Annotated in this window: 52 protein-coding genes (1 of these 52 running past the window's edge); 23 read left to right on the plus strand and 29 right to left on the minus strand. The window is 67.6% G+C overall.

The features are described 5' to 3' along the window. From AC1DR1_RS16630 to AC1DR1_RS16675, 10 genes are all read right to left on the minus strand, one after another. Positions 1 to 363 (minus strand): acetyl-coenzyme A synthetase N-terminal domain-containing protein (locus AC1DR1_RS16630; RefSeq protein ID WP_476992919.1); only part of this gene is annotated, 363 nt, incomplete at its 3' end. A 113-nt stretch (positions 364 to 476) separates the two neighbouring features. Continuing rightward, the gene (adhP, locus tag AC1DR1_RS16635) at positions 477 to 1,487 is read right to left on the minus strand and encodes an alcohol dehydrogenase AdhP (RefSeq protein WP_364744844.1); all 1,011 of its coding nucleotides are present in this window, start codon (positions 1,485 to 1,487) and stop codon (positions 477 to 479) included. Between the two features lie 331 nt (positions 1,488 to 1,818). Continuing rightward, positions 1,819 to 3,108 carry a GAF domain-containing protein gene (locus AC1DR1_RS16640; protein ID WP_229996060.1) on the minus strand — a complete coding sequence of 430 codons (1,290 nt, stop codon included), beginning with the start codon at positions 3,106 to 3,108 and terminating at the stop codon, positions 1,819 to 1,821. Between the two features lie 196 nt (positions 3,109 to 3,304). Continuing rightward, on the minus strand, positions 3,305 to 4,621 hold the full coding sequence (locus AC1DR1_RS16645) for an ATP-binding protein (RefSeq protein WP_229996061.1): 1,317 nt from the start codon (positions 4,619 to 4,621) through the stop codon (positions 3,305 to 3,307). A 131-nt stretch (positions 4,622 to 4,752) separates the two neighbouring features. Continuing rightward, positions 4,753 to 6,351: an amino acid permease gene (locus tag AC1DR1_RS16650; RefSeq protein ID WP_476992920.1), complete on the minus strand. Its 1,599-nt coding sequence runs from the start codon at positions 6,349 to 6,351 to the stop codon at positions 4,753 to 4,755. Positions 6,352 to 6,378: 27 nt separating this feature from the next. Next, the gene (locus AC1DR1_RS16655; RefSeq protein ID WP_364744765.1) at positions 6,379 to 7,794 is read right to left on the minus strand and encodes an aspartate ammonia-lyase; all 1,416 of its coding nucleotides are present in this window, start codon (positions 7,792 to 7,794) and stop codon (positions 6,379 to 6,381) included. A gap of 8 nt (positions 7,795 to 7,802) precedes the next feature. Further along, entirely contained in the window at positions 7,803 to 8,864 is a 1,062-nt protein-coding gene (locus tag AC1DR1_RS16660; RefSeq protein ID WP_476992921.1) for an asparaginase, read from the minus strand. A gap of 89 nt (positions 8,865 to 8,953) precedes the next feature. Then, a complete protein-coding gene (locus tag AC1DR1_RS16665; RefSeq protein WP_229996198.1) occupies positions 8,954 to 9,649 on the minus strand; it encodes a FadR/GntR family transcriptional regulator in 696 nt (231 codons plus the stop codon). Positions 9,650 to 9,762: 113 nt separating this feature from the next. Next, positions 9,763 to 10,524 carry a YcnI family copper-binding membrane protein gene (locus AC1DR1_RS16670; RefSeq protein ID WP_476992922.1) on the minus strand — a complete coding sequence of 254 codons (762 nt, stop codon included), beginning with the start codon at positions 10,522 to 10,524 and terminating at the stop codon, positions 9,763 to 9,765. A gap of 115 nt (positions 10,525 to 10,639) precedes the next feature. Continuing rightward, positions 10,640 to 11,251, minus strand: coding sequence for a hypothetical protein (locus AC1DR1_RS16675; protein WP_364744772.1), 612 nt, complete (start codon positions 11,249 to 11,251; stop codon positions 10,640 to 10,642). Positions 11,252 to 11,564: 313 nt separating this feature from the next. Between AC1DR1_RS16675 and AC1DR1_RS16680 the strand changes: the two genes are divergently transcribed. Beyond that, a complete protein-coding gene (locus AC1DR1_RS16680; protein WP_229996151.1) occupies positions 11,565 to 11,867 on the plus strand; it encodes a helix-turn-helix transcriptional regulator in 303 nt (100 codons plus the stop codon). Then, positions 11,864 to 13,117: a type II toxin-antitoxin system HipA family toxin gene (locus tag AC1DR1_RS16685; RefSeq protein WP_364744775.1), complete on the plus strand. Its 1,254-nt coding sequence runs from the start codon at positions 11,864 to 11,866 to the stop codon at positions 13,115 to 13,117. Before AC1DR1_RS16680 ends, AC1DR1_RS16685 begins: the two co-directional genes overlap by 4 nt. A 49-nt stretch (positions 13,118 to 13,166) precedes the next feature. Here the strand turns inward: AC1DR1_RS16685 and AC1DR1_RS16690 are convergent, their stop codons facing one another. After that, positions 13,167 to 13,784, minus strand: a complete 618-nt coding sequence (locus AC1DR1_RS16690; protein ID WP_091564911.1) for a uracil-DNA glycosylase family protein — start codon at positions 13,782 to 13,784, stop codon at positions 13,167 to 13,169. Between the two features lie 454 nt (positions 13,785 to 14,238). On the opposite strand from AC1DR1_RS16690, the gene AC1DR1_RS16695 reads away from it, so the two are divergent. Further along, entirely contained in the window at positions 14,239 to 14,454 is a 216-nt protein-coding gene (locus AC1DR1_RS16695) for a hypothetical protein (protein ID WP_476992923.1), read from the plus strand. Between the two features lie 120 nt (positions 14,455 to 14,574). On the opposite strand, the gene AC1DR1_RS16700 is transcribed toward AC1DR1_RS16695, so the two are convergent. Then, a complete protein-coding gene (locus AC1DR1_RS16700) occupies positions 14,575 to 16,203 on the minus strand; it encodes an HNH endonuclease (RefSeq protein WP_476992924.1) in 1,629 nt (542 codons plus the stop codon). A 503-nt stretch (positions 16,204 to 16,706) separates the two neighbouring features. Here AC1DR1_RS16700 and AC1DR1_RS16705 point away from each other — a divergent pair. Further along, complete coding sequence (locus AC1DR1_RS16705; RefSeq protein WP_364744784.1) at positions 16,707 to 18,410, plus strand: serine hydrolase; 1,704 nt, start codon at positions 16,707 to 16,709, stop codon at positions 18,408 to 18,410. Between the two features lie 64 nt (positions 18,411 to 18,474). After that, positions 18,475 to 18,984, plus strand: coding sequence for a hypothetical protein (locus AC1DR1_RS16710; protein ID WP_364744787.1), 510 nt, complete (start codon positions 18,475 to 18,477; stop codon positions 18,982 to 18,984). 38 nt (positions 18,985 to 19,022) lie between these two features. On the opposite strand, the gene AC1DR1_RS16715 is transcribed toward AC1DR1_RS16710, so the two are convergent. Next, positions 19,023 to 20,585 carry an amidohydrolase gene (locus AC1DR1_RS16715; protein ID WP_364744789.1) on the minus strand — a complete coding sequence of 521 codons (1,563 nt, stop codon included), beginning with the start codon at positions 20,583 to 20,585 and terminating at the stop codon, positions 19,023 to 19,025. Positions 20,586 to 20,861: 276 nt separating this feature from the next. On the opposite strand from AC1DR1_RS16715, the gene AC1DR1_RS16720 reads away from it, so the two are divergent. The 3 genes from AC1DR1_RS16720 (at position 20,862) to AC1DR1_RS16730 (ending at position 23,987) form a co-directional block, all read left to right on the plus strand. Beyond that, entirely contained in the window at positions 20,862 to 21,197 is a 336-nt protein-coding gene (locus AC1DR1_RS16720; protein ID WP_229994238.1) for a hypothetical protein, read from the plus strand. Further along, the gene (locus AC1DR1_RS16725) at positions 21,194 to 22,249 is read left to right on the plus strand and encodes a zinc-dependent alcohol dehydrogenase family protein (RefSeq protein WP_229994237.1); all 1,056 of its coding nucleotides are present in this window, start codon (positions 21,194 to 21,196) and stop codon (positions 22,247 to 22,249) included. Before AC1DR1_RS16720 ends, AC1DR1_RS16725 begins: the two co-directional genes overlap by 4 nt. A 109-nt stretch (positions 22,250 to 22,358) precedes the next feature. Then, a complete protein-coding gene (locus AC1DR1_RS16730) occupies positions 22,359 to 23,987 on the plus strand; it encodes a DUF4389 domain-containing protein (protein ID WP_476967546.1) in 1,629 nt (542 codons plus the stop codon). Between the two features lie 13 nt (positions 23,988 to 24,000). Here AC1DR1_RS16730 and AC1DR1_RS16735 read toward each other — a convergent pair whose 3' ends face one another. The 4 genes from AC1DR1_RS16735 to AC1DR1_RS16750 all read right to left on the minus strand — a co-directional run bounded on the left by AC1DR1_RS16735 (position 24,001) and on the right by AC1DR1_RS16750 (position 26,868). Beyond that, positions 24,001 to 24,888 carry an oxygenase MpaB family protein gene (locus AC1DR1_RS16735; protein WP_476992925.1) on the minus strand — a complete coding sequence of 296 codons (888 nt, stop codon included), beginning with the start codon at positions 24,886 to 24,888 and terminating at the stop codon, positions 24,001 to 24,003. Beyond that, entirely contained in the window at positions 24,885 to 25,835 is a 951-nt protein-coding gene (locus AC1DR1_RS16740) for a hypothetical protein (protein WP_476992926.1), read from the minus strand. Before AC1DR1_RS16740 ends, AC1DR1_RS16735 begins: the two co-directional genes overlap by 4 nt. Then, a complete protein-coding gene (locus AC1DR1_RS16745) occupies positions 25,832 to 26,314 on the minus strand; it encodes a hypothetical protein (protein WP_476992927.1) in 483 nt (160 codons plus the stop codon). The genes AC1DR1_RS16740 and AC1DR1_RS16745 overlap by 4 nt, the downstream gene beginning before the upstream one ends. 116 nt (positions 26,315 to 26,430) lie before the next feature. Continuing rightward, positions 26,431 to 26,868 carry a hypothetical protein gene (locus AC1DR1_RS16750; RefSeq protein WP_476992928.1) on the minus strand — a complete coding sequence of 146 codons (438 nt, stop codon included), beginning with the start codon at positions 26,866 to 26,868 and terminating at the stop codon, positions 26,431 to 26,433. Between the two features lie 350 nt (positions 26,869 to 27,218). Here AC1DR1_RS16750 and AC1DR1_RS16755 point away from each other — a divergent pair, with 350 nt between their 5' ends. Then, positions 27,219 to 27,998: an SDR family NAD(P)-dependent oxidoreductase gene (locus AC1DR1_RS16755; RefSeq protein ID WP_229994231.1), complete on the plus strand. Its 780-nt coding sequence runs from the start codon at positions 27,219 to 27,221 to the stop codon at positions 27,996 to 27,998. 6 nt (positions 27,999 to 28,004) lie between these two features. Here the strand turns inward: AC1DR1_RS16755 and AC1DR1_RS16760 are convergent, their stop codons facing one another. From AC1DR1_RS16760 to AC1DR1_RS16775, 4 genes are all read right to left on the minus strand, one after another. After that, positions 28,005 to 28,664: a GntR family transcriptional regulator gene (locus AC1DR1_RS16760; RefSeq protein WP_229994230.1), complete on the minus strand. Its 660-nt coding sequence runs from the start codon at positions 28,662 to 28,664 to the stop codon at positions 28,005 to 28,007. Between the two features lie 102 nt (positions 28,665 to 28,766). After that, on the minus strand, positions 28,767 to 29,759 hold the full coding sequence (locus tag AC1DR1_RS16765) for a transketolase family protein (protein ID WP_229994229.1): 993 nt from the start codon (positions 29,757 to 29,759) through the stop codon (positions 28,767 to 28,769). Beyond that, positions 29,756 to 30,661, minus strand: coding sequence for a transketolase (locus tag AC1DR1_RS16770; RefSeq protein ID WP_229994247.1), 906 nt, complete (start codon positions 30,659 to 30,661; stop codon positions 29,756 to 29,758). The genes AC1DR1_RS16765 and AC1DR1_RS16770 overlap by 4 nt, the downstream gene beginning before the upstream one ends. Next, positions 30,661 to 31,998 (minus strand): MFS transporter, encoded by a 1,338-nt coding sequence (locus AC1DR1_RS16775; protein WP_364744810.1) that lies wholly within the window; start codon positions 31,996 to 31,998, stop codon positions 30,661 to 30,663. The genes AC1DR1_RS16770 and AC1DR1_RS16775 overlap by 1 nt, the downstream gene beginning before the upstream one ends. Positions 31,999 to 32,190: 192 nt before the next feature. On the opposite strand from AC1DR1_RS16775, the gene AC1DR1_RS16780 reads away from it, so the two are divergent. From AC1DR1_RS16780 to AC1DR1_RS16795, 4 genes are all read left to right on the plus strand, one after another. Continuing rightward, positions 32,191 to 33,015: a sugar phosphate isomerase/epimerase family protein gene (locus AC1DR1_RS16780; protein ID WP_476992929.1), complete on the plus strand. Its 825-nt coding sequence runs from the start codon at positions 32,191 to 32,193 to the stop codon at positions 33,013 to 33,015. 99 nt (positions 33,016 to 33,114) lie between these two features. Next, positions 33,115 to 33,888, plus strand: a complete 774-nt coding sequence (locus AC1DR1_RS16785; RefSeq protein WP_229994226.1) for an SDR family NAD(P)-dependent oxidoreductase — start codon at positions 33,115 to 33,117, stop codon at positions 33,886 to 33,888. Positions 33,889 to 33,933: 45 nt separating this feature from the next. Continuing rightward, positions 33,934 to 35,676 (plus strand): dihydroxyacetone kinase family protein, encoded by a 1,743-nt coding sequence (locus AC1DR1_RS16790; protein WP_476992930.1) that lies wholly within the window; start codon positions 33,934 to 33,936, stop codon positions 35,674 to 35,676. After that, the gene (locus AC1DR1_RS16795) at positions 35,673 to 36,155 is read left to right on the plus strand and encodes an RpiB/LacA/LacB family sugar-phosphate isomerase (protein ID WP_229994224.1); all 483 of its coding nucleotides are present in this window, start codon (positions 35,673 to 35,675) and stop codon (positions 36,153 to 36,155) included. Before AC1DR1_RS16790 ends, AC1DR1_RS16795 begins: the two co-directional genes overlap by 4 nt. Before the next feature lie 7 nt (positions 36,156 to 36,162). Here the strand turns inward: AC1DR1_RS16795 and AC1DR1_RS16800 are convergent, their stop codons facing one another. From AC1DR1_RS16800 to AC1DR1_RS16815, 4 genes are all read right to left on the minus strand, one after another. Beyond that, positions 36,163 to 37,296 carry a sulfite oxidase gene (locus AC1DR1_RS16800; RefSeq protein WP_476992931.1) on the minus strand — a complete coding sequence of 378 codons (1,134 nt, stop codon included), beginning with the start codon at positions 37,294 to 37,296 and terminating at the stop codon, positions 36,163 to 36,165. A gap of 92 nt (positions 37,297 to 37,388) precedes the next feature. After that, a complete protein-coding gene (locus tag AC1DR1_RS16805) occupies positions 37,389 to 38,243 on the minus strand; it encodes an SDR family oxidoreductase (RefSeq protein WP_229994223.1) in 855 nt (284 codons plus the stop codon). Positions 38,244 to 38,246: 3 nt separating this feature from the next. After that, positions 38,247 to 39,251 carry an aldo/keto reductase family protein gene (locus AC1DR1_RS16810; RefSeq protein ID WP_229994222.1) on the minus strand — a complete coding sequence of 335 codons (1,005 nt, stop codon included), beginning with the start codon at positions 39,249 to 39,251 and terminating at the stop codon, positions 38,247 to 38,249. Between the two features lie 40 nt (positions 39,252 to 39,291). Beyond that, a complete protein-coding gene (locus tag AC1DR1_RS16815) occupies positions 39,292 to 39,927 on the minus strand; it encodes a hypothetical protein (RefSeq protein WP_229994221.1) in 636 nt (211 codons plus the stop codon). A 289-nt stretch (positions 39,928 to 40,216) separates the two neighbouring features. Here AC1DR1_RS16815 and AC1DR1_RS16820 point away from each other — a divergent pair, with 289 nt between their 5' ends. Further along, a complete protein-coding gene (locus AC1DR1_RS16820) occupies positions 40,217 to 40,621 on the plus strand; it encodes a YchJ family protein (protein WP_229994245.1) in 405 nt (134 codons plus the stop codon). A gap of 24 nt (positions 40,622 to 40,645) precedes the next feature. Here AC1DR1_RS16820 and AC1DR1_RS16825 read toward each other — a convergent pair whose 3' ends face one another. The 4 genes from AC1DR1_RS16825 to AC1DR1_RS16840 form a co-directional block, all read right to left on the minus strand. Continuing rightward, positions 40,646 to 41,428, minus strand: a complete 783-nt coding sequence (locus tag AC1DR1_RS16825) for a hypothetical protein (protein ID WP_229994220.1) — start codon at positions 41,426 to 41,428, stop codon at positions 40,646 to 40,648. Between the two features lie 114 nt (positions 41,429 to 41,542). Next, positions 41,543 to 43,474 carry an acyl-CoA dehydrogenase family protein gene (locus AC1DR1_RS16830; protein WP_476992936.1) on the minus strand — a complete coding sequence of 644 codons (1,932 nt, stop codon included), beginning with the start codon at positions 43,472 to 43,474 and terminating at the stop codon, positions 41,543 to 41,545. A 168-nt stretch (positions 43,475 to 43,642) separates the two neighbouring features. Further along, positions 43,643 to 43,981: a hypothetical protein gene (locus AC1DR1_RS16835; protein ID WP_229994219.1), complete on the minus strand. Its 339-nt coding sequence runs from the start codon at positions 43,979 to 43,981 to the stop codon at positions 43,643 to 43,645. 204 nt (positions 43,982 to 44,185) lie between these two features. Then, positions 44,186 to 44,572 carry a PepSY domain-containing protein gene (locus AC1DR1_RS16840; protein WP_476967539.1) on the minus strand — a complete coding sequence of 129 codons (387 nt, stop codon included), beginning with the start codon at positions 44,570 to 44,572 and terminating at the stop codon, positions 44,186 to 44,188. Between the two features lie 164 nt (positions 44,573 to 44,736). Here AC1DR1_RS16840 and AC1DR1_RS16845 point away from each other — a divergent pair, with 164 nt between their 5' ends. The 9 genes from AC1DR1_RS16845 to AC1DR1_RS16885 form a co-directional block, all read left to right on the plus strand. Beyond that, positions 44,737 to 46,209 carry a DUF3375 family protein gene (locus AC1DR1_RS16845; protein ID WP_364744821.1) on the plus strand — a complete coding sequence of 491 codons (1,473 nt, stop codon included), beginning with the start codon at positions 44,737 to 44,739 and terminating at the stop codon, positions 46,207 to 46,209. 2 nt (positions 46,210 to 46,211) lie between these two features. Beyond that, the gene (locus AC1DR1_RS16850) at positions 46,212 to 47,180 is read left to right on the plus strand and encodes a DUF4194 domain-containing protein (RefSeq protein ID WP_476967538.1); all 969 of its coding nucleotides are present in this window, start codon (positions 46,212 to 46,214) and stop codon (positions 47,178 to 47,180) included. Further along, a complete protein-coding gene (locus AC1DR1_RS16855) occupies positions 47,177 to 50,692 on the plus strand; it encodes an ATP-binding protein (protein WP_476992932.1) in 3,516 nt (1,171 codons plus the stop codon). The genes AC1DR1_RS16850 and AC1DR1_RS16855 overlap by 4 nt, the downstream gene beginning before the upstream one ends. A gap of 145 nt (positions 50,693 to 50,837) precedes the next feature. Then, entirely contained in the window at positions 50,838 to 51,944 is a 1,107-nt protein-coding gene (locus AC1DR1_RS16860) for an iron-siderophore ABC transporter substrate-binding protein (RefSeq protein WP_476992933.1), read from the plus strand. A gap of 10 nt (positions 51,945 to 51,954) precedes the next feature. Then, entirely contained in the window at positions 51,955 to 53,022 is a 1,068-nt protein-coding gene (locus AC1DR1_RS16865) for a FecCD family ABC transporter permease (protein ID WP_476967535.1), read from the plus strand. An 83-nt stretch (positions 53,023 to 53,105) separates the two neighbouring features. Further along, positions 53,106 to 54,128, plus strand: coding sequence for a FecCD family ABC transporter permease (locus AC1DR1_RS16870; protein WP_476992937.1), 1,023 nt, complete (start codon positions 53,106 to 53,108; stop codon positions 54,126 to 54,128). Between the two features lies 1 nt (position 54,129). Beyond that, positions 54,130 to 54,960, plus strand: coding sequence for an ABC transporter ATP-binding protein (locus AC1DR1_RS16875; RefSeq protein ID WP_476967534.1), 831 nt, complete (start codon positions 54,130 to 54,132; stop codon positions 54,958 to 54,960). A 104-nt stretch (positions 54,961 to 55,064) separates the two neighbouring features. After that, complete coding sequence (locus AC1DR1_RS16880; RefSeq protein WP_476992938.1) at positions 55,065 to 56,072, plus strand: siderophore-interacting protein; 1,008 nt, start codon at positions 55,065 to 55,067, stop codon at positions 56,070 to 56,072. Between the two features lie 378 nt (positions 56,073 to 56,450). Further along, a protein-coding gene (locus AC1DR1_RS16885; protein ID WP_476992934.1) for an SGNH/GDSL hydrolase family protein crosses the window boundary here: on the plus strand, positions 56,451 to 56,504 show its start. The gene runs 801 nt beyond the window's last position; only the first 54 of its 855 coding nucleotides appear in the window; it begins with the start codon at positions 56,451 to 56,453; its stop codon lies beyond the right edge, outside the window.

Genomic DNA, 56,504 nt, shown 5'->3' on the forward strand with positions numbered 1-56,504 from the left:
GGTATCGCCGGGCTCGCCCTCGRAGTAGATCGCCACCCGGTCCCCGTGGCCGGCCTCGACGTGCCGGTCCAGGGCGTTGTAGGCGGCGTTGACCTCCCCGCCGACGAACCACTTCGCGAACGGCGGGTTGGACCAGTCAAGCGCCTGGGTGAAGTCCTTGGACCAGCTCAGCAGTTCCCGGGCCTGCTTCGCCCAGAACGCGGGGCGGTCGGCGTCGGCCTCGGCGTACTCGCCGGCGGTGACCACCGCATTCGCCGCGAACTCGGCCGAAGGCGCGAACCGGCGGTTCTCCTGGGACAGGTTTTCGAAAGCGTCGCCTGCCTGGATGAGGCCGGGTGATACCACGGTGCGGGCGTTGGACATGGGTAACCCCTGTTCTTTCTTACATATTCTGCGGTGACAAATGCGTGCCTGCGGCGGCGGCGTATCCCCAGGGTGCCTAGGGATACGCCGCCGGCGCAGCCAGCCGGGATTGCTCAGTACTTGATGACCACGCGGCCGTCGATCTTGGCGTGCTTCATCTCGTCAAGAACAGCATTCACTTCGGAGAGCTCCCTCGTGGACACCGTGGGGTGGATCTTGCCCTGGGCGTAGAACTCCAGGGCTTCCTCCAGATCCTGCCGGGTTCCCACAATGGAACCGCGGACCGTCAGGCCCTTGAGCACAATCTCGAAGATCGGCGCCGGGAAGTCCCCCGGCGGCAGCCCGTTGAACACGATCGTTCCGCCACGCCGTGCCATCCCAATGGCCTGCCCGAACGCTGACGGGTGCACTGCCGTGACCAGGACTCCATGGCATCCTCCGGTTTCGCGCTGAATGACTTCGACGGGGTCTTCGTGCAGGGCGTTGACGGTCAGTTCGGCGCCGTGCTTCTTGGCCAGGGCGAGCTTGTCGTCGGCAATGTCCACTGCCGCGACCCGCAGCCCCATGGCTACGGCGTACTGGACGGCGATGTGCCCGAGTCCGCCGATCCCCGAGATGGTGACCCACTGGCCCGGCCTGGCCTCGGTCATCTTCAGGCCCTTGTAGACGGTGACGCCGGCGCAGAGCACGGGTGCGATTTCCACCGGGTCCGATCCGGCCGGAATGCGGGCGGCAAAACGGCTGTCCACCAGCATGTATTCGCCGAAGGAACCGTCGACGCTGTAGCCGGCGTTCTGCTGGGTCTCGCACAGGGTTTCCCAGCCGGTCCGGCAGTACTGGCAGTCGCCGCAGGCTGACCAGAGCCACGCGTTGCCGACCAAATCGCCGACGGCCAGATCGGTGACGCCCTCGCCGAGGGCCACGACCTCGCCGACGCCTTCGTGGCCGGGAATGAACGGCGGTGACGGCTTGACCGGCCAGTCTCCCTCCGCGGCGTGCAGGTCGGTGTGGCAGACACCCGTGGTGATGACCTTGACCAGTGCCTCGCCGCGTCCCGGGGTGGGGACAGGAAGGTCCTGGATCTGGAGATCCTTACCAAATTCAGTAACTACAGCTGCTTTCATCGTCGTCATTGTCGATATTCCTTCGTCGTTTTGTAGCCGCAGCAAATAATGCGCAGGCATGAATTGAACATCGGGCCAGAAGCCGGGCGTGAAGCCCGTTGTCCGCCGAAAGCCTCACCTGGGGTGTGCGGTGAGGCCCGCGGATTGTCAGGGTATGGATAACCCGCCACAGTTCCAGTCCGCGTCGCTGCCGTGGAACGTGACCCAGGCAGTCCTGGTCTGGAGTGTGAAGCACAATCATCCCCGGCACTTCTGCTGAGCAGGATGATGGCTGTTGCCTAAAGCTTAGGGAAGGGAGGGTTGCGACGAGGTTGCAGCCTTGTGAGTCAGGTCACCCGGGCTGGCGTGTTCCGAGTTCGGATTCCAGGCGCTCCAGGTCGGCCACCACCGCAGCCCTCTTGGGTGAGCGGGGCGGCAGCAGCTTCAGCGCTGCCATGCGGACGGCAATGTCATCGCTCGCTTCGGGAAGTTCCGCATACTGGAGCAGGGCTTCCGCGCTGCCGTCCGTTAGAACCGCCTCCCGAAGGAGTGTGGAGACGCGCCTCCGCAGCGTCACCACACCCGGAGCCTCCGAGCGAGGCAACACCGGGCCGCGATAAATTTCCAGGGCAACCCTGTGTGCCCCGCGCTGGAGGCAACTGAGAACCTGTCCGGCGTCCGGCAGCACGTCCACGGTGAGTCTGTAGGGCCGGGATTCCGGCACGGCGGCAGGATTGAACTGCTGAAGGACTTTCCTCAACCGGACCATCTCCGCCCGAAGTGTCATGGCTGAGACTTCCCCGAACAGCATGCTGCCCAGCTCCTCGCCGCTGAGACCATCCGGATGGATGCTCAGCAGGGCCAGCATCTCACTGTGCCGCGGAGACAGCGATACCGTTCTTCCTTCGATGCTGAGCAGCGCGTGGTCGCGGCCGAGCAGCTGCAGGCTGTTGCGATAGAGGCTTCGGACCGGGCTGCTGGGAACCGTTCTGGGCCCGGTGGCGGAAACAGGTTTTCGCCGCCGTGCGAGCCGGTCGCGCTTCGCGGCGGCCAGCAGAAGACGCTCCACGCGCAGCTGCGCCTGTGCGGCCGCGACCGCAGCCTCCACGAGGGAAAGGGTATGCGGAGCGACTGCCGTCTCGGTGCCGGTGATATCCAGGACTCCGATCACGGCCCCGGTATCTGGATCACGGAACGGCACCGCCGTGCAGCTCCACGCGTGAACAGCCCGGTTGAAATGCTCGGGACCGGAAACCTGGATGCTGCGGCCCAGCGCCAGGGCGGTTCCAGGAGCGCTGGTGCCCACGCTGGCCTCGGACCAGTCCGCGCCCTCAACGAAGAGCATGCCCTCGGCACGCCGGCGCAGGGCAGCATCCCCGTCGACCCACAGGAGCCTGCCCAGCTCATCCCCGACGGCCACGAGCAACCCTTGTTCGGAACTGGGCTGAATCAGCAGTTTGTTAATCACCGGCATGATTGACGCCAGCGGATGGCCGCGACGGTACTCCTCAAGCGCCTCACCATCGAGGAGTACCGAGGACGGCGGCATGTCAGGGTTGGCCTGCAGCCGCAGCGAACGCTTCCAGGACTCTTCAATGATTCTGCGAAGCGGCCCCTGCCCGGACCTGATGCCGAGCTGCATCGATGCTGTGACACGCCTGGCAGCAGACGGCGTCGGGGCCTTTACTGGGGTTGGAGATAGCGACCGGGGACTACGCACGGTGGCTCCATTGTCGTCAAGCGAAATTGGGGCCCAACTGTGACCCAATCACAAGCATACTGCCGCTGGGCACCTTGATCGCGGCCTGGCCCCCTCACAACCTGCTGACGGAGTTCATCTAGACGCGCCCCAGGTCGTCGATGTCCTCGAGGAACTGCTGGTGCACTTCGGCGCTGACCGTGGTGCGGGTGTCCGCGATCGCATCGAGGTAGTCCTGGGTGGCCGGACCCTTCCGGACCGCCTCGCGGACTGAGGCGCTGCCGCCGGACGCCAAGCCGCCGTCGTCGTACACCGCTTTTTCGAGAGCCCGCTGGGAGGCGCTGCGGGCCGCGTACTCGATGTCCGCGGGGGAGAAGCCTTCCGTGCGGTCCACCAGGAGCTCGACGTCGACGTCGTCCACCACGGCGACGGGAATGAAGCGCTGCCACATCGCCTCGCGGGCCTGCCGGTCCGGCAGGCCGATCGGGATGACGTAATCGAACCGGCCGTGGCGCAGGAACGCCGAATCCAGCGCCCGGATGAAGTTGGTGGCGCAGACCAGGAGCCGGCCGGGCTGTTCGCGGAAGGCGGGGATGATCTTGAGGAGCTCGTTGGTGACGCCCTGCAGGGGAGAGGGCGGTTCGCCCGAGCGCTGCGCGGCGATCTCCTCCACCTCGTCGATGAAGACCACCGCGTGCTCGAGTTCGGCGATCTCCAGGAAGGTCTCGCGCAGCGCCCCGGCCAGCCCCTTGGGGTCGGAGGCCAGCCGGGAGGGGAAAACCTCCACGAACGGCCATTCGAGCCGGGACGCGATCGCCTTGGCAAACGTCGTCTTGCCGGTACCGGGCGGTCCAAAGAGGACCACTGCCCGCGGCGGCACCACGCCGTATTCGTCGGCGAGGTCGGCCTCGGCGAGCGGAAGGACCAGCCGGCGTTCCAGCAGTTCCTTCTCGTTGCGCATACCGGCCACGTTCTCCCACAGGTCGCGGGCCAGGATCCGGCCGCCAAGCAGGCTGAGGGGTTCCAGCTCCTGGCGCTGGACCGGGATTTTCCGTTCGAAGTAGCGCAGGTTCTTCTTCAGCGCGAATCCGCGGCCCAGGAACGCCTCCACCCGGGTTTCGGATTCGGGCATCAGGGCCGAGAGCTTGTTGAGCCCGTGCGGGGCCATCCGGTTCTCGACCGAGGCCAGCAGCGAGGTGCCGATTCCGCGGCCCCGGAACTCGGGCAACGTGGCCAGGAAAACGATCCAGCCCTGGTCATGCGCGGCCCGTCCGACGGCGGCGCCCACCACCTGCTCGCCCTGCACCGCGACGACGGCGTGGTCCTTTTCGCACGAGGCCAGGACCTCCGAGAGCGCGTAGACGGGCTCCACATTTGATTCTTTGAGGGATTCCCAGAGGTGCAGGATGCCGTCAAGGTCGGCCGAATGGAAGTCCCTGATCCGCCAGTTGGTCATGAAGTGTCTCCCGGATGGTTCGTCGCTGAGCCGGTGGGCGCCAGTGTGGGCTGGTCTGCTGAGCATATGCGAACGGGGTGCATGAGAGGTTGCGGGGACGTTGCGTTACGCGGAGGCGGACTGCCGGGGTGTCACTCCGAATCCCCGTCGGCGCTCCCATCGGCGCTGCCCATGGGCCGGGCGGCGACGAGCGGATACGGGCCGGTGAACCCGTCCCGGACCGCGGCGATCTCCAGGATGCGGTGCCGGCAGAGGCGCCAGCCGAGCATCAGGAGCGGGATGATGACTGCGAGGGAGGCGATGGTCCACGTTCCTACAGGCGAGTCGAAGGCCATGAGGACCAGCACCGCCAGAAGGAATGCCAGGGTGATCCAGCCCGTGACGGGTGCGCCCGGCATCCGGAACGCGGGCCGGAGCAGTTCTCCGCGGGCTGCGAGCCGGGCAAGCTGCATCTGGCACAGGACGATCATGGCCCAGGTGCTGATGATGCCCAGCGATGCGACGTTAAGGACGATCTCGAAGGCCTCGGCCGGGACCACGGCATTCAGGATCACGCCCAGGACAGCCACGCCGGCAGTGAGGGCGATGCCGCCGTAAGGGACACCGGACTTGTTCATCCGGGCGGCGAACTTCGGCGCGGAACCCGAAACGGACATCGAACGCATGATCCGGCCGGTGGAGTAGAGGCCCGCGTTGAGCGAGGACAGCGCCGCGGTAAGGACCACGAGGTTCATGATGGCGTCCACGCCGTCCACCCCGATGGAGCCGAAGAATGTCACGAAGGGGCTTTCGCCGGCCTTGTAGGAGCTGTAGGGCAGCAGCAGGGAAAGCAGCACGAGCGAGCCGACGTAGAACACGGCGATGCGCACAATCACCGTGTTGATGGCCCGCGGCATGATCTTCTCCGGGTTTTCGGTCTCGCCGGCGGCGATGCCGATCAGTTCGATCGAGGCGTAAGCGAACACGACGCCCTGCATCACCACGATGGCCGGCAGAAGGCCGTTGGGGAACATGCCGCCGTTGTCCGCGATAAGGCTGAAGCCGACCTCCTGGCCGGCCACGGGTGTGCCGAAGATGACGAAGTAGATGCCCACGAGCAGGAAGGACACGAGCGCCACGACCTTGATGAGCGCGAACCAGAATTCAAGCTCGCCGAACACCTTGACGCTGATGAGGTTCAGGCCAAGGACCAGGATCAGGGCCGCCAGGGCCCAGGCCCACTGCGGTACGTCCGCGATGGGCGCCCAGTACTTCTTGAAGAAGTTCATGTACAGCGCGACGGCGGTGATGTCCACGATCGCCGTCATGGCCCAGTTCAGCCAGTACAGCCAGCCCGTAACGAACGCGGCTTTCTCGCCGAAGAATTCGCGGGCGTAGGAGACGAAGGAGCCCGACGACGGCCGGTGCATCACGAGTTCGCCGAGGGCGCGCAGGATCATGAAGGCGAAGAACCCGCAGACCGCATAGCTGATGATCAGGGCCGGTCCGGCGGTGGCGAGGCGGCCGCCGGCGCCCATGAACAGGCCGGTGCCGATGGCGCCGCCGATCGCGATCATCTGGACCTGCCGGGGTTTCAGGCCTTTGTGGTAGCCCTGGTCTTCGGCGTGGAGCGCGGCCCCGGAGGCGTGGGCATGCGCCGGAATGGTGTGGTCGGAGATGGCTTCTCGTGGTGGGGCCGGTAGTTCTTGGGTTGGCTGTTTTAGGGCGCGGGCAGTGTCGGGATGAGTCATGAGGGTCCTTCGGGGTTCGGAGGTGCGCTACTTGCTCAGGTTGGCCAGGCGTTGTGGGCTGAGGAGCTCGGTGAGCTGCTCGGCGGTGAGCAGTCCATGTTCGAGTACGAGCTCCGCGACGCCCTTGCCGGTGGCGAGGGCTTCCTGCGCGATGGCCGTGGCCGTGGCGTAGCCCAGTTGCGGGTTCAGGGCGGTGACGAGGCCGATTGACTGTTCCACCGTGAGGCGGAGGTGTTCGGTGTTCGCGGTGATGCCCCGGACGCAGCGGGCCGTGAGGGTGCGGCAGGCGGCTTCCAGGTGGGAGATGCTCTTGTGGAGGCTGTGGACGATGATCGGTTCGAAGGCGTTGAGCTGGAGCTGGCCGGCTTCTGCGGCCATGGTGATGGTGACGTCGTTGCCGATCACCTCGTAGGCCACCTGGCTGACCACTTCCGGGATGACCGGGTTGATTTTGCCGGGCATGATCGAGGAGCCGGACTGCACGGCGGGGAGGTTGATTTCGCCGAATCCGGCGCGCGGGCCGGAGGAGAGAAGCCGGAGGTCGTTGCAGATCTTGGAGAGYTTCACGGCGACCCGCTTGAGCACCCCGGAGAGGTGCACGAAGGCGCCGACGTCCTGGGTGGCCTCGATCAGGTCCACCGCCGTGACCAGCGGCAGCCCSGTGATCTCGGCCAGGTGCCGGCAGGCGGCCTCGGCGTACCCGGCCGGTGCGTTCAGGCCGGTGCCGATCGCCGTGGCGCCGAGGTTGATTTCGTGGATCAGCAGGTCGGCTTCGGCCAGGCGGAGCCGGTCCTCGCCGATCGTGACGGCGTAGGTGCCGAATTCCTGGCCGAGCGTCATGGGGACGGCGTCCTGGAGCTGGGTGCGGCCCATCTTGACCACCGTGCGGAACTCGAGGGCCTTGGCGGCGAAGGCGTCCTCGAGTTCGGTGAGGGCTTCSAGCAGTTCCCGGGCSGCGAAGATCGTGCCGAGCTTGACCGCGGTGGGGTAGACGTCGTTGGTGGACTGGCTGAGGTTGACGTGGTCGTTGGGGTGCAGCCGGGCGTAGTCGCCCTTGGGGTGTCCGAGGATTTCCAGGGCCCGGTTGGCGATGACCTCRTTGGCGTTCATGTTCGACGACGTCCCGGCGCCGCCCTGGATGACGTCCACCACGAACTGTTCGCTGAGCTTGCCGTTCATGACGTCGGCGCAGGCTTCCGCGATGGCCGCGGCGCGCTCGGCGTCGAGGAGCCCGAGTTCCTGGTTGGTGCGTGCGGCGGCGAGTTTCACGGCGGCCAGCCCGCGGACCAGGTGCATGTTGGAGGACAGCGGCTGGCCGGTAATGGGGAAGTTCTCCACGGCCCGGAGGGTGTGGACGCCCCAGTAGGCGTCGGCGGGGACATCCCGGTCGCCCAGGAGGTCGTGTTCCGAGCGGAATTCTGCACGTTCGTCGAGCGAGGTCATGGCGGTCCTTACAGGTCGTCGGGGGCGCGGGGGGTCGTGGGGGCAGCGAGGAAATCGGTGGCCTGCAGCAGCCCGACGGGCCGGCCGCCGCCCAGCACAGGGGTCGCGGCGAGGCGCCCCAAGGACGAGGTGTCGACGTCGAGCGCGGTCAGGACCCGCACGGTGACGGGCATCCTGGCGCGGTCGCCGCCGTCGGAGACCTTCACGGCGACGGCGCGGCCGTCCGGGAGGCCCACCAGCTGGACGCCCTCGAAGCCGTCCTTGGCCAGCATGCCGGGAACCAGCCGCATCAGCGCGGTGACGTCTCGGTCTTCGCCGGCAACCATCTCGGGGTGGCGGCGCATGGCGCGGGCGACGGCGGCTTCCGCACTGGATCCCGCTACTGCACTGCCGCCGGCTCCGGCGGCCGCGGCCAGGCGGCCGAAGGCCCGTGCCATGCCGCGCAGGGTGAGTGCGAACAGCGGGGTGCCGCAGCCGTCAGTGGTGGTGGCCTGAGGGTCCTCGCCGGTCAGGTCCACCACGGTTTGGGCCACGAGTTGCTGGAGCGGGTGCGCCGGGTCAAGGTAACCCTGGACCGGCCAGCCGTTGATGACGCAGGTGGCAGCCATCGCGGCGTGCTTTCCGGAGCAGTTTTGCGCCAGCTGGGTCGCCTGGCCGCCGTCCCCGAGCCAGTCCTCTCGCTCGCGGGCGCCGTAGGGCAGGTCAGTACTGTTCTCGAGGTCCGCGGGCGTCAGGCCATGCAGGTCCAGGATGCGCCGCGCGCCGTCACGGTGGGTGGCGGCTCCGGAATGGCTGGCGGCTGCGAGGGCGAGGAGATCGTCCGGGAGCTCCAGCCCGGCACGGACCATGGCGACGGCCTGCAGGGGCTTCAGAGCGGACCGCGGGTAGAACGGGGCGAGGGGATCGCCGGCGGCCAGGAGGATCCGGCCGTCCGCTGCGGTGGCTATGACCGAGCCGTAGTGGACGCTTTCGACGATGCCGTCCCGGGTCTGGACCGCGAGCGGGGCGTGCTGCGGGAGCCGCTCCGGGGCCAGCAGCGTCGGGGCGTGCGCGAGAGCAGGGGAAATCATTGCGTCCTTTGGTGGCGGTCGGTGTGGTTGTGGTGGCTGGTCACTCTGTTGGTGCTTTTGGTGCTGACAACGGCGTCAGGAATCTGCCGTCAGGCGTTGAGGATCGAGTCGAGGGCGATGCCAACGGCATGGAGGTGCTGGCTCATGGCGATGCGCGCCGTCGCCGCGTCGCCGGCTTCGATCGCGGCCAGGATGCGCCGGTGCTCCTCGTCGGAAGCGTGCTGGCGGTCCGCCACCATGTTCAGGGTTTCGGACTGGTGGGCGAGGGCATCCCGGATGTCCGCGACGACGTTTTCGAACACCTTGTTCCCGCTGGCCCGCGCGATCATCGCGTGGAAGCTGGAGTCCAGGCCCACCCACACTTCCGGGTCGTCCTCGCCGCTCATCGCGGCAACGATCTCCCGCATGGTGTCCAGCTCCTCGGGTGAACGGCGTTCCGCGGCCAGTCCGGCGGCAGGAACCTCGATATGGGGACGGGCCTCGGTGAGGTCTCGTGCGGAGTATTGGCCCAGGACCAGGTCCTTGGCCACGTGGTTGGCGACGACGAACGTGCCCCGCCCGGTCTTGGTGACGGTCAGGCCCAGGGCGGTGCAGGAGCGCAATGCCTCGCGGACCACGGAGCGGCTCACGCCGTACTGCTGGGCGAGGCTGGCCTCGGAGCTCAGCTTGGCGCCGACGCCGAGCTTGCCGGATTCGATTTCGGAGCGGAGGACGTTGAAAACGGCTTCGGCGGCACTGAGGCGGGCCAAAGGCTGTCCTGCTGTCCGGCTGTCTGACAGGTTCACCCTTAAAACATGGCAGGGATCACACCGCGGTGTCAATTGTGACGGCGGCCCCGGATGTCCGGGGCCGCCGTCGTCTCTCGCGCCGGAGGTCCGGGGCAGGTTACTTAACTGCGTTACTTGCCTGAGTTACTTGACCCGGACGGGCGGGTGCGGGCCAGGGCCGTCAGGCCCGCGGCGAGTCCGAGCAGGCCTGCGGCCAGGCCGATCCAGCCGGCCACGGAGCCGGCATCACCGGATGTGCTTGCTTCCGCGACCGGGGCGGCGGACGGCGAGGGGGCCGTCGTAGTCGTGGCTGCGGCGGGGGCTGCGGCATGGGCATCGGCGTCCTTGGCCGTGGTCACGAACGAGGGCGCCGGGTGCTCGGGTTCCGCCTGCCCCTCTACCGTCTTCTCGTCCCATTTCACGACAGTCCCGTCGGTGTAGGTCTGGGCCGTCGGCAGCGTCACCGTGGTTCCCGCGTCCGGCAGGACGCCGACGGAGAGGGAGAAGGCCTGGTATTCGTCTGGCCCGATCTGGTGGGCCTCGTCGGCCGTCCAGACCACGGAACTCGGAGCCTTGGTGACCGTGGCGCCGGCGATCGTGATCGGCTTCGGCAGCTCGCTCGTGGTGATTACGGCTTTCCAGCCCTCGACAGGCTTCACCGACACCGAAGTGAACGGCGTGTCCCTGGGCAGCGTGACTTCGAGCTTGCTGGTCTTGGCCGAGTCGGACTCATTGGGGACATTGAACGTCAGGTGGCTGTAGCCGCCCGCGGCCGGGTCGTCGGAGTCGACGTGGACGTGGGCGGAGGCGGCTGCAGCGCCGGCGGCGAGCAGGCCGGCGGTCATCGTGGCGGCCGCGGCGGTCTTGAGGGTGCGGCGGAGGGAGGATTTCATGGCAAAGGGGCCTTTCACTAACGAATAAACGGTGGGAACCGGCCGGTCCGGTGTTCGTCCGGCGGTAGCAGCGGGTGGCCGCCCGTGGCCCCCGTCCGTGTGTGAAAGGGGTTGGTCAGGCGGCGGGCAGCGGTTCCGGAGGTCCGCGCCGGGTCGGCAGGCGGAGGCCAACCCGGATTTTGGGGAGGGCCAGGTTGACTGTGCAGGGGCCGGGAGCGCGCATCGGCATTGCGGGGCAGGGGCGGGGCAGCTGCACGAGTGGGCGCAGCCAGGAGGCCAGTGCGGACAGTGCCCGCTCACCGCGGGCGAGCAGCAGCGCCGTGCCGAGGGTAGCCACCGCGTGGGCGGCGAACATGGCTCCGCCCATATCGGCCGCGGACACCGCCATGGACGGGTCGAGCATCTCCGGGGAAATGGCAGCCGCCGCATGGCCCGGATGGCCCTCGACCATCCGCGCCCGGCCGGCCGCGGGCGCCCCTGCGGACAGAGCGCCGAACGACCAGTGCAGCCACAATTGGCCCACTCCCAGCAGCCCGGCAAGGGCAGGAAAGGACAGTCGGAAGCGGGTCAGGATGGCCACCGGGACGATTGCCACGGCACACAGCGCCGTCACGATCACCGGCTCGGGCAGCCGCCCCCCGCCGGCCAGGTGGCCGCCGGCCGCCAGTGCCACGATGATGGATCCGATCAGCCCGGTGCGGAACAGCCGGAAGGAAGCGTGCGTCATGCTGAGCAGTCCTTTCCGGATTCCCTGGGCGGGCTGGTTTTCTTGGGCCCCTTAAATCCTAAGGGTCATTGTGCACCGCTACGCCCCCACCCGGCAGAGCCGTCCGTTCTGTGACTGCGGGCGCCATGAATCCCAGGCCTGCATCCCCAGCAGGCTGTCCCTGCCATTTGCACCCGCGCCGGTACGAACGTGCCGGAATAGCACTGTGCAGGCGCATTTGTTCGCTCTATACTGAAAATGCACGCAAAACGGCACGTTCGTACCTATGGGGGCAGGGTGGCTCGGGCGTATTTTGATCAACGGGGAGGCGGCCATGGAGAACTCGTTTCCGGACGAGCTCGCAGCCGACGTCCGGGCCCGGCGCGGGTCGCTCCGGTTGAGCCAGCGCGAATTGGCCGAACTGGCCGGGGTCTCAGAGCGCTTCGTCCGGTTTGTCGAACAGGGCAAACGCACGGTGCAGTTGGATTCCCTGCTGGCGCTCATTGACACGTTGGGGCTGGAGCTCCGGGTCCAGACCCGCACCAGCGCCGCCGCCCGGAGCCTCGCCGGCCCTCGGGACAACGACGAACTTCGGGCCCACAGCGAACTGCGGAACGGCCCGGAAGTCCGGCCATGAGGCACCGCATCGCAGACATCTACAAGGCCGGCGTGCTGGCGGCACGGCTGGAACGGCACGACGGCGGCACCAGGTTCAGCTACTTGCCGGCCTATCTGGCTTCCGGGGGACCAGCTGTCGCGAGTTCCCTGCCGCTGGCTCCGGACCCGGTGCTGTCCGCGGCGGGGGCAGCCCCGCCGTATTTCACCGGGCTCCTGCCGGAGGGCCGGCGGCTGAATGCACTGCGCCGCTCCATCAAGACCAGCGTGGACGATGAGCTGTCCCTGCTCATCGCGGCCGGTGCCAACCCGGTGGGTGACGTGCAAATCGTTGGCCATGGCGAGAAGCTGGACCCGGACGAGCACGCCGTCGAGCTTGACCCCGGGACGCCCCTGGATTTCGAGGCCCTTCTGGGGGATTCCGGGCTGATCGACCCGGTGGCGTTGGCCGGCGTGCAGGACAAGCTGTCCGCAGGCATGATCTCCATGCCGGTGGCCAGCGCCGGCCGACGGTACATCCTCAAACTCAATGCGCCCGAGTTCCCGCACGTCGTCGAAAACGAATTTGTGATGTTCCGCTACGCGGCCCGGCTGCGGATCCCCTTGAGCCGGGTCCAGCTGATCCGCGACGTCGCTGGCCGGCCGGGGTTGCTCGTGGAGCGCTTCGACCGGGTGCCTGTATCCGGTGAGCCTGTATCCGGTGCGCCCAAGGCGGCGGCCGGGGCGGTGCAGCGGCTCGCCGTCGAGGACGGGGCACAGGTGCTGGGGCTTTACCCTGCGGACAAGTACAACGTGGGATACGGGCAGGTGTGCCATGCGCTTGCGGCGTATTGCGCGGCGCCGCTGCCCGCGCTGCGGAATTTGGCCCTCCAGGCGGCATTTGCGTGGCTTACGGGCAACGGTGACCTGCACGCAAAAAACGTTTCCATGGTGCAGCAACCGGCCGGCGAGTGGTCCATTGCGCCGGTGTACGACATCCCCTCCACTGTGGTCTACGGGGACAAGACACTGGCCCTGACCCTGGACGGCAAACGGACGGGGATCTCCCGGAAGCACTTCCTGGGCTGGGCCGCGGGGATGGGGCTGACCGAGCGTGCGGCTGTCCAGGTGCTGGAACTCGCGCTGAGGGCGTCGGAGCCGCTGCTGGCGGACCTTCAGGCGGGCACGGCGTTCCGCTCCATGACCGACGACGGCGCCTCGCCGTTTTCGGCGCTAGTCACCCGCGACTGGGTCAAGGAACTCAAGCACCGGCGCAGGCTGCTGGCGGGCTGAGGCCGCCGGCGTCGGTTGTTGCCAGCGTCGGATGCTGCTGCGTGAAGCCTCAGAGGTGCTGGATGCCGGCCCGCTGCATGGCGTCTTTGTAGACTTCAACGTTCTTGGCGAGCAGCTCTTCCTGCTTGGCCGGAGAGACTGCGAAGGCGCGGCCGCCGAGCGCGGTGGCCTTGTAGATCTTGACGCCATGGTTCTTCAGCGAGGAATGGTAGGTCTTCTCGAAGAGCGTCAGGAAGGAGTGGGCGTCCGCGCCATGGGCAATAACGGCCGAGACGCGCTTGTTGATCTTGAGGAACTGGCGGAAGGGCCGAAGGCCGTCCGTCTTCTCCTGGACGTTCAGGGCCGAGGAAGCGTCCGGATCGCGGATCCACGGGTACGCGTTCCACGGCATCACATAGCGGGGATCGAGCTCTGCGGCCTCGTAGATGGAGGTGGCGCGGCGTGCGGCTTCATCGTCGTTGAAGTGCGAAACAAAGCCCGATTCTGTGCCCTTGCCGGGGCTGATATGCAGGCTGACGATCCGGCATTCGTCCTCATCATGGATGGGGTCGATGTACGGGACCACCGATCCAGGCTTCTTCTCCATGAGTTCGTCGCACAGTTGCGTCACGGCGGCGATGTTCGGCTCCTGCAGCAGGGTCTTTTTTTCGTCCCAGTCAATCGTCACGATTTCTCCCTCAGCACTTGGCGTCCAGAATCAGGCGGCTTCCTCCACTCTACGCTTTTGCGGCGGGGGGTGTTTCGGCCGGGGCCTTTGTGGCCGGGCCTCCATAGTGGGGTTGTCACGATGGTCTTCGTGGTGGGGCCGGTGGCTTTCGGCCTCTGGTGATGGAGTTGAGGCGGGCGTAGGCTTAAAGCGCCTGCAGGTAACCAACTGATGACGCCGGGTTGTTCGGGACATGGAAGTGTCCGAGCCGTCTCATAGCGAGATCGCGAAGGTACCTGCAGGCCTGACGTCAGCCCGCCACCCGGGGTGGGAGGGCGTTTTTCTTTGTCGCCGTCGCCGTCGCCGTCGCCGGGTCAAATTTGTCAGCGCGGCCAGAGGCTGGGACCGGTCGCTTTCCAACCGAACGTGGAGCCCCCGTCGCGGGCAGCTCCCCGTCCCAGCAAGGAGCATCGCCATGGCACTTTCCGTGGTTTTTCATAAGGTTGCCGACTACGACGAATGGCGCAAAGTCTACGATTCCGTGGGCGAACTGCAGTCCAGCAGCGGCGTTACCCAGCAGTCCGTCCACCAGTTGGCAGGCGACCCAACGCCGTCCTCGTGCTTCACTACTTCGATTCCGTCGACAACGCGCGGTTTTTCTTTGCCAACCCAGAACTGCTGGACGCCATGAAGCGTGGCGGAGTCCAAGGCGAGCCGCGAATCGAGTTCTTCGAGTAGCGGCCCGTCGCCCGACCTCCGGTGGCCCGGCCAGCGTCAGCCGGGTCCCGCACGGCAGCCAGCTGACTGGTCCCTAGGCTGCAGCAACCACATTGAACCTCCCGCGCTTCAGCGTTTTGGCCTGGTGACGGAGCTGGCGYCGGTCGCGGGAGCCCGGCTGATCCGTGGCTGATCGGCGGAGCGGCGTGCCCGGCAGGGGTGGCGCGGTGGAGTGGTAGGTGTGGCTCGTGGGGGTGGTGAGTTCGATGGTGTGCCTGTGCCTGTCCCTGAGGCTGGAAGCGGATCCGGGTGCGGGGCGGACGGTCCAGCCGGGCGTTTCCTTGGTGTGGTTGCAGGCTTCGCAGAGTCCGGCGCCGTTGGCCTGGGAGGTTTGGCCGCCGTGGTGCCAGGGGATGATGTGGTCCAGGTGGCGGATGGGCGCGTCGCAGTACGGGGTGCGGCAGGTTTCGTCGCGGACTTGGATGAGGCGGCGGAGCCCGGGCGGGAAGATCCGGGTGCGGGAGTCCATCGCGACGAGCCCGCCGGTGCCGGGGTGGGTGTAGAGCCGGCGGATCCACACGCCGAACGCGGTGTCATCGGATGTCCCGGCAGCGCCCTTTGGTCTAGGGGGACTGCCGGGTCCCGGGGAACCGCCGGCTATGCCGCCGGGGCCCGTGCCGGGGGCGGGCCCGCCCCCGATGCCAAGTCCTGTCTCCGTGTCCGTGCTCTGGGCCGCGCCGCCGACGGCTTCCGGGGAACTGCCTGCCGAGCCACCGGGTTTAGGGGATCCGGCGGATTCTGTGGCCGCTGTGCCGTTGATGAGGCTGCGGGCCCAGCCGGCGGGGACGGTGCCGTAGCCGGGGAGCCGGGCCGGTTCGGCGTCGGCCTGGAAGAGGGTGCGGTCGGTCATGACGAGCTGGATTTCGACTCCGGTGATCCCGCCGGGGGTGCCGGTGCTGCGTTCGACCAGGGCATCAGCCATCAGCTGCCCCCGGCCCCTCGGATCCCCGCTGTTCCTGAGGGTGTCGGCGTGCCGGGTCAGGGCGGTGTAGACGGCGACGCCGGCGGTGACCGGGAGCAGGGCGGTGAGGTGGCACATGGTGTCCGGGGCGGGGCGGAGGCTGACGTAGCGCTCGGTGGCGGCGTGCGCGGCGCGTTCGGTGACGGTGCGCGCATCCAGCCGGTACGCGGCGGCACGGGCGGCGGCCACCAGCCGCCGGTCACCCACCCCGGCGAGGGTGCCCGTGTCCGCGGCGAGGTCCGCGTCCACGGCGGCCCGGTCAACCGCGGCCAGGCACGCGGTTTCGCGCACGAGCAGGGTGGCGCGCCATTCGTTGAGCTGTCCGGTCTGCAGCGCGGCGAGGGTATGCGGCATCTCGGTGACCAGGGCTTTGGCCAGGCCCAGGAGCCGGCCGCCCTTGGCGGGGGATTCGCGCCGGGCGAGGGCGATCTGCGCGCCAATCCCGGCGCCGAGTTTCTCGGCCGGGACCCCGGCGGCGGTCTGCTCGTGGCGTTGGAGCAGGTCGAAGGCGACGGCGTGCCGGGCCTGCCGGGCTGCCATGGCGGACTTCAGGTCCTCCAGGTACCGGATCTCGTCGATCAGTGCGGCGGCGCTGTCCGGAGCCGGGAGGAAGGCCAGGATCCGGGCCAGTGCAGCGACCGTCACAGCATTTGCCGGTGCCGAGTCTGCCGGAACCACTTCGGGCCCCTGATTGCCGTCCATGAATCAAGTCTCCCAAGGGGGTCTGACATTAATAGGCACAGCCGGAGGAGCCCGCGAGGTTCGCGCCATACGTGGTTTCGCGGGCGGGTGTCGAGGTGGGGACGTGCGGGTCCTGCGGATGCCGGGACACCGCGGGGCGCCAGAATGATGCTGAGTCCAGAGCCAGAGCCAGAGCCAGAGCCAGAGCCAGAGCCAGAGCCAGAGGCGGAACCGGAGCCGGAGCCGGAGCCAGAGCCAGAGCCAGAGGCGGAACTGGCGAGGGTGAAAATGTCTGAGTTTCCTACGGGCTGGCAGACCCGCAGAACGGCCGGCCGGCCCGAGTGCCCCCGCCTTCCGTCGGCCGGCCCGAGTGCCCCCGCCTTCCGTGCCCAGCCTCGATGCCGCCCCGAGCACCCCGATAGTCCCTCGGACCCGACATCCCCTGTCTCAAACACCGGCGCGGGTCCATCATGGGAGAGGGCGTCAGCTCGACGCCCCAGGCGGTATCGGGCGGAGGGTTGTCCATGAAACAAAGGGAATCTATCGCGATGAGGGTCGGCTCGCTGCCCTCGGACCGCCGCTCGCTACTTAAGGCGGTCGGCGTCGGGGCCGCGGGCATAGCGGGGATGCCGCTGCTGGCCGCCTGCACGGCCCAAACTGCCCCCGCCGGTGCCGCAAGCAGTGGCCCCGGCGCCTCCGGTACGCCGTCGGCATCGTTGCTTCCGGCGCCGGAACCGCAGGTCAAACCACTCCTGGACCAACAGAAGGTCAACGACGCCTTGGCCAAGCTGGACGGGATGGTCCAGGGCGCGATGGAGAGTACCGGTGTTCCCGGGGTCGCCGTTGCCGTGGTCTACAGGGACCAGATGGTGTACGCCAAGGGCTTCGGCGTGCGGGAGTCGGGCAGGCCCGAAACGGTGGACGCGGACACCGTTTTTCAGTTGGCCTCGGTGTCCAAACCCCTGGCCTCCACAGTGGCGGCCGTGGCCGTGGGCCGCAAGGCCATCTCCTGGACGGAGCCGGTGATCAACCACAGCCCCGGCTTTGCGTTGAAAGACCCCTACGTCACGCGAAACGCCACGGTCGCCGACTTGTTGTCGCATCAAGGCGGCCTAAGCACGGGGGCGGGCGATCTGCTCGAGGACCTCGGATTCGACCAGTCCTACATTCTCAGCCACCTTAACCAGGAGCCGCTGGACTCCTTCCGCTCGAGCTATAACTACAGCAACTTCGGCTACACGGCTGGCGCATTGGCAGTTGCCGATGCCATGAAACTGCCCTGGGCAGACCTCGCCGACGAAGTCTTGTTCAAGCCTCTGGGGATGACATCCACGAGCTATCGCCACGCGGACTACCAAAAGGCGTCGAACAGGGCATTGATCCACGTGCCCGCTGGTAACAAGACCTGGGTGGCCAAATACACCCGGAACGCCGACGCCGAAGCACCCGCCGGCGGGGCCAGCTCCTCCGTGCATGACCTGGCCCGCTGGATCCGCCTGCAGCTCGCCAACGGCAGTTTTGAGGGCAACGAGGTTATCGCCACGGACGCGCTGGGTGTCACGCATGTCCCGCACGCGGTATCGGGCCCTCCCGGGACACCGGCCGCCCGCACCCGCTTCTACGGCCTGGGCTGGAATGTCTCCTACGACGACCACGCCCGGCTCTCGCTCGGGCACTCGGGAGCCTTCAACCTTGGTGCCGCGACCGCCGTCTCGCTGCTCCCCGGTGAGCAGTTAGGCATTGTGGCCCTGACGAACGGCCGGCCGCAGGGCATCCCCGAAGCTATCTGCGCCGCATTCCTGGACACGGCCCAGAACGGCGCCCCGACAGTGGACTGGTTCGGATTCACCGCCGGCGTTTTCCAGAAGATCGATGAGGCGGAGAAGCCAAAAGTCGATTACTCCCAGGTGCCGCCGCAGGTCGAACCGGCACGCGGCAACGATTTCTACACCGGAAGCTACGCGAACTCCTACTACGGTCCGCTCAAAGTTTCGGTGGAGAGCGGCGTGCTGACCCTGGAGCTGGGCCCGGACGGCAGGGCCACCAGGTTCGCACTCAAGCACTTCGACGGCGACACCTTCAGCTTTGAATCCATCGGAGAGAACGGCAACGGCCTTGCGGGGGCAATCTTCGCCCCCGGTGCGGACGCTGCCCCCGGCGGCACGGCGTCGAGCGTCAGGCTCGATTTCTACGATCAGACCGGACTGGGCACTTTCACCCGCGACTGAGCCCGGACTTCCGTGATCTTCTTCCGTAAGCTTCTAGGGCGAACACCCCCAAGCCAAGGAACCTATGCCGATCAACAGACGCTCACTCAAGGAAGACGGGTTTACGGGGTTTAGGACTCTCGCCGCACTGGACATCAACCGGATCCCGCAGCGGACCGGGATCTTCGCCGTGCTGCAGCCCGCAGGCTATGAGCCGCGGTTCCTGCCCAAGAGCACGGCAGGGGTCTTCAAGAAAAAGGACCCTTCCGTCCCGGAACCCGCGCTGACCGCCGAGTGGATTGACGGCGCCGACGTCGTGTATCTCGGCAAAGCGGGCGCCGGCAGCAAAGGCAACCGCGGCCTTCGCCGGCAAATCCAGGAGTTCATCGATTTCGGCAAGGGCAAGCCGCCGGGCCACTGGGACGGCAGGCTCATCTGGCAACTCGCCGATCCCGGCTCCCTCCTGATTGCCTGGAAGGAGCTGCCAGCGGAGGCAGTCAACGAAGCGGAGGCCGGATACCACGCCCGATTCCGCGACGACTACGGCCGGCTGCCGTTCGCCAACCTCGTCCAGGCCCGGGTCAAAGGCAAATAAGTCAAAGGCAAATAGCTCAAAGGCAAAACAGCAGGCAGCTATTGACCACCGTGGGTGAACCGTCCCGCCAACAGTGTGGCGGCTACCGGCATCGCGGCGAACTCCGCGTCGGGAACAGTCAGCGGGTCGCCGTCGAGCACTGCAATATCGGCGGGATCCCCGGCGCGGAGCCGGCCGCGGCCGCGGGTCGAGGCCGTCAGGGCCTCCTGCCGGGTGAGCGCCTGCTCGGCATGCCACGGCCCGCGGCCATCCTGCCGGGCCCGCGCCGTGGCAGCGGACATGGCAGTCCACGGGTCCAGCAGGGACACCGGAGCGTCGGAGCCAAGGGCCAGCGCCGCACCGGCGGCCAACAGTGAACGGAGCGGGAAGGACCGGTCCGTGCGCCCCGGCCAGTTCGCCTCGGCGGCGTCCCGGTCATCGAGGGCATGCGCCGGCTGGACGCTCGCGGTCACACCCAACCGGCCGAAGCGGGCGAAATCCTCGCTCCGGACAAATTGGGCATGTTCCACCCGCCCGGCAATGCCCGCCGCCTCAAACGCATCCAAGGCGACCCGATTGGCCGCGTCGCCAATCGCGTGGACAGCCGGCACAAAGCCTGCCTGCCGCGCCCGGACCAGCAGGGCGAGCAACTCCGGCTCGCTTACCGTCAGCAGGCCGTGCCCGCCGTTCGGATAAGGGTCAACGCAGTAGGCTGTGCGGGTATTGAGCGAGCCGTCGATCAGCACTTTCAACGGGCCCACGGTCAGGAGCCCGCCGCTGCCCGCCACTGCCAAACCTGTCCGCAGGCCCTCGGCCACGGCCCGGTCCAGATCCTGCGGGTAGACCCCCGCCTCAACCTTCAGGGCAGCGAAGCCGCCGGAGATCCGCCGCAGCCAGGCGTCGCGGTTCCATGTCATCTCGAAGTCCACGATCCCGACTACGCCCCGCGCCGCGGCAGCCTGCCCCGCCTGCTGCACCCACTTATCCACCACCGCATCCGGCAGCCGGCCGAGCGCGCGGGTCAGGGCAAACGCCGGATCTTCCCGGAGCAGCCCGTCCGCGTCCACCCGCACTCCGTAGCGTTGGGCCGCTGCGGAGTTTAGCCAGACACAGTGGAGGTCGTGGCTGATCAGCGCCGTCGGCCGGCCGCGCGTCACGCCGTCGAGGAGGCCAAGGCTGGGCAGGTCCGGCCAGACGGCGTCGCGGAAACCGACGCCCACCAGCGTTTGTACATCTCCCGGAGCCCCGGTGCCCCTGCTGACGCCAGTGCCGCCGGTGAATCCGTCGCCGGCCCCGGTGACGCGGGATCCGGCGATATGGGACCCGACGACGGCGGCCGCCTCGCGCGCCGAGCCGGCGTCGGAAAGGTCCATCCGGTTGGAGGCCAGCGCCCACTGCGTCATGTGGACATGCTCATCCCACAGCCCCGGAATGACATAGCGGCCGTCCAGGTCCACCACACGGGTAGCGGCGGGGACCGCTGGCGCGTCCTGGCGCGACGGGATGATCGCAGACACGGCACCGCCGCGTAGATGAACGTCGAAGCATATTTCGTCCCCGGGTTGCCGCGCCGAGGCCAGCACGAGGTCCGGCGCGAGGCAGGGATCGAGCGGAGCAGACATAGAAACAGGCTAGGCGTGCGCCGCTCTTGAACCTAACGAGGAGCACCTAAACCAGAAGGACCTAAAACGCACACAAGGGACTTTTGCCCCTTACCCCTCCCAGACGTGCCCACCAAGCTAAATGTGGGGAGGTTCCTGCACGGCCACTTGGGGGAGGTCGCAGTTGAGGGAGGAACCACTTCATGGAATGCGGCACGGGTCTCACCGCGACTTGGGGAAGGAAATGGCGTTTGCACTTTCCGGCTTCAGCAGGAAAAGGCAGGAGACCACGGCCACATGACTATGCACCACCATTCGGGGGACCCCAAACTCAAAGTTTTCATACGCCTGAACGCCGACGCCGAAACAGCTCGAATCGACGTGCATGGCGTGGTGACTGTAGCCAACGTGCGGGCACTGTACGTTGTTTGCCGACGCGTCACCAGCAAGCTCCCCAGTTTCGAGCTCGTGCTCGACCTCGCGCACGCCCGCGTGTCGGCCGCCGCGATCGAGGAACTCCGTGAGCGCGCCCGCGCCTCGTTGATGTATTCGGGGATCGATGGCACTGAGACTCCGTGCCGTCTGCGCCTCGTGGACCCGCTGGTCATCCTCAAAGCCAAGGAGCACGTATGAAAGCCCTCGTCTACGGTGGGCCCGGACAGAAGTCGTGGACCGATGTCCCCGATCCCACCATTCAGAGCCCCAGCGATGTGATCGTCAAGGTGGACACGACAACCATCTGCGGCACCGATCTGCACATCCTCAAGGGCGACGTCCCGACCGTGGCCAAGGGCCGCATCCTGGGCCACGAGGGGGTCGGCACCATCACGGAGATCGGCGCGTCCGTCACCAGCCTCAAGGTCGGGGACCGTGTCATCATTTCCTGCATCAAGTCCTGCGGGCACTGCGCCAACTGCAAGACAGGCCTCTACTCCCACTGCCTTGGGGAGGAAGGCACGTCCGGCATCGGCTGGGTTTTCGGGCATCTGATCGACGGCACCCAAGCCGAGTTCGTACGCGTCCCGTACGCCGAGAACTCCCTGCACCTCCTGCCTGAGGGAGTCAGCGACCAACAGGCCGTGATGCTCTCCGACATCCTTCCCACCGGCTTTGAGATCGGCGTGCAGTACGGCCGGGTCAAGCCCGGCGACACAGTCGCCGTGATCGGCGCAGGCCCGGTCGGACTCGCCGCGATCTGTACCGCCGGACTTTACGGCGCCGCGACAATCATCGCCGTCGACCTCGACGCGAACCGGCTCGAAAAATCCCGCGAATTCGGCGCCACTGATGTGGTCCTATCCAGCGCTGCCAACTGGAAGGAACAGGTGATGGTCCTGACCGACGGGCAGGGCGTGGACGTCGCGATCGAGGCCGTCGGCATCCCGGCCACGTTCACGATGTGTACAGATATCGTGCGGCCCGGCGGCAACGTGGCCAACGTGGGCGTGCACGGCAAAGCCGTGGAACTGCACGTCGAGGACCTCTGGATCCGGAACATCAACATCAGCATGGGCCTGGTGAACACCAATACCACCCCCATGCTGCTCAAGCTCGTGGCACAGCAAAAAATCCCTGCAGACAGTTTCGCCACCCACCACTTCATCTTCGACGAGTTCATGGAGGCGTACGACACCTTCGCCCACGCCGCGGAGACGAAGGCCCTCAAAGTGGTGATCACGGCGTGAAAGCGTTCTTCCTCTGACTTCGCTCGGGCGGTAGCGGCCCGGGCCGCCAGCTTCCGGAAGTCCTGCCCATCCGGGCGTGGCAAACGGACCATCTGAAAGGACGGCGGCCATGAAAGCAGGCCGGATTGTCATGCTGGTGATCGGCTCGCTTTGCGCGCTGGTCGGTCTGGGACTGCTGGCGGTCGCCGGCTTCGCGGGCTGGGTCAATTACCAGCAGCGCGACGGCAGGTACTTCATCACGCCGTCGGAGCAGTTCTCAGCCAATTCCTACGCGCTGACGACCCCCCGGCTGGATCTCATGACCGGAGGCGGCGTGAACGACGGCGTCCCGGTGGACTTTGCGGGGAGCGTGCTGCTCCGCGGTTCCACCACTGATCCCGGCAAGGAAATCTTCATCGGAATTGCCCCGCGGGCCGACGTCGCGGCATACCTGGCCGGTGTCCGGCGCACCGAAATCGTCGACGTCCGTTTCAACCCCTTCCGCGCGCTGTACCGCGAAGTGAACGGTGCCAGCATCCCGTCCGATCCGGCGCAGCAGAACTTCTGGGCCGCGACTGCCACGGGCCCGGGGGAACAGGAACTGACATGGGACCTTCGCTCCGGAGCTTGGGCCGCGGTGGTCATGAACGCCGACGCGAGTTCACCGGTAAGCGTGAATCTGCAGGCAGGGGCACGCACCGATCTGTTCTTGCCGATGTTCATTGGCCTGCTGATCGGCGGCCTCGTGATGCTGCTGATCGGAGTGCCGCTGATCGTGCTGGGCGCCGCAGGACTCGGCCGTGGTGGGCCGGGCCAAGGCGGGACCGGCAGCGGAGTCCCTCCCGGCTACCTGCCAGCCCAGCCCGGCCAGCCGTATCAGGCCGGACCCTACCCGCCCGGGGCCGCCCCCGGCCAGCAGAACACCGCAGCCCCGCCGGGTGCTGTAGCGGCCTACGCTGCCGCGCCGGGACCTCAGTATCCGGTGACCCCGGGAGCGACTACCCCGTACGTCTACCCGGCGCGCCTCCACGGCTACCTCGACCCGAATCTCTCACGGTGGATGTGGCTCGTGAAGTGGTTCCTGGCCATCCCGCACTGCATCATCCTGTTCTTCCTCTGGTTCGCCTTCGGAGTGGTCACGATCGTGGCTTGGTTCGCGATCCTGTTCACGGCGCGCTACCCGCGCTCGCTGTTCAATTTCAATGCCGGCGTGATCCGCTGGAACTGGCGCGTGGCCTTCTACGCCTTCAGCGCGATCGGAACGGACGCCTATCCGCCCTTCACGCTGGCTCGCACGGATTACCCGGCGGACTTCGACGTCGACTATCCCGAACGGCTATCCCGCGGCCTGGTGCTGGTGAAATCGTGGCTGCTGGCCATTCCGCATCTGCTGATCATCGGTGTCCTGACGGGGACCGCGAGGACGTGGGAGTACCGTGACGGCCAGTGGGAGCAGCATGGAGTGGGCATCTCCCTCCTGGGGCTGCTGGTCCTCATTGCCGGTGTGATCCTGTTGTTCACAGGTCAATACTGGCGGGGGATCTTCGACCTCCTGCTCGGTCTGAACCGCTGGATCTACCGCGTCATCGCCTACGTTGCCCTCATGCGGGACGAATATCCGCCGTTCCACCTCGATATGGGTCCCGTCGACCCGGGCGAGCTGCCGGTACCGGCTTACGCAGGGCCTGCGGGTGGTCCGGCCGTCGGACCCGCGGCAAGCCCCGGCGGTGGAGGCCCGGGAGGGCCGCCCAGAATCTAGGGCCGTGCAGAATCTAGCGTCGTGCAGCGTTGAGGCCGGCATCGGGTCCGATCTGGCCCAGCGTGTATCCGCCCGGGTAGACGGCAATGTTTGCGGTGCCCGGGACAAACGAAGGACTCGTCGGCAGCGGCCTGGTCCGGACTTCGACGGCCCGTGCGCGCAGAACAGTGTTGAACGCGAGCCTCAGGGCAGCCGGTGCCCGCTTCAGCCCGAGGGCATCGGCCACCTGGGGCCTGTCGATCATCAGGGCCAGGACGAGCGGGGTAAAGCGGCGAAGCCAGGCGGGCAGCCGGTTCTCCAGTGCCGGAACCGTGGCGGCCAGAAGGGCTGCCCCCTCCGGGCTGGGGCCCAGATTCCGGGCCTCGTAGTCGTCCAGGAAGCGGCAGGCGGCCTCGAAGGACGCCGGGACAGGGCCGAGGCCCATCCGGCTGCCCAGCTCGGCGTAGAAGGCGGTTGCGGCTTCCTTCTCGAGGTCGGTCAGCCGCCGCCAGCCATGGGCGTCGGCCCATCTCAACGGCAGGACGAGCAGTGTCATGAGCACGTAGACGAAGTCCTCGGCGCTGCCTGGCACGCCCGCATGGACCCGACGGAGCAGCCCGATCATGGCGCGGCTGCGTTCGTGGTCAAAGCCGTTGGCGATGATCTCGTGGATGACGATCCCGGTGTCGTAGGAGCGCTTCAGCGGGCGGGCCGCCATCTCGCCTGTCCCCGCCAGGGTCCGGGCGATCGAGGGGACCGCGAAGTTGCGGTAGTAGGAGACAAAGAACCCGGCGTGGATCTCGGCCTGGAAGTCGAACAGCACCATGTCCCGGTAGATCGTGTACGGGTCGGTGCCGGCGGGCCGCGGGCGCCGGGTCGGATGGGTGAAGCGCGTCCGGATGGCCGCAGCGGGACCCGTCACGGGAGCCGATTCAGGTCAAGCTGCTCTTCGGCAGCCAGGAGGAAGGCGCGCTCCTGCGGGGTCAGGGTCCCGCCGGACGCCAGCTCAGCGTCCCAGACCTCGACGATCATCCGGTGAAGCCGGTCCCGGGCTGGCGCGGCGGGGTCGCTTTCGAGGAGGCGTTCCGGGTCAACATCCTGCAAAATCCGTTCCCTGATGGGTTCGACGCCGGCGAGCGTGTCGGCCTCCCAGCGGGCCCGCCGTTTGCGCCCGGTCCGGCCGGCCAGGGCTGGTACCGTCAGGCCTGCCCCGACCAGGACGATGGTGACCATTTCCAAGACTCCAATGGCCGCCTGGGATGGCACCGGGAGGGCCAGGAGCGCCGGGATCGGGACGGAGAGCAGCCCGATCGTGAACGTGACCACCACGAGCATGCCGACGACACAGCCGACGCCGACCATGGTGAAGCCGACCCTGAAGGACCGGCGCATCCGCGGGATGTAGCGGAAGCACGTGGCCGCGACGCCGGCGCAGACCCACCCGACAAATACGATGAGCATGGCCGAGAACAGGGCGGCGGGCAGCCGCTCGTGGTAGAGGCCCCAGGTGACTGTCGTGGTGGTGGGGCCGGTCAGGACGAAGAACAGCAGCTGCAGGATCAGGGTGGCGGTCAGCGGCAGCGTGCGGATCAGGGCCCGCCGCGTGTCCGGGGGCATGATTGCCTCGAGGACTGCGCACCGGAGATACCAGAGTCCGACGATCATTGAGGAGTGCAGGGCCAGCTTGACGACGTTGGTGCCGCCGATGACGGCATCGACCGTGGCGTACACGGCCGGCGACATCAGCACCGAAGCGATCCCGGCGAACACCGCCGCAAGGAACACGGTGTCCCGGCCGTTCCGGACCACGGCCGGGATGCGGACCGCGGCGAGAACGAAGAGGACCGCCGCCATCAGGAGCTGGATCATCCGAAGACCGAACTGAAGTTGCCCGGCTGGCCGCCGGAGCGGTCCTGGGAGTTGCGGATTCGCGCGGCGAGGCGGTCAGCCAGGAGCTCGGCGGTGACCTCGAGCTCATCGAGGAAATCCGTCCGCTTGAGCGCCTTGACTACGCGCTCCGGGTCGAGGTCCGGGAAGAACGTGCCGGCGTAGTCGACGGACACGATCTCCTGCTCGTGGCGCAGGACCATGTGGGCGAACTCGTGAAGGACAATCTGTTGCCGGTGGACTTCGGAGGCAGCCCGGGCATGCATGATGAGGTCCATGTGATCAAGGCCGAACCAGAGCCCGCAGACTTTATCGGTTGCCCCTTCGATCGGCTTGATGACGATCTTCCGGCCCCTCTGCCGTTCAAGGTGCGCCTGGATTGATGCCAGCGAAACCGGCTCGCTGAGGCGGAGGCCGGCCTCTGCTTCCCGTGCCCGCGACCGGGCGGCGTCGTAATCCATGTTCCGAGTCCTTGGCTGTTGATAGTGCGTCAGCGTGGACACGCCACTTCCTGACGGCCAGGCCTCGCCAGAATCGTATCAGTGCAGGTCAAAGCGTAGTTAGGGACTCGGGGGCGTCAGTGCTCGCCGGAATCCCCGCGGGAGAGTTGCTCGTCGATCAGGTCCCGGATCTGGAGCAGGGTTTCCGGGGAAAGGCCGTCCAGTTGGCGGGCGGCGAAGTTGCGCACCTTATTCGCCCGCATGGAGGCGAGCAAATCAAGCTGCGCCTCCACCCGGGGCGGAAGTTCGTCGTCGCCGTGGATCAGGTAGTTCTCGTTTACGCCGAAGAATTTGGCCAGGTTCTGCAGGAGTTCGACTTTTTTGACGGCCGGCCCCGAGCCCGATCGCATGTAATGCCACCTGGCCCGCGAGAGCGGCGTCCCCGCCGCGGACATGGCGTCCCGGACGTCATTGAAGGTAATTTTCCGGCCCTCGGCTTCGGCGGTATCCAAGAGGATGTTCAGCTTACGGGCCAGGGCTAGACCCGGCGCTGAGGTCGGCTGGTCGTCGCTCACAGTGGCTTCTTTCATCGGACAAATTTCATCAGGCGCGGTTTGTCACAAAACGTCAGGTCGCCTGCGAGTGTAGCAGATTGGACATGTCTAATCTGTTCCGGGTACGCTCAGGGCGAGAATTGGACGTGTCCAATTCTCTGTGTGCTGGGGCGGCAACAGTCCGCCGGCACGTCGTGGTTCGGCCAGGAGTGTGCTTTGGGGGGACGCCTGGCCGGGTCCCGGCGTGGCAATCGGCCCCGCCACGCCGCGGGCCGGGACAGTCCGCGCGGCTCCCGGTCCTCTTGCCACCGGCCCTCCGCAAGAACATAGTTGAGGGAATTCACGAACTCCGCGGCACTAGGCAGGCGACCATGCTGAATATCGGGATTCCGGAAAACGGCTTGCTTCACGGCAAGACCGCCCTGATCTACGGCGGCGGAGGTGCGGTCGGCGGGGCGGTGGCGAGGGCTTTCGCGGCCGACGGCGCCACGGTCCACATTGCCGGGAGGACCGAATCGCGACTGGAAAAAGTAGCCCATGACATTCGTGAGGCCGGCGGCACGGCCGAGACCGCCGTCGTCGACGCCCTGGACGAGGAGCAGGTGGATGCCTTCGTAAGCCGGGTGGCGAAGAAGAGCAAGAGGATCGACATCTCCTTCAACGTGATCTCGTTCGGCGACGTGCAGGAGCCGCTCATGGAAATTGATGTGGATGACTTCACCCGGCCCATCACCCTGGCCGCCCGTACGCACTTCCTTACCACCCGCGCGGCCGCCGCCTACATGGTCAAGCAGCGCTCCGGGGTCGTGCTCATGTTCGGCGGCTCGGGCCCGCAGACCATCCCCGGCCTGGGCGGCTTCAAGGTGGCGCTCGACGCCATGGAGGGGCTGCGCCGGCAGTGGGCCCTCGAGCTGGGAAAACACGGCATCAGGGTGGTCACCATGGTCACCGGCGGCATTATCGAAACCATCCCCTGGCAGGCCGAGGGCCGCGAGGAGATCGTGGTGGAGATTGCCAAGGCCGCGCACTTGAACCGCACGGCCACGCTGACGGACGTCGGAAACGTGGCTTCCTTCATCGTCTCGGACAAGGCCGCGGCCATCACGGACGCGACCGTCAACATCTCCGCCGGCGCGATCGTGGACTACTGACGCCGGCTAAGCCACCAGGTTGGCTGCGGCGACATCCATGTGTTCGAGGACCGTGGTGCGGGCCAGCGTCGCGTTGCCCGTCTCGATGGCCGCGACGATGTCGTGGTGCCGGTCCACGCTCATGTTCTTGACGGCCCGCTCGATCCCGGCAAACATGATGGACATCCGAATGGAGCCCTCAAGCGACTCCCAGGAGTGCAGCAGGGTCTCGTTTCCGGTAAGCCGGCACAGTGTCCGGTGGAACTCGAGATCGGATTCAATCCTTTCCTCCAGGCCCGCCTCGGCGGCCGCGGCCATGGCATCCACGGCCGAGCGCAGGGATGCAATCACCGAGGCCCGGTCCGGCAATTCACACAGCGTCCGGACCGCCAGCGATTCGAGCGCCGCCCGGACGGCGAAGATGTCCCGGATTTCCTTGCCGTCCAGGTGCCGCACGGACAGCCGGCCGCGCGGTCCTGCCGACAGCAGTCCTTCCTGTTCCAGCTGGCGCAGGGCCTCACGCAGTGTTCCCCGGCTGATCTGGAGCATGTCGGAAAGTTCGGTCTCCACCAGATGCCGGCCGGGCTCCAGTTCACCGCTCGTGATGGCCGTGCGCAGGGCGGATAGCGCCTGCTCGCGGAGGCTCTTCTTTTCCAGTCCGAGAAGCGGGGCTGTTGCTCCGGCCATGGTGTGTCCTCACTGTCAGTGGTCAACTGTCTACAGTTGGTGTGTTAACAGTTGATGGTACGGCACGGACGCGGGACCGGCAGTTGCCGGCCCCGCGCATCCTCAGGCAAGCTCGGCGAGCACCTGGGCGACGATCCTCTGCACCGAGAGCCCGTACCGTTCGTGCAGGGTGGGCAGCGCGCCGGCGTCGAGGAACTCGTCCGGCAGCGCCACCGGCACCACCCGCTTGCCGAGTCCGGCCGTGACCACGGCCGAGGCGACGGTCTCGAAGAGGCCTCCCACCATGCTGTGGTTCTCCAGCGTGACCGCGAGGCGGTCGGTGTTCAGCTCGGCGAGGACCGTTGCGGTGTCGAACGGCTTGATGGTGGGGGCATGGACGACGGCGACATCCACGTGGTGTGCCGCCAGCGCCTCGGCCGCCTGAAGCGCCCGCATGGTCATGAGCCCGCTGGCGATGAAGACGACGTCATTGCCCCCGCGCAGAACTTTGGCCCTGCCGAGTTCGAACGTGTAGTCGTATTCGTCCAGCACGGTGGGGACGTTGCCGCGCAGCAGCCGCAGGTATGTGGGCCCCTCGCTGGCCGCCAGTTGCGGGACGGCCTGCTCGATGTCCAGGGAGTCGCAGGGGTCCACGATGGTCAGGTTGGGCATGCCCCGGAAGATCGCCATGTCCTCCGTCGCCTGGTGGCTGGGGCCGTAGCCGGTGGTCAGTCCAGGGAGGCCGCCGACGATGTTGACATTGAGGTTCGGCTCGGCGGCGTCCAGGCACAGGAAGTCGTAGGCGCGCCGGGCGGCGAACACCGAGTACGTGGAAGCGAACGGGACCAGGCCCGTCTCCGCCAGGCCGGCCGCGGCGCCGAAGAGCAGCTGCTCGGCCATGCCCATCTGGAAGAAGCGTTCCGGGAAGGCCTGGGCGAAGATGTGCATGTCCGTGTACTTGCCCAGGTCCGCGGTCAGTCCCACGATCTTGTCGTTGTCCTGCGCGGCCTTGACCAGGGCGTGCCCGAACGGCGCGGACTTGGTCTTCTGGCCCGGATCCGCGAAGGACGCGATCATGGCCGACGTCTTCAGCTTGGGTGTCGTGGCGGTGCTCATCGGGCGGCCTTTCCTTCGAATCCTGCGGTCAGCTGCTCGCGGCAGAGCTGCCATTCGTGTTCTTCGATGCGCATGAAGTGCGCCTTTTCGCGGTCCTCGAGGAGCGGAACACCGCGGCCCACCTTCGTGTCGCACAGGACCACGGAGGGACGTCCGACGGCGGCGGCCTGGGCGGCCGCGTTGTCGAACGCGGCCAGCAGCGCGCCGACGTCGTTCCCGTCCACGCGCTGGGTGTACCAGCCGAAGGCTTCCCACTTTTCGGTGACGGGCTCAGTGCGCAGCACGGTGACGGTCTTCCCGTCGGCCTGCAGGGCGTTGATGTCCACCATGGCGGTGAGGTTGCCGAGCTGGTGGTGGTGCGCGCCCATCGCGGCCTCCCAAGTGGAGCCTTCGTCGAGTTCGCCGTCGGAGAGGAAGTTGTAGACCCGGGCGTCCGATCCCTGGTACCGCAGGCCCAGGGCGGCACCGACGGCGATGGAGAGGCCGTGGCCGAGGGAGCCGCCGGAGATCTCCATCCCGGGCGTGTAGGTTGACATCCCGGACATCGGCAGCCGCGAATTGTCCGAGCCGTAGGTCTCCAGTTCCGTGACCGGGATGATCCCGGCCTCGGCGAGAGCCGCGTAGTGGCCGATCGCGTAGTGGCCGGTGGAGAGCAGGAACCGGTCGCGTTCCTCCCACGCAGGGTCGTCGGCGCGGAACCGGAGCTGGTCCGCGTAGACCGCGGCGAACATATCGGCTGCGCCGAGGGCCTGTCCCACATAGCCCTGGCCCTGGACCTCGCCCATGTTCAGGGCATGGTGCCGGATCCGGAACGCTGCCGCCTGGACCCGTGCGGTCCGCTCCGATGTTGATTCCCCGGAGATCTTGCCGGGCTGGTGCAGCAGTTCGTCGACGGAGGCCATCACGCGTTCACCGCCTGCGCAGTGTTTTTGGTGGCCTCGTCCGCGAGCTTGCGCTCGCGCTTGCCCCAGGTTTCGCGGGTGGCGACGGCGGCCCACAGGCCGATGGCGGCGTACGTGCCGAAGAGCAGCGCCGGGCCCATCCAGCCGAAACTGACGAACAGCAGCGTGGTGATGAACGGGGTGAAGCCGGAAACCATGGCCGAGATCTGGTAGGCCAGCGAGGCGCCGGAGGCGCGGGTCTTGGCCTGGAAGAGCTCCGGGAACCAGGCGCCCTGGGCGCCGGCCAGGGAGTTCTGGCAGACGGCGTAGGAGATCACGAGGGTGGCGATGATGAAGATGAACAGGCCGGTGTTGACCAGCAGGAACATCGGGACGGCGAACAGCACGGCGAAGGCGCAGGACCAGATGTAGAGCGGCCGGCGGCCGATCCTGTCCGTCAGCCGTGCCCAGGCCTGGGTGGCGAAGATGCCGATGGCGGAGGCGATGCACAAGGCCACGAGCGTCTGGGTCTTGTCGGCCAGGTGCTGGCTGTTTAGGTACGAAATCATGTACGTGACTGACACGGCGTAGCCGGCGGTCTCGGCGATGCGGAGGCCGATGCCCTTCACGATATTGCGCCAGTCGGTCTTGAGGACCTCGGTGATAGGTGACTTCACGATGGAGCCGCTGTCCTTGACTTCGTCAAAGACGGGGGACTCGGGAACCTTGGACCGGATGATCAGGCCGACGATCACCAGCACGATGCTGGCAAGGAAGGGAATGCGCCAGGCGAGTTCGCCGCCGAGCTGGACGCTGACGAGGAACACCAGGTTGGCCAGCAGGAGCCCCACCGGGAAGCCGGCCTGCACGATGCCGGTGTATTTGCCCTTTGACTTCCAGGGTGCGTGCTCGTAGCTCATCAGGATCGCGCCGCCCCATTCCGCGCCGAAGGCCAGGCCCTGGACAATGCGGACGAACACGAGCAAAGCGGGTGCGAGGAGGCCGACCTGGCTGTAGGTGGGGAGCAGGCCGATCAGGAAGGTGGCGACGCCCATCAGGATCAGCGAGGCCACGAGGACGGGCTTGCGGCCGAGCTTGTCGCCGAGGTGGCCGCCGATGATGCCGCCGATCGGGCGGGCCGCAAACCCCACGCCAAGTGTGGCGAACGCGGCCAGTGTTCCCGTCACCGGATCGCCGGTGGGGAAGAACGCCGTGCCGAAGTACAGGGCGGCAGCCGTACCGAAACCAATGAAGTCATAAGTTTCGATGACGGCGCCGACGCCGGAGCCGATCGCGACGCGCCGGGCTTCCTTCGTGCCGTGCACGGGGCCCCGCATGGTGAGAGCTTCGTTGCTCATGTCAATCCCTTTCGAAGAGAGCTGCCGACGCTTACGCGCCGACACTGTCGACTGTTAACAGATGATACGCCAGTGTGACCCGCGCCATAGGCAATGTCAACAGTCAACTTCAAAGGTTGACTGTTGACAGTCGAATTTGTACTGTGGTCCATATCACCACCGCCTCAGGGCGCGACCAGAGGATCAACAACGATGTTCAATTCCCGACTCGGCTGCTCGTCCATCAGCTTCCGCCACCAGGACCTGCCTGAGGCCCTGCGCACCATCGCGGGCCTCGGCTTCGAGGAAATAGATCTCGGCGCCCTCCCCGGAGTGTGCGACCACGTTCCCTACGCCCTCGATGCCGAGGCCGTAACCGCCGTGACGGCCGAGGTCGTTGCCTCCGGGCTGCGTGTCCGGTCGGTCAACGGGGACATTGGGGACCTGAACGCCGTGCTCGACGCCGACGCACAGTCCGCCCGGAACCGGCACCTTGACGCGCTCCTCACCTTGGCAGCCGGCACCGGCGCCAAGGCCCTGGTCCTGCCCTGCGGCGCCCTCGGCCACGAGCCCGTCCGCAGTCTCGACGAGGACCTGGACACCATTGCAGCTCAACTCATCGGGGCCAGGCGGCGGGCGGACGGGTTCGGCGTCGAACTCTGGACCGAGTCACTCCACTTCCTGCGGTTCTGCTGGAACCTGGAGCGCGCGGAACTGCTGGCCCGGCGGCTGGCCGACTCCGGCGTCGGGATCGTCATGGACTTCAGCCATATCGTGGCCGCCGGCGAGGACCCGCTGGACTACCTCAAGCGCCATCAGGGCCGGATCGCCCACGTTCACCTGCGCGATGCCGTGCCGGGGAACATTAACCTCAGCATCGGCAACGGCCAGGCCGATTTCGCCGCCGGCCTGGGCGCCCTCGCAGCCGTTGGCTACACCGGCCACTTCTCCCTGGAGTTGGAGACCCGGGACGTCACCCACGGGGAACGCCCGGCCGCGGCCGCCAAGGCCGCCAGCTTCATCACAGACCTTCTCTGACCGTCGATTGCTCCGTAACGGCCCTTTTGGACCCTCAAAACGGCGCTTGTGGAGCAATCGATTCCATCCACAGACACAACCAAGCAATCAAGGAGCATTATGAGCACCATCCAGCGCACCGCCGTCCTCACCGGGGCAACCTCGGACCGAGGCATCGGCATCACCACCGCACGCCGCTACGCCAGCCGGGGCTGGGCCGTGGTGATCCTGGACCTCGACGGCGAGAAGTCCGCCAAGGTCGCTACGGAGATCGGCAACGAGTTCAACGTTCCCGCGTTTGGCTACGAGGTCGACGTAGCCAGCGAGGACTCCGTCATCGCCGCCTACCAGGCTGTGGCGGCCGAGGTCCGCTCCGGCAACCTCCCCGCCGTCGGTGCTTTGGCGAACATCGCCGGCATCACCTCGCCGGTGCCGTTCCTGGAGACCACGCTGGAGCTGTGGAACAAGGTCATGGCCGTGAACTCGACCGGCACGTACCTGGTCACCAAGGCGTTCCTGCCGGATATGATCGCCAGCGGCTGGGGCCGGATCGTTAACATGTCCTCCGTCTCCGCACAGCGCGGCGGCGGCGTCTTCGGCAAGGTCCCGTACTCCGCAGCCAAGGCGGCCATCCTGGGCTTCACCAAGGCCCTGGCCCGCGAAATCGGCAGCACCGGCGTGACCGTCAATGCCATCACCCCCGGCGCCGTGGACACGAACATCCGCGTGGGCAGCACCGAGGAGCAGGAAGCCGCCATCAACGCCGGTATTCCGCTGGGGCGCAACGCCAGTACCGAGGAAATCGCGGCCGTCATCACGTTCCTGTCCTCCGAGGAATCCGCCTACCTCACCGGAACCACCATCGATATCAACGGCGGAAGCCACATCCACTAGCAGTCTCGCCGCTTAGAAGACCGAGAGCAGCTGAAAGAGCCCACGATGACCAGAATATTCAACGACCCGTCCGATTTCGCCGAGGAAGCCCTCGCCGGCTTCTGCGACGTCCATGCGAACCTGGTGCGCCAGGTGCCCGGCGGCGCCGTCCGCCGGCGCCGGCCCCGCCAACCGAAGGTGGCCGTGCTGGCTGGCGGCGGCTCGGGGCATTACCCGGCCTTCGCCGGGCTCATCGGCACCGGACTGGCCGACGGCGCCGTCGTCGGAAATATCTTTACCTCGCCGTCCGCGCAGCAGGCGTACTCCGTTGCGAAGGCCGCGGACAGCGGCGCCGGAGTGGTCTTCGCCTATGGCAACTACGCCGGCGACGTCATGAACTTCGGCCTGGCCAGCGAGCGGCTGGCCGCCGAGGGGATCCAGGTGGACAACGTGCTGGTGATGGACGACATCGCCAGCGCACCGCCGTCGGAAGCCGGCAAGCGCCGCGGCATCGCCGGTGACTTCACCGTCTTCAAGATCATGGGCGCGGCCGCCGAGGCCGGCGAGACACTGCCCGAGGTGGTTCGCCTGGGCCGGAAGGCCAACGATTTGACCCGCAGCATCGGCAGCGCCTTCAGCGGCTGCACCTTTCCCGGCGCCGACGCTACGCTGTTCACGCTCGGGGACAAGATGATGGGGCTCGGCCTGGGCATCCACGGCGAGCCCGGACTGTTCGACACCGAGCTGCCGCCCGCGCGGAAGCTGGGACAGGAACTCGTAGCCCGTGTGCTGGCGGAGACGCCCCATGGTGCCGGCCGGCGGATCGCCGTGCTCCTGAACGGGCTCGGCTCCACGAAACAGGAAGAGCTGTTCGTTCTGTGGCTCAGCGTCGCACCGCTGCTTCGCGCCGCCGGCTACACGCTGGTGATGCCGGAAGTCGGCGAACTCGTCACAAGCCTGGACATGGCCGGCGTTTCCTTGACCGTGACGTGGCTCGATGACGAACTTGAGCCGCTCTGGACCGCTCCCGCCGAGACCCCCGCCTACCGGCGGGGGAATGCCGCCCTCCCCGACGGCGAGGCCGACGAGTCGACGCCGGCCGAGGACACTGCGGTGCCGGAGGCCTTCGCCGCGGCAAACCCTTCACGTGAGTACGCCGGGCAATGTGTCGCTGCCCTGCTGGCGGCCCGCGAGGCACTCCACGACGCCGAGAAAACCCTCGGCGACCTCGACGCCATCGCCGGCGACGGCGACCACGGACGGGGCATGGTCCGCGGCATTGATGCGGCCTGGGCCGCCGCCACCGGGGCCGCGTCCCGCGGCGCCGGTGCCGGGGCCGTCCTGGTCACCGCTGGCGACGCCTGGGCGGACAACGCCGGTGGCACCTCCGGCGTGCTGTGGGGCGCCGGCCTGCGGGCCTTCGGCGAGTCCCTCGGCGACGACCACGTGCCCGGAGCGGCCGAACTGGCGGCGGCCGTGACTGCCTTTGCCGCCCGGATCGCCGAGCTCGGCAAGGCCGACGTCGGCGACAAGACCATGGTGGACGCGCTAGTCCCGTTTGCCGAGACCTTCAGCCGGCTCGCCAGCGAAGGGGCGGGGGCGGATGCCGGCTGGGCGGAAGCGGCGAGCGAGGCTGCCTCCGCGGCGCAGGCCACCGCGGCCCTGCGTCCACTGAAGGGACGGGCGCGGCCCCTGGCGGAAAAGAGCATCGGCACACCTGACCCCGGAGCCACGTCCCTGGCGATGGTGTTCAATGTGTTCGGTCCACACCTTGCCGGTGTACGGCAGCCCGCGGGGGCACGCCCGTGAGCCCGGGGGCTGGGCTCCGGCTCATTGTGGGCGCGGACGAAGCCGGTGTGGACTACAAGGACCAGATCCTGGCGGACCTCCGGGCGGATCCGAGGGTCGCGAAAGTCATCGACATTGGGGTCAACCGTGGCGACGCCCCGGAGCACTTCGCCAAGCCTTACCCGTACGTGGGCATCGCCGCGGGGGAACTGATCCGGGACGGGCAGGCGGACCGGGCCATCCTGTTCTGCGGTACCGGGATCGGCGTCGCCATTGCCGCCAACAAGGTGGACGGCATCCGGGCTGCGACCGCCCATGACTCCTTCAGCGTGGAACGCTCCGTGCTCTCCAACGACTGCCAGGTCCTCACGATGGGCCAGCGCGTTGTGGGGCTGGAGCTGGCGCGGCGGCTCGCGCGGGAATGGATCGGCTACAGCTTCGATCCCTCGTCCGCCTCCGCGGATAAAGTCAAGGTGCTCACGGACTTCGAGGGCTGCTGAACCCCGGCTAGTCCACACTGACCATGATCCGCTGCACCACGTTGTTGCCCATGCCCTGGTAATTCCACGCCGGTTCCAGCGGCTGCACCGCGCCGCTGGCGTCGGTGGCACGGCAGGAGAGCTCGTGTTCGCCGGGATCAGCCACCCACGGCATCGACCACGCGCACCAGGCGAACGGCGCGGCCGGGTGCTCCAGATGGGCCGCGGCCCACTTCCCGTCGATCCCGACGTCGACGCGCTGCACGGCGCCCTGCCCGGACCACGCCCGGCCGGTCAGCATCACCGGTCCGCGGGGCAGGACCCGGCGCCGGGTGAAGAAATCCGGGACGCCCGGGGGAACCATGAGCGAGCGGACCTTTATCCACGTGACCGGGGTGCCGGGATCGTCAGCATCCTGCTGGTAGCGGTAGGCCACGGACTGCTGGAAACCGTCGTAGGGCTTGGTCAGTACCCTGATCGAGGACAGCCACTTCACGCTCGCCATGCCGTACCAGCCGGGCACCACCAGCCGGAGCGGATAGCCGTGCTGCGGCGGCAGGTCCGCGCCGTTCATCCGGTAGGCGAGCACGACGTCGGGCCGCAGGGCCTCGTCGATCGGCAGGCTCCGGGCGAACTGCTGGGCGACGCCGCCCTGGATGCCGCTGTCTGCCCCCGTGAAGAGCACCTCGACGGCGTCGTCCTCCACGCCGGCCTGGGTCAGGAGGTAGGCGAGCGGGACGCCGGTCCACGCCGCGGTGCCGACACCTTCCAGGACCCACGGCTGGCTCAACGGGCGGGGCCGCAGCAGGGACCGGCCGTTGCCGGCGCACTCCAGGGTGACCGGGAGGGTAATGCTCGGTGCCCGGCGCAGGGCCCGCATGCTCAGCTCCACGGCCCGCTGCACCGCGCCGCCGATCTGCAGATGCCAGTGCTCGACGTCGATGAACGGGATGTCGAAGTGCGTGAGCACATAGTGCAGCCCGGGCGGAGTGGTGTCGATCTGCAGGGCCTCGAGCGGCATGGAATGATTCCGCACGGCGAGCTGTAGCTCGTCCGCTGTCAGCGGGCCGTGGCTGGGCTCGCCGGAATGCGGCGCGAGTCTCCGGTCCTGCCGTCGCGGACTCTTCAGGACGCCGGAGCGTCTGGACATTTGCTTTGGCATGGCGTTGCGATTCTTCTCCGCACCGGCCCGTTTCTGGCCGATGTCACCTGAAATCAGGTCTACGCCGCAGCCCGGAAACCGTCAACACCGGGCTACAGCGTGTGCGCCTCGGCCAGGAACTGTTCCAGGCTCAGCGGTTCCCGCCCCGTCAGCTCATGCACTGCCGACGTCGGGCCCGCCAGCTCTCCGGCCGCGATGGCCGTGTACGTGCTCACCCAGGCGTCCACCTGCCACGGCGGCGCACCGAAGGAGGCGCGCGACGCGTAAGCCTCCTCGAGGGTCTCGTTGTGGAACGTGATGGCCCGGCCGGTTCCGGCGGTCAGCAGTTCCGCGCCGCGGGCCAGCGAGATGTTCTCCGGGCCCGTCAGATCATAGGTCCGTCGCACGTGCAGGGCCGGGTCCCGCAGCACGGTGACGGCCGAGCGGGCAACGTCCGCCCGCGCCACGGCCGCCATCACGCCATCCCCGGCCGGGCCGCGGATGACGCCGTCTTCCCCGGCCAGCAGGGGCAGGAAGTCCAGATAGAAGTTGTCCCGCAGGAACGTGTAGTCCATACCGGAGGCCTTGATGCGCTCCTCCGTCGCGAAGTGGTCCCGGCCCAGCGTGAACGTGGAGTCCGGCGCCGCGCCGAAGAACGAGGTGTACACGATGTGCCGGACGCCCGCCGCGGCCGCTGCGTCGACGAAAGCGTAGTGCTGCTGCAGCCGGTCCTCGGCCTCGGCGGCGGAGACCATGAACAGCGTTGTCGCCCCGACCAGCGCCGCCTTCGTCCGCTCCTGATCGGCGTAGGTGGTCACAAAGGGGACGGCACCTTCGAGGTCAGGCGCCCGGGCGGAGTCCCGCACCAGGAGCCGTTGTCGGCTTCCGGCCGCGGCCAGCAGCCTGGCCACCAGGCCGCCCAGGTGGCCGGTGGACCCGGTGACGGCGAGTTCGGGCGCGTTGGGCATGGCCTAGGCCTCGCGGGATGCGGGTGATTTGGTCTGCGCGGGGTCGCGTTCGGCCAGCGGGCCGATGACGGCGTCGATCTTGTCCATGATCACCGGGTCCAGCTTCACGCCCGCGGCGGCCACGTTTTTCGCGATCTGCTCCGGCCGGGACGCGCCCATGATCGCCGAGGCCACGTTCTTGTTCTGCAGCACCCAGGCGATGCTGAGCTGCGCCATGGTCAGCCCGGCCTCCTCCGCGATCGGTTTGAGCTGCTGGACGCCGGTGAGGACCTCGTTGGACATCCAGCGCTCGATCATCCGCGAACCGCCCTTTGAATCCGTGGCGCGGCTGCCCTCGGGGGCCGGCCTGCCGGGGTGGTACTTGCCGCTCAGCACGCCCTGCGCGATCGGGGACCAGACGATCTGGGACAGGCCCAGCTCGGCCGACGCCGGAATCACCTCGGCCTCGATCACCCGCCACAGCATGGAGTACTGCGGCTGGTTGGAGATCAGCTGGAAGCCCAGTTCCTTGGCGAGGGCATGGCCGTCGCGGATCTGGTTGGCCGTCCACTCGCTGACCCCGATGTACAGGGCCTTGCCCTGCCGCACGATGTCCGCGAAGGCCTGCATGGTCTCTTCCAGCGGCGTCTCGTAGTCGTAGCGGTGGGCCTGGTAGAGGTCCACGTAGTCGGTCTGCAGCCGCCTGAGGGAGCCGTTGATGGATTCCATGATGTGCTTGCGGGACAGGCCAAGATCGTTGTGGCCCTTGGGCCCGGTGGGGCCGAACACCTTCGTGAAGACTTCCAGCGACTCCCGGCGCTCGTCCTTCAAGGCTGCGCCGAGGACCGTCTCCGCCGCGGTGTTGGCGTAGACGTCGGCCGTGTCGAAGGTGCTGATACCGGCGTCGAGCGCCGCCCGCACGCACTGGGTGGCGACGTCGTTCTCCACCTGGGAGCCATGGGTCAGCCAGTTGCCAAACGTAATTTCTGAAATCTTGAAGCCGCTGTTCCCGAGGTATCTGAATTCCATGGGTTCCAACGTAGCGGACTTGCCTGCCCGGGGTAAGGGCTCAGCCGGCCTTGCGCTCCTGGGCCGGCTGTTTAGCCTTCCCGGCCGGAAGAGTGCCGCGCAACGACACCAGGGAGCCGGTATCCAGTAGAGACTTCGCCGCGGGCATGGGCGGCTTTTTGAACGCCCGCGGGACGACGCCAAGTGTTCCGTTGGTGTCCGTGGCCGACTGCACGAGGGCTGAGACTTCCTTGATGTCCCGTGCCGGTGCCATGGGGTTGGGCAGGTCCCGGACGGTGACACGGACGGCCGGGCCGGCTTCGGCCCTGGCCCTTGCGGCGGCGCGGGCATCTGCCCGGGCCACGGCGGCCGCCCACTCCGGCGACAACGCCGGCTCCTTCTTGCCTGTATTCCGGGCAGGGCGGCGCGGTTTCATCGTCGCGGCCGGGCGCGCGGGCTTTGCGGTCTTGGCCGGCTCGTTACGAATCCGCTCTTCCCGTACTGCATGTTCCCGTGCTGCGGGGATTCCGCGGAGGAGCCCGGCGGCGGCCAGGACCACGACAGCAGCCAGCCGGCCGATGCCTGCGAGCACGAGGGTGGCGGCGAAGACCATGAAGAGACCGAGGAACATGAAGAACGCCACGCCGAGGGTCCCGAAAAAAGTCAGGTTCAGCGCAATGGTTGTTGGATCTTCCATGTCACCTCTCCTTGCCGGCCTGCTGCAGCGTGGTCCCTGCCGCAAGCACGTGGCAGGCAGGAGCCCCCTTAACAATACGTACTTTTCGCCGGCTCCGTGCCGCCCCGGGCGGTCCCGGCGAAGATGTGTCGAAGCCGTTATCCGCGGGCGGGGCACGGCCCTGCCGCCCCGGCGTCTATAGTCAAAGACAGCCCCGCCGGCGTCGTCCGGCCCGCCGGAAGGACACCTTGTGACGCACGCCGCAGCAGCCGATTCCGAGCGCGCCGGCGCGTCTGGCGCGGACCGGTCCGTGAACCGTCCGGCCGCGCTGTATGAGGGGAACTGCCCGTGCCTGTCCGGCGAACAGTATGTGCACTGCTGCGGGCGGTTCCATCGCGGAGATGCCGAGGCGGCGACGGCGGAGCAGCTCATGCGCTCCCGGTACAGCGCCTTCGTGGTCCGGGACGCAGGTTACTTGCTCCGGACCTGGCACCCGGACACGCGGCCCGCGGAGATGGAGTTTGATGCCGGCATGCAGTGGCGCCGCCTCGACATCCTCTCCACCAGCCGGGGCGGCCCGCTGGACAGTGAAGGCGTGGTGGAATTCGCCGCGCACTACCGGCACGAGGGCGAACGCGCTGTGCAGCGCGAAACCAGCCGTTTTGTCCGGGTGGGCGGGCGCTGGTATTACCTGTCCGGCGTCGTGTCCGGCTGACGCCTCCGGGCTAGCGGCGCCAGGCTAGCGGCGCGCAGATGAGGAGTCCCCGGCTGGGGAGTCACTGACAGAGTGCTCCTCGACCGCCGCCGGGCTGAAGCCGGCCCGATCCACCTTGCGGTGAAAATGCATGCCCGCGAGGCCGCCCAGCACCGCGCCCACCAAAGCCACCAGGGCCACGACAATCGCCGCGATGATGCTCAGGGTGTTCAGCTGGCCCTCGTTGATCGGGATCCGCGGGAAGCTGTTCAGGTTTGCCAGGATGTTGAAGCGCTGCCCGGCGACCAGGCCCAGCACGGCGACCACGATCGCGGCGATCAGGGCCCAGATCCAGACCATGAAGCCTTGCCTGGCGCCGTTGAAGCGGGCCATCCGCCCGGCCACATACCCGCCGCAGTAGTAGGCGATCAGGAGGATCACGAGCAGCACGATGATGCCGGCCAGCCCGACCGTCTGGTTGTTGGAGGCCTGGTCTACGGCATCGTTCACATCGGTGTTGGTGGCCAGTCCGACGGCGGTGCCGCCGGCCGCGACCAACGCGGTGAGCAGCACGGCCGTACCAGTGGCCGCCAGCCAGCCGAAGAATGCCGAGCCGACTTGGATGCCGCCGAACTGTTCCTTCTCGCGGGCCACGACAGTTGCGCGGGTGGGGACCTCTTCGACGACGGTTTCGTGGAGGGGTGCGTCGTGATGGTGTGAGTCACGGACGGGGTCGTCGTGGCGGACCGCTGTAACCGGCGCGGCCGTGGCGTCGTCCTGCGTGGTGTGGCGTGTCGTCTTGTCGTCGGGGCCTGCCGTGCTGCTCATGAGGGCTGCTCACTTTCGCTGAATGACCGGGCACCGTAGGGGTGACAGTCTGGCATCCACCTAACCACGGCGGAATCCGGTTAGCAAGGATGCTTACTATCCGTCGTGGGAGGTTCAGCGGTACTTGCGGTGCAGGTCTTCCCGGACCGAGGCGCGCCGGCTGGCGTCCGCGATCCACGGACCGGTCCCTTCGGACTGGTCAAGGACCCCGGCCTCCAGCCAGGCGTAGTCGCCGGCCAGGGTCTTGCGGGCCAGGGCGTGGTCGGCGTCGTCGGTGTTCCGCCACAGCCGGTCGAAATATTCGTCGACGCGAACACGGGCCTGTTCGCAGTAGGCCTCCGCGAGTTCGTAGGCCGAGGCGCCGCGTTCCGGCTGCGTCCGCAGCAGCATCTCGGCGCGGGAACAGCAGGCCGCCATGGCAAACAGCTCCGCACCGATGTCCACGATCCGGCCCAGGAACGCCTGCTTGTGCTCAAGCTTCGCCTGCCAACGGCCCATCCCGTAGAAGGTCTGCCGCGCCAGGCGCCGGGAGGAGCGCTCCACGTAGCGCAGCTGTTTGGCCAGCCGGCCGAAGTCGCTGTAGGACCGCGGATCCATGCCCGCGCCGGCCACGAGTTTGGGCAGCCACTTCGCGTAGAAGCCGGAGGCGCCGACGGCGGCCTTGGCCTTGTCCGACAGCCGGGCGTCCTCCGAGGCGAGGTCTCCCGCGGCCGCCAGGTGCGCGTCCACGGCTTCGCGGGCGATCAGCAACTTCATGATTTCCGAGGACCCCTCGAAGATCCGGTTGATCCTCATGTCGCGGAGCTGCTGTTCCGCGGCAACGGCGCGCTCGCCGCGGGCCTCGAGCGAGTCCGCCGTTTCAAAGCCCCGGCCGCCGCGGATTTGCACGAGTTCGTCCGCGATGAGACAGCTGATCTCCGTGGACCACAGCTTGGCCAGGGCCGCCTCGATCCGGATGTCCTTCTGCCCGGCGTCGGCCATTTCCGCGGAGAGTTCGAACACGGCATCCAGGGCGAAGGCGCTGGCCGCGATGAAGGCGATTTTCTTGCCCACGGCCTCGTGCTGGCCGATCGGCCGACCCCACTGCGTGCGGGCGTTGGACCATTCGCGGGCGATCTTCAGGCTCCACCGGCCCGTGGCGACGCACAGCGCGGGGATTGAGAGCCGGCCCGTGTTGAGTGTGGTGAGGGCGATCTTCAGGCCCTGTCCTTCCCGGCCCAGCCGGTTGGCGGCGGGGACCCGGACCTGATGGAAGCGGGTGACGCCGTTTTCGATCCCGCGGAGCCCCATAAAGGTGTTGCGGTTTTCCACGGTGATGCCGGGGGAGTCCATTTCCACTACGAACGCGCTAATGCCGCCTTTGTGGGCGGTGCCGTCCGCATCGGTGTGCGGCGGCACGAGGGCCATCACCACGACGAGTTCGGCGATGACGCCGTTGGTGGTCCACAGCTTGACGCCGTCCAGGACGTACGACTCGCCGTCGTCGGAGAGGACGGCCGTGCTGCCCATCCGGGCCGGGTCGCTGCCGACGTCAGGCTCGGTCAGCAGGAACGCGGTGATGGCTCCTGCGGCGCAGCGGGGCAGATATTCCCGCTTCTGGGCCGGGGTGCCGAAGACCTTGACCGGCTCGGGGACGCCGATCGACTGGTGCGCGGAGAACAGGGCGCCGAGGCTTGGGTGAACCGAGCCAAGCAGGGCCAGTGCGCGGCCGTAGTACACGAGGGTGAGGCCCAGCCCGCCGTATTCGCGGGGAATCTTCATTCCGAACGCGCCGAGCTCGGCAAGCCCCTTGAGATAGTCGTCGGGGATCCGGTCATCGCGCTCGATGTCGCGCCCGGACATCGTGCGGCAATAGTCGGTCAGCCGGGCCATGAAGGCTTCGCCGCGTTCGACGTCGTCAGCGGGGGCCCCGGGCCACGGGTGGATCAGGCTCAAATCGAAGCTGCCGAGGTAGAGGCCCTTCGCGAAGCTGGGCTGGTTCCAGCTGGTCTCGCGGGCGGCCTCGGCAATGGCCCGGGCGTCGGCGGCAGTCGCGTCGGGGCCGATGTGGTCCGGCGCCCCGGCGGTCTCCTGCGCCGGGGCGCCGGGTGTAGCAGTGCCTGGTGTTGGAACGTCGGATGCGGTGGCGGGGTCTTCAATGGCGGAGCTCACGGGGCATCTCCTCTAACCGGGTGGCCGGCTTGAGCCCTGGATCCGCCGCGGGTGGAGGACCCTTCAGCTGTCCCGCAATACTACTCGCGGGTAAGTGCCTGTGCTAGGGGAGGCCTGGCCCGGATAGTCGGGCCGGAGGTCCGTGCCGAAGTCGACCTGGAAATCGGCGGGCAACTCCACGGTTGAGGCGTGGTGGACCAGCCGGTCCCAGCCGTGGTTGATGCCGTGGACCAGGCCAACCACCGCGCCGGCCACGAGATACCAGGCGAGCCGGCCCACGCCGACCAGAACCATGGCCGCGAACGCGGACACCATCATGAAGGCGCCGATCATCAGGGCGAACACGAGGGTTCCGATCACCACCATCGTGCCCGTCTCCACTGCGCTTAGGTCGAACTGCATTCTTCCCCCTGCACCATTGCTTCGGTTGAATCAGTAGCCCGAGCGTAGAGTGCCGGAGACGTGCTGAACTAGGGTCCTTTGGACGTTCCCGGCCTCTTGATGCGGGATCGAAATGCTACCCGGGCGTAGGTCACGGCCCGGTCGCGGCAGCCCCACCAATATCAGGCGTTACGCCGGTTGTTCTTGTCGGGACCCGTCGACGGCTCAGTCGTCGTCGTCGTGTTCCGGGGCGCTCTGGTTCAGGACCTGGAAGTCCGCGCCGAGGGCGACTTCGACCTCGGATCCGTCAGTCAGGCGCACTTCCACCTCATAGCCGGACGCGCCGTCGTCGGCCCGCTCCACTTCGGTGACACTGCCCTGGCCTACCTTCGCCAAGGCGGCGCTGCTTGCCATCGCGCGGTCGGCGTCGGTGAGGGCCGGCCCGTCGGAATCGTCGCCCAACTCAAGGTTTCCAATGCTGACTGCGAGGGCGCTCATGCGCTCGGCCTGGAGATCCCTGCCCTGCTGGGTCGCCGCGACCGCGATTGACGCTCCCCCCAGCACCACCGCTGCAGAGGCTGCCCCCGTGATCCACATCGTTCTCTTCCGCATGGTGGTCTCCTTTCAGCTGGTCATTCAAGTGTGCGCCGACTTCCGGGAGCAGACAACGATGAAATTCGGCCGGAGCCCTGCGTTAACCTTGTAGCTGGCAGTTTTTCGAATCCGCTGCCCCGCAGTACCACCCCAAACCATCCTTGGCAGCTGAAGGAGAGTGCGTGTCCCGCTCCGCCGTGTCATCAGCCGACGCCATCAGCGCCCGGCTCCGGGACCTCGAGCTCCTCACCAAAGGACCTGCCTGGGCGCTGACGCGCTCGGCGCCGTGGGTGATCGCCGTGCTCCAGGCCTCCTTCACCCGCACCCGCGCCCAGCTGCCTCTGGAACAGTTCCACGCCGACGTCGACGCCTTCCTCGAGCAGCTCCGCCGGCAGGCCCCGGGCACGGGAGAGCAGCACAGTGGCTCGGCCAACGGCGCACTTTCCGGAAAGAAATATGCGGACGAGTGGACCCGCAAAAACTTCCTGACCCGCCGGAACCAGTCGGGCCAGATCGTGTACGAAGTCACCGAGCCTGCTGCCCGCGTCCTGGCTTTCCTGGACAGCCTCTCGAGCGAGCGGTCCACCCTGAACGGCTCCCGGCTCGGCACACTGCTCGGCGATGTGGAGAAACTCGCCAACGAGACCAACCCGGACCAGAGCGCACGGATTGAATCCCTCGAAGAGGAGATCGACGAGCGCCGCCAGCTGATGGAGGACATCAGCTCCGGGGACTTCGACGGGCTGCTCGACGACGACGAGGCTGTGGAGGCCGCCGGCAACATCCTCGATCTCGCCGCGAGCCTGCCCGCTGACTACAAGAAAATGCGTGACCGGATCGAAGAGCTCGTGGGGGAGCTGCGGAACCAGATCATCGAGGAATCCCTCAGCAAAGGCGCCACCATGGCCCAGGTGCTCGAGGCCGACAAGCGGCTGCGGCAGAGCCCCGAAGGCCGGACGTTCCGCTCCTTCACCGCGTTCCTGGAGGACCCGCAACAGCAGCTGAGGTTCCGGTCGGCGATCGGCGAGGTGCTGAGCCGGCAGTTCGCGGACGAGCTCAGCCACGACGAACGCGAGACCCTCAAGAACCTCGTGGCCGAACTCCGTAGCCAGCACAGCCAGATCCAGAGGATTTACGGCAAGCTCAGCGAGAGCCTCAACACCTACGTCCAAAGTGACGACTTCCGGCAGTCGGTCCGGCTCCGCAAGGTCCTGCGGGAGGCCGAGCAGGCCATCCGCTCCCTGCCCTACGAGCGCGAACGGCCCGGCCTGGTCCGCGGTCCGGTGTTGTTCAGTGCCGGCTTTGAGTCCCTGGCCATGGTCAAGCTCTTCGACCCGGACGAATTCGCGGCTCCGCCCAAGCTGGCCGATCCCATCGCGTTCTCCGACTCGGACCGTGCGCGCTCGCCCCGGACCGCCAAGGCCAAACCGGAAGCCATCCGCGCCGCGCTCGCAGGGGCCTCAACCCTGACCGAGGCATGGGCGCAGCTCCCGGCCGGGGAACGCCACATCAACTCCATCCGGGCCCTGCTGTCGCAGACCCTGCACGAAGGCGCCGGCTTCGACCGCGGGGCCTGGGGTCCCATCGAATTCGAACAAATCGACGGCACCACCCGCACCGCCTACCTGCCCGTCGTCACGCTCGCGAAGGATTGACCATGACTGAAGAGACCGCGACATTGACCATGACTGAAGAGACCGTGACAGAGACCGTGACAACGGACCTGCAGCCCGCACCAGCGCCAGCGGACAACGACGGCGGCCGCGTCCGGAGCGACTCCTTCACAGTCACCCCCCGGGACACATTCGTCGACGGCGCCGCCCTCTACCCGGGCGACACCGGCGTGCTCCCGATGAAAGTCCGGCAGGCGCTCGTGAAGCTGCTCAAGGGCCCGTACATCGACGGCGGCCGCGAGGAAAAACTCTGGACCACGCTCCTGGACAACCAGCTGATCCTGCGCAGCCGCCTCTCCGAACTCTTCCTCACGCTGCAGCTGGACCACGAACGTAAGGTCGCCGTCCTGCGCCCCGTAGATCCCGAAGCGATCGGCGGCAGCACCCGTTCCAGCATCCTGCGCCAGCAGCGGGCACTGAGCCGGGTCGAAACAATCGTCCTGCTCCGCCTGCGCCTGCTCCTGGACCGGCACGTCACCGCCCAGACGGACCCCACGATCACGCGCGAGGAAATCGCCGAACTCGTGGCCCACTATCAGCCCACCGGCCAGCAGGACGCCCTGCGCGATGCCGACGTCGTCAACCGCGCCATCACCAAGCTCCTGGCCCGCCAACTCCTCCTCACCACGGGCCTGGACGACGTCTACACCATCTCCAATGCCCTCCCCCTGGCCCTCCCGTTCGAAAACATCGGCGACATCCCGGCCCAAATCGAAGCCCTGGTCGCGGCCAGCACAGACCAGTCAGGAACAGAACCCCTGCTGGAGCTCGACGCCGACACCCCTGCGACTGTGGAGGATGACTCGGACGACGACGCCGATGCCGTCCCGGGAGTGGCATCGGGCCTGTCGGAGCCGGACGGCCTGCTGCTTGCAGCAGAGCCGTCCGGCGAAGGGGCGGGGGCGGCATCGCCGTCGGCGTCCACCGCAACCACGAACGAAGGAGCCAAGTGAGCATCGCAACCATGCTGCCAATGGGCGAGCTCACCAACCCCGGCCAGATGCGCCTGGCCCTCGTCCAGGTGGTCAACTGGGGCACATTCCATGGCGCCCACACGATGCACGTGGACCGCAACGGCACCCTGCTGACCGGCAATTCGGGCGTCGGGAAGTCCACGCTGTTCGATGCCATGCTTCGGGTCTTCGACGCCCGTCCCCGCTCCAACGAAGCCGCGGCGCAGCGGGCCGGAGGCGCTGTCGAGGACAAGCGCACCACGTTCACGTACATGCGCGGCAAGGTGGGCGACAAGGCCGTGGGCGAGGGCTCGGCGAGTGCGTTCCAGCGCCCCGGCGCCACCTGGTCCGCCGTCGCGCTCACCTTCGACAACGCCGCCGGCACCCGGGTGACGGTCTCGGCGCTGTTCGACCTGCCCAAGAACGGCACGGAGTCCAGCGTCGGCCGGTACTACGTGATCGACAACAAGCCGCTGGACCTCGCGGCGATCGAGGGCATCGCGGAGAAGCGGTTCACCAAGTCCGCGCTCGACGTGATCTTCCCGGACGCCCAGATCTTCGACGTCCACAAGGCCTTCGCCGAACGCTTCCGCCGGCTTCTCGGCATCAACTCGGATCAGGCCCTCCCGCTGCTGCGCGTCATCCAGGCCGGCAAGGGACTCGGCGGCAGCGTCAACACTTTCTTCCGCGACCAGGTTCTCGATGCCCCCGCCACACTCGCCGCAGCGGACGACGTCGTCGAGGAATTCAGCAACCTCATGTCCATCCGGCAGCGCCTCGAGGACGTCCGGCAGCAGCGTGACCAGCTGGCTCCCGTCCCCGGGCTGAACAAGGAATACGCGCAGGCGCTGCTGGACGCGAACCGGCTGCGGGACCTGTCCGGCGAGGAATTCGAGGCCTATAAGCAGCAGCTCGCTGTCACGGTCCGTGAGAAGACCCTGGCCCGGTTGAAAGAGCTCGCCCAGGCGAAGGCCAGTGACCTTGCCGCCGAACGTGCTGTCCGCGATGGCTTCGCCAAGGAACTGCGCCAGCTGGAGGGGGAGTACAACAACCAGGGCGGCAATGCGATTTCCGCGATAGAGCAGTCCCGGGAGAACGCCCGGGTGGGGCTCAAGCTCCGGCAGGAGGTGGAGGAAGCGACCCGCAAGGCGCTGACCGACGCCGGGCTCGAACTCCAGTGGTCGGCCGCCGGCTGGGAACAGGCCCATGAGCACGCCGCGGCACGCTCGGCCGAGCTCCAGGACGATTCCGAGGCGCTTAAGGAACTGCGCTTCGAGGCCTTTGACGGCCACGCCACCAGGAAGCGCGAGCTTGCCGCGGCCCAGCAGGAGCTTGTCTCGCTGAAGACGCGCAAGTCGCTGCTGCCGCCGTCGAGCATTGAAAACCGCAGCGCCATTGCGGCCGCCACAGGCGTGCCCGAGGAGCAGATGCCCTTCGGCGGCGAGCTGATCGACCTCGCCGAGGGCCAGGAACAGTGGCGCCCGGCCGCCGAGCGCGCGCTGCGGAGCCTGGCCACCACGCTGCTGGTCCCGGGAGAGCACTTCGCGGCAGTCACCCGGTTCCTCAACGACCACTCCGTGCGCGGTGCGCTGCGTGCCGTGGACGTCTCGCGGCCCCTGGCCGGCGGCGCGCTGGCCGTCGAGGACGTGGCCGATGGCGATCTGCTGACCAAGCTCAGTTTCCTCACCGACGCCGGACCCCACTCGGAGGCGCTTGCGCAGGCCAGTGCCTGGCTCCGCGAACGGATTGCGCTCGACTTCGCCTACCCGTGCGTGGAAGACCCGGACCAGCTCGCCGGCCTGGAGAAGGGCCTGAGCCTGGGCGGCGTGGTCAAGCGCAACCGCCACACGGTGGAAAAGGATGACCGCTTCACGTCACGGCAGGACTACGTCCTCGGGTTCGACAACGCCGCCAAGCTTGAACTCGTGGCGGCCCAGGTGGAGGACCTGCAACAGGAACTTGCCAAGGCTGCCGAACTGGCGCAAACCCGGGAAGAGTCACACCAGGGCATGACCCGGCAGCTCGATGCCCTGCGCCGTGTGGCCGACGACCACCGGCCCTGGGAGCAGGTCTCGGCAGCGGTGGCCGCGGAGGAGCTCGCCCGGATCGAGCAGCGCCTCAAGGATGCCCTCGCCGCACAGGCGGACCTCGAACCGCTGCGCGCCAGCATCGAAGCCGCGCGGCACAAGCACCAGTCCAGCACTGAGGCCGCGGCCGTGCTGCAGAGCGAGTACAAGGCCCTCGATGCGCGCATGACCGCCGCTGATTCGCTGCTCGACGCGGCACGGAACCGGCTGGGGCAGGCGCCGCCGTCGGACGCCGGCGTCGCCGCCCTGGAACCGTACTTCACCGGTTTCGGCGACGTCCTGGAGATGCACGAGCTCGACAACCTCGCCAACCAGGTCCGCACCCGGCTCCTTGCAGAACTGCATGGGGCCGAGTCCCGCGGGCAGGCCACCTCGGAGCGCCTCACCCGGATTTTCGAGGGCTTCGTCCGCGAATGGGGCACGGCGATTTCCGCGGACCACGGCACGTCAATCGGCGCCGCGGGGGAGTTCGAATCCCGTTACCACGCGATTGTCAGCGACGGGCTGCCCGCACAGGAGGCCGAGTTCCGGCAGTTCTTCAACCAGCGGACCCACGAATCCTTTTCCACCCTGCTGCACCTTCTGGACGAGGAGCGCCGCGCCATCACCAGCCGCATTCTGCCGCTGAACGGGATCCTGTCCGAGGTCAACTTCCACGAGGGCAGCTTCCTGGAACTCGACATCAAACAGACGCTGCCGGCGACGGCGAAGCAGTTCAAGGACGCCATTCAGAACGCGCTCAAGGTCCGGCACACCAGGCCGGGCAAGCCGGTCAATGCGGCGTCCGCCGCCGTGTCCGGGGCGGAGACGGACGCCGACGCCGAGCTCACCACCCGCTACAAGTCGCTCGAAACGCTCGTGAAGCGGCTCGGCTCGCAGACTCCCGAGGACCGGCGCTGGCGTGCCGAGGTGCTGGACGTCCGCGGCCATCTGTTCATCCAGTGCAAGGAGCACCGCGACGTGCAGGGTACCGGTGCCCAGGGCGCCGGCCCCAAGGGGGCGGGGAAGGGTGCGAAGAAGACCGAGGTCTACATGCACGCGGACACCGGCTCCATGTCCGGCGGCGAGCGGCAGCGCTTCACCGCGTTCATTATGGCGGCGGCGCTGAGCTACCAGCTGGGCATCGCCGAACAGGGCTTCACTACCTACGGCACCGTGATGATGGACGAAGCCTTCGTGCTCGCCTCCGAGGAATTCGCCGGCGCCGGCATCAAGGCGCTGCACGAGTTCGGCTTCCAGCTGCTGCTGGCCGCGCCGGAGAACGTGATTGACCTCTCCCGGCACCTGGGGTCGGTGACGGAGATCCTGCGGGACAAGCGCACCAACCGCTCCGGCGTCCTGACCGCCCCGGTGATTGCCCCACGTCAAGGCATGGAGGGCTCCTGGCGGTCCGAGGCGAACCCCGTGGACATCGTCCTGCGCTGACACAACCCTCCCCGCGTTGCCTTTTTGGCGGCTGGATCTGGTGCCGCACCACCGATTGAGACAATTACGTTACTCAAACCTTTCCTAATTGCTCAAAGGATAGGCTAGCCTTACTTAGGTTTGCATCACTTACCTAAGGAGTTCCGTGGCTTCCGCCGTCTTCCCCCGTTCCGCCGGCCGCCCGGCCGGCCGCCGCCTCCGCAAGACCGCAGGGCGGGCCGCGGTTCTTCTGGCCGCCGTCGCGCTGACCCTGACCGCCTGCTCCACCGGGCCGGCAAGTTCGACGGCGGCGGACGCCCCCAGCGAGCCGGTCAGCATCGCCTTCCCGGTCAGCATCAAGCACCTCTTCGGCGAGACCACCATCAAGGAACAGCCCAGGCGCGTGGTTACCGTTTCCTGGGTCAACGACGACGTTGCCATCGCCCTCGGAGTGGTTCCCGTTGGCGTCCCCAAGAACGAATGGGGCGGCAACGACAAGGGCTCCACACCGTGGAAGGACGCCGCGCTGGAGAAGCTCGGCGCAGGCTTCGGCTCGGCGAAGGCCCCCGTCCAGTTCTCCGAGGCCGACGGCATCAACTTCACCGAGATCGCCAAGCTCAATCCGGACGTCATCCTCGGCGCCTACTCCGGCCTGACGGAGGAGGACTTCAAGAAGCTCAGCGAAATCGCACCGGTCGTGGCCCAGCCGGAGGTCGCCTATGGCACCTCCTGGCAGGATTCCACCACCATCATCGGGAAGGCCCTCGGCAAGGAAGCCGACGCCGCCAAGCTGGTCTCCGACACCGAGGCCACCATCAAGGACAAGGTCTCCAAGTACCCGCAGATCGCCGGAAAATCCTTCATCTACGGCAACCTGGAGCCGGACAAGAGCGACGGCGTCAACGTCTACACGGCCAACGACAACCGCCCGCGCTTCCTCAGCGAAATTGGCATGAAGCTCGCATCCGTTGTGGAGGACAACTCCAAGGGTTCCAAGGAATTCTTCATCCCGTGGTCCGCCGAAAAGGCCAACGAACTCAACTCGGATATCTTCGTGACCTGGGTGCCGGATGCGGCCACCACCGGCGCCATCAAGGCCGACCCGCTGCTGGGCCAGATCCCGGCCATCAAGAGCGGCGCCCTGGTTGCCGACTCGGACAACACCCTGACGCTGTCCATCTCCGCTTCCTCGCCGCTGAGCCTGCCGTGGTCACTGGATACGTTCCTGCCGCAACTGGCCACCGCAGCGGACAAAGTCACCGCAGCGAAGTAACACCCTCCCCATGACGAACAGTACGACGACGGCGCCCGCCGCCAGTGCGCCCGGCGCACCGCCGGCCCCCACCGGGAAGAAAGCCCCCGCAAAGCAGGCCGCCTGGCTGCTGGCCGCCGTCGTCGTACTTGTTCTGGTTTGTGCAGCGTCGCTGGCTGTCGGGGCCCGCGGGGTTCCACTCGGCACGGTCTGGCAGGCGCTGACGCAGTTCAACCCCACCGACGGCAACCACGCCGTCATCCACGCCCGCATCCCGCGCACCGTGCTGGGCCTGCTCGCCGGCGGCGCACTCGGGCTGGCGGGCGCGGCCATGCAGGGGGTAGCCCGCAACCCGCTCGCCGACCCCGGCATCATCGGCGTCAACGCCGGCGCCGCCCTCGCCGTGGTCACCGGGATCTACGTCTTCGGCGTTTCGGCCCTGACCGGCTACATCTGGTTCGCGTTCATCGGCTCCGCAGCCGCCGCCGTCGTGGTCTATCTGATCGCGTCCATAGGACGCGACGGGGCGACGCCGGTCAAGCTGGCACTGGCAGGCGCGGCCCTGAGTGCGGGGCTGTATTCGCTGATGAACGTCGTCCTGGTCTCCAGCCAGGACACCCTGGACCGGTTCCGTTTCTGGCAGGTCGGCGGGATCGCCGGCCGGGACTGGTCGGTGGTCCTGCCCGGGCTGCCGTTCCTGGCCGCCGGGGCACTCATCGTCCTGTTCACCGGGCGGATCCTGAACAGCCTCGCCCTCGGGGACGACATTGCCCGCGGCCTGGGCCAGCGCGTCGGCCTGGCCCGCTGCATCACCGCGCTGGGCATTGTGCTGCTTTGCGGTTCGGCCACGGCACTGGCCGGCCCGATCGGATTCGTCGGCCTGGTGGTTCCGCACGCCGTCCGCTTCCTGACCGGCCCGGACTACCGCTGGATCCTGCCCTTCTCGCTGGTCCTGGCGCCCGTGCTGCTCCTGCTCTCGGACGTGGTGGGCCGTGTCATCCTGCTGCCCGGCGAAGTCCCCGCGGGCATCATGACAGCCCTGGTGGGTGCGCCCGTCTTCGTGTGGCTGGTCCGCCGCGGGAAAGGGGCAGGGCTGTGAGCAGGGCAGACCTCGCCAACGTCAGGCACGAGCTGGGAGACAACGCCCCCGTGGAGCGCCAACTGGCAGGCAATGCCCGGTTCATGAGCCGCACGGCCCTCCTCGCCTTCGCCGTCGTGGTGCTCCTCGCCGTCAGCATCCTGCTGGGCAGTTACACCGTCACCATCCCGGACTTCTTCAGGATCCTCACGGCCCACCTCACCGGTGGCGGGAAAATCCCCGGCGCCAGCTTCATCGTGATGGAGAACAAGCTCCCGAGGGCCGTCGTCGGCACCATGATCGGGATTGCCTTCGGGCTCTCGGCCACGTTGTTCCAGACCATGCTGCGCAACCCGCTGGCCAGTCCCGACGTCATCGGCATCAGCTACGGGGCCAGCGCGGCCGCCGTCACCGCCATCGTCGTCTTCGGGGCCTCCGGCGCCGCCGTTTCCGGCGCGGCGCTGTGCGGGGCCATGGCAGTAGCCGTCCTGATCTACACAATCTCCCGGAGCGGTTCCCTCGGATCAGGCGGCAGCAACCGTGGCAACGCAGCCGGGAGCCGACTCATCCTGGCTGGCATCGGCATCGCCGCGGCACTGAACGCCGTGGTCAATTTCCTCATGACGCGGGCCGACATCCGCACCGCGGCCGAAGCCCTGATCTGGCTGAACGGATCCCTGAACTCCGCCAGCTGGGACCGCGCCAGTGTGCTGGCACTCGCGCTGCTGGCCCTGATGCCCGCCGTCGCCGTCCTCGCCGGCCCCCTCCGGATCTTGGAACTGGGTGACGATGCCGCCGCCGGACTCGGCATCCGGGTTGGCATCACCCGGCTCGGCGTGGTGGCCGCTGCCGTCGCCCTGGCCGCCGTCGCCACGGCAGCAGCCGGGCCCGTGGCCTTCGTGGCTTTCCTGGCGGGGCCCATCGCGCGCCGCTTCACCGGCAAGTCGAGCCTCCCGGCCGGCGCGTTCGTCGGCGCCCTGATTGTCCTCGCCGCGGACTACTTTGCCGCCAACATCGCCCCCCTGCTGCTGGACGGCACGGTCCTTCCCGTCGGCGTGGTCACAGGCGCGCTGGGAGCCCCGTTCCTGCTGTGGCTCCTGGTCACAGCCAACCGAAAGGACGCCTGACATGGCAGTTCTCAACGCCAAGAACCTTACGCTGCAGTACGACCAGCGCCGGGTGGTGGAAGACCTCACGGCGGAGATCCCCGAGGGCAAAGTGACGATGATCGTGGGCGCCAACGCCTGCGGAAAATCCACGCTCCTGCGCGGCCTGTCCAGGTTGCTGAAGCCAGCCCGCGGTACCGTGACCCTCGACGGCAAGGACATTCATTCCCGCCCTGCCAGGGAACTCGCCCGCATCCTCGGCCTGCTCCCGCAGCACCCCACCGCCCCGGACGGCATTCTGGTCCGGGACCTCGTGGGCCGCGGCCGCTACCCGCACCAGGGCTTCTTCCGCAGCTGGAGCGCAGCCGACGATCTAGCCGTGCAGCGGGCGCTCGAAACCACCGAAACGCTGGAACTCGCCGGGCGGAACGTCGACGAACTCTCGGGCGGGCAACGCCAGCGCGTGTGGATCGCGATGGCGCTTGCCCAGGAAACCGAGGTGCTCCTGCTCGACGAGCCCACCACCTACCTGGATCTGGCCCACCAAGTGGAGGTCCTGGACCTGGTCACCGACCTGAACCGGCAACGCGGCACCACCGTGGCAATCGTCCTGCACGACCTGAACCTGGCGGCCCGGTACGCGGACCACGTGATCGCCATGAAAGGCGGCAGGATCGTGGCCGAGGGCACCGCCGCCGACGTGGTCACCGAGGACCTGGTCCGTGACGTCTTCGGCCTCGACTCGCGGGTGCTGCCCGATCCCATTTCCGGCACGCCACTGATCATTCCGCTCGGCCGGCACCACACCGATTTCCCACAAGCCGAAACAGCAACCCTGGAGTTGGTCCCATGAGGGCAGTTAGCAGCAAGGCAAAAGACAGCACGACAGTAGACCTCAACCAGGCGCGGGCACGCCGCGCGCCTTCGGCGGTCAGGGACCAACCGGCCACCCAGCCGATGACCCTGGCGTTCGACGTGACGGTCGCCGCGGTGCAGCAGCTCAGCCCCAACTTCCGCCGCGTCACCTTCGGCGGGTACTCGCTGCGTGACTTCGGCGTCCACGGGGGAACCCTGGACCTACGCGTGAAACTGATGATCCCGTCCCTCGCCGGGGACGGCACGGCGCTGCCGCTGCCGGTGTTCGCGATGGAGCAGTCCGGCTGGTACCAGGAATGGCTGGCCATGGATCCCGCGATCCGCGGCTCCATGCGCACCTACACCGTGCGGCAGGAACGCCTCGACGCCGTCTACCCGGAGATCGACGTCGACTTCGTGCTGCACTTCGATGCCGCCGGCAACGGCGGACCCGCCGCGAACTGGGCCCTGAACGCCAAGCCGGGGGACGCCCTCACCATCATCGGACCCAACAACCGGGCCGCGCACTGTGTCACGGCGGAGACCTACTCCGGCATCGAATGGCGGCCGGGCCTGGCCCAGCGGGTACTGCTTGCAGGTGACGAGACCGCCGTTCCGGCCATCAGCGCCATCCTGGAAAGCCTTCCGCCGTACATGAGCGGGCACGCGTTCCTTGAAGTCCCCGAGGCCGGCGACTTCCTGGATCTGTTGTCGGACGCGGACGTCGAAATCACCTGGCTGGCACGCGGCGCCTCGATTGGCCGCTCACTCCCGCACGGCGAACTCCTGCAGGAAGCCGTCCGCGCCGCTGTTCCCGAACCTGGCTGGGTAGGCATCAAGGCCGCCGCCGGCGGGGCCGGGCCGGAGCCCGATGACGTCAACGTGGACCGGGACATCCTTTGGGAGACCCCCGCCCGGATGGACGCCGCGGCGATCGGAGCCAGCAAAAACCCTGACAAGCCCGCCGGCGCCCTGCCGTTCTACGCCTGGATTGCCGGCGAAGCGGGCACCGTCAAGGAGCTGCGCCGGTACCTTGTGCGGGACGTGGGGATCGACCGGAAGCAGGTTGCGTTCATGGGGTACTGGCGGCAGGGCAAGGCCGAGCTGTAAACCGACGCTCCCGCAGGTTCTGCGGTTCCCACTGCGACGCTCCTGCACTTTTCGCGGTTCCCGCTGCGACGCTCCCGCAAGTTCTTCCGGGCTTCGCCCGCCACCGCTGCTTTGCCGTCGCTTAGACACCTCCTTCGGCCGCGGGCGGCCTCAGTCGGCGATGCGCTCCTTCGCAAAGCACCGGCGTCGGCCTTGCGGTCGGCTCACGTTCGGTGCGCTCCTTTGCAAAGCGGCGATTGCGGTCCTGCGGCCGGCTCACCTTCGGTGCGCCCCGTGTGGGACAAACGACACTCACCATGGCCGCCGCTCGCTGGGCCTATCACCTTGGGTTAACCTTCCCTTTCCCTGTCCGCTTTTTGGGGTGGGTAGTTTGGTTGGGTGGGTTCATTTCCTTTGCTTCCGGATCGAGGTGGGCGGCGGGTCTTCGTTGCC

The sequence above is a fragment of the Arthrobacter sp. P4_F10 genome, from assembly GCF_056401435.1.

What these genes read in the sequence shown, in the direction of transcription:
- AC1DR1_RS16720 (WP_229994238.1), top strand. Translation starts at nt 20,862, where the DNA reads ATGACTATGCACCACCATTCGGGGGACCCCAAACTCAAAGTTTTCATA.
- AC1DR1_RS16825 (WP_229994220.1), bottom strand. Translation starts at nt 41,428, where the DNA reads ATGAGCAGCACGGCAGGCCCCGACGACAAGACGACACGCCACACCACG.
- AC1DR1_RS16755 (WP_229994231.1), top strand. Translation starts at nt 27,219, where the DNA reads ATGCTGAATATCGGGATTCCGGAAAACGGCTTGCTTCACGGCAAGACC.
- AC1DR1_RS16815 (WP_229994221.1), bottom strand. Translation starts at nt 39,927, where the DNA reads ATGGAAGATCCAACAACCATTGCGCTGAACCTGACTTTTTTCGGGACC.
- AC1DR1_RS16800 (WP_476992931.1), bottom strand. Translation starts at nt 37,296, where the DNA reads ATGCCAAAGCAAATGTCCAGACGCTCCGGCGTCCTGAAGAGTCCGCGA.
- AC1DR1_RS16810 (WP_229994222.1), bottom strand. Translation starts at nt 39,251, where the DNA reads ATGGAATTCAGATACCTCGGGAACAGCGGCTTCAAGATTTCAGAAATT.
- AC1DR1_RS16725 (WP_229994237.1), top strand. Translation starts at nt 21,194, where the DNA reads ATGAAAGCCCTCGTCTACGGTGGGCCCGGACAGAAGTCGTGGACCGAT.
- AC1DR1_RS16695 (WP_476992923.1), top strand. Translation starts at nt 14,239, where the DNA reads ATGGCACTTTCCGTGGTTTTTCATAAGGTTGCCGACTACGACGAATGG.
- AC1DR1_RS16765 (WP_229994229.1), bottom strand. Translation starts at nt 29,759, where the DNA reads ATGAGCACCGCCACGACACCCAAGCTGAAGACGTCGGCCATGATCGCG.
- AC1DR1_RS16840 (WP_476967539.1), bottom strand. Translation starts at nt 44,572, where the DNA reads ATGCGGAAGAGAACGATGTGGATCACGGGGGCAGCCTCTGCAGCGGTG.
- AC1DR1_RS16710 (WP_364744787.1), top strand. Translation starts at nt 18,475, where the DNA reads ATGCCGATCAACAGACGCTCACTCAAGGAAGACGGGTTTACGGGGTTT.
- AC1DR1_RS16745 (WP_476992927.1), bottom strand. Translation starts at nt 26,314, where the DNA reads ATGGATTACGACGCCGCCCGGTCGCGGGCACGGGAAGCAGAGGCCGGC.
- AC1DR1_RS16705 (WP_364744784.1), top strand. Translation starts at nt 16,707, where the DNA reads ATGAAACAAAGGGAATCTATCGCGATGAGGGTCGGCTCGCTGCCCTCG.
- AC1DR1_RS16780 (WP_476992929.1), top strand. Translation starts at nt 32,191, where the DNA reads ATGTTCAATTCCCGACTCGGCTGCTCGTCCATCAGCTTCCGCCACCAG.
- AC1DR1_RS16805 (WP_229994223.1), bottom strand. Translation starts at nt 38,243, where the DNA reads ATGCCCAACGCGCCCGAACTCGCCGTCACCGGGTCCACCGGCCACCTG.
- AC1DR1_RS16770 (WP_229994247.1), bottom strand. Translation starts at nt 30,661, where the DNA reads ATGGCCTCCGTCGACGAACTGCTGCACCAGCCCGGCAAGATCTCCGGG.
- AC1DR1_RS16870 (WP_476992937.1), top strand. Translation starts at nt 53,106, where the DNA reads ATGAGCCGCACGGCCCTCCTCGCCTTCGCCGTCGTGGTGCTCCTCGCC.
- AC1DR1_RS16650 (WP_476992920.1), bottom strand. Translation starts at nt 6,351, where the DNA reads ATGACTCATCCCGACACTGCCCGCGCCCTAAAACAGCCAACCCAAGAA.
- AC1DR1_RS16785 (WP_229994226.1), top strand. Translation starts at nt 33,115, where the DNA reads ATGAGCACCATCCAGCGCACCGCCGTCCTCACCGGGGCAACCTCGGAC.
- AC1DR1_RS16760 (WP_229994230.1), bottom strand. Translation starts at nt 28,664, where the DNA reads ATGGCCGGAGCAACAGCCCCGCTTCTCGGACTGGAAAAGAAGAGCCTC.
- adhP (WP_364744844.1), bottom strand. Translation starts at nt 1,487, where the DNA reads ATGAAAGCAGCTGTAGTTACTGAATTTGGTAAGGATCTCCAGATCCAG.
- AC1DR1_RS16880 (WP_476992938.1), top strand. Translation starts at nt 55,065, where the DNA reads ATGACCCTGGCGTTCGACGTGACGGTCGCCGCGGTGCAGCAGCTCAGC.
- AC1DR1_RS16715 (WP_364744789.1), bottom strand. Translation starts at nt 20,585, where the DNA reads ATGTCTGCTCCGCTCGATCCCTGCCTCGCGCCGGACCTCGTGCTGGCC.
- AC1DR1_RS16740 (WP_476992926.1), bottom strand. Translation starts at nt 25,835, where the DNA reads ATGATCCAGCTCCTGATGGCGGCGGTCCTCTTCGTTCTCGCCGCGGTC.
- AC1DR1_RS16680 (WP_229996151.1), top strand. Translation starts at nt 11,565, where the DNA reads ATGGAGAACTCGTTTCCGGACGAGCTCGCAGCCGACGTCCGGGCCCGG.
- AC1DR1_RS16775 (WP_364744810.1), bottom strand. Translation starts at nt 31,998, where the DNA reads ATGAGCAACGAAGCTCTCACCATGCGGGGCCCCGTGCACGGCACGAAG.
- AC1DR1_RS16850 (WP_476967538.1), top strand. Translation starts at nt 46,212, where the DNA reads ATGACTGAAGAGACCGCGACATTGACCATGACTGAAGAGACCGTGACA.
- AC1DR1_RS16670 (WP_476992922.1), bottom strand. Translation starts at nt 10,524, where the DNA reads ATGAAATCCTCCCTCCGCCGCACCCTCAAGACCGCCGCGGCCGCCACG.
- AC1DR1_RS16875 (WP_476967534.1), top strand. Translation starts at nt 54,130, where the DNA reads ATGGCAGTTCTCAACGCCAAGAACCTTACGCTGCAGTACGACCAGCGC.
- AC1DR1_RS16730 (WP_476967546.1), top strand. Translation starts at nt 22,359, where the DNA reads ATGAAAGCAGGCCGGATTGTCATGCTGGTGATCGGCTCGCTTTGCGCG.
- AC1DR1_RS16660 (WP_476992921.1), bottom strand. Translation starts at nt 8,864, where the DNA reads ATGATTTCCCCTGCTCTCGCGCACGCCCCGACGCTGCTGGCCCCGGAG.
- AC1DR1_RS16835 (WP_229994219.1), bottom strand. Translation starts at nt 43,981, where the DNA reads ATGCAGTTCGACCTAAGCGCAGTGGAGACGGGCACGATGGTGGTGATC.
- AC1DR1_RS16640 (WP_229996060.1), bottom strand. Translation starts at nt 3,108, where the DNA reads ATGCAGCTCGGCATCAGGTCCGGGCAGGGGCCGCTTCGCAGAATCATT.
- AC1DR1_RS16675 (WP_364744772.1), bottom strand. Translation starts at nt 11,251, where the DNA reads ATGACGCACGCTTCCTTCCGGCTGTTCCGCACCGGGCTGATCGGATCC.
- AC1DR1_RS16645 (WP_229996061.1), bottom strand. Translation starts at nt 4,621, where the DNA reads ATGACCAACTGGCGGATCAGGGACTTCCATTCGGCCGACCTTGACGGC.
- AC1DR1_RS16685 (WP_364744775.1), top strand. Translation starts at nt 11,864, where the DNA reads ATGAGGCACCGCATCGCAGACATCTACAAGGCCGGCGTGCTGGCGGCA.
- AC1DR1_RS16865 (WP_476967535.1), top strand. Translation starts at nt 51,955, where the DNA reads ATGACGAACAGTACGACGACGGCGCCCGCCGCCAGTGCGCCCGGCGCA.
- AC1DR1_RS16790 (WP_476992930.1), top strand. Translation starts at nt 33,934, where the DNA reads ATGACCAGAATATTCAACGACCCGTCCGATTTCGCCGAGGAAGCCCTC.